Genomic DNA, 49,397 nt, shown 5'->3' with positions numbered 1-49,397 from the left:
CGAGCCCGGGCCCACGCCGAGCATCAGGCGCCCGCGCAGCAGGTGGTCGACGAGGATCGCGCGGTCTGCCACCCACAACGGATTGTGATACGGCAGCGAGACGACACCGGTGCCGAGCCTGATGGAGCGCGTCACCGCGCCGACGTGCGCGATGAAGGTGAGCGGGTCAGCGATGATCTCGGTGCCGGCGCTGTGGTGCTCCCCGATCCAGGCCTCGTCGTAGCCCAGCCGGTCCATCAGCTGAATCGTCTCGATGTTGCGCTGCAGCGAAGTGGTCGGATTCTGGGTGGACGGCGAGTTGAACGGCGGCACGAAGATGCCGAAACGCAGCTTGTTGACGGGGTTGGGCACGATAGTTCTCCTTGATCATTGGCGAGCGCGGTCGTCGGGGAAAGCACGCGAGCGTGGCCGACCCGTCGATTCGATAGCGCCGCAGGTCGGAGTCGCCAGCCCGTGGAACGGTCCGGGTGAGCGTGGACCATCGACCGGGCCACCGCAGTGCTGTGCGGGGTGCATCCGATCCGCTGGTTGGCGAGAGCCTGAGGAATCTCTCGCCGTGTACGACCGGTCGGTGCACTTGGAGCTGATCGTCCGTCGGATGGTCGTGTCCCGCAGGGCGTTGGCGAGCATCTCGGCGCGTGCGGTGACCTCCTAGGCGGCCACGTTGCCGGCGAAATCGGCATCTCCCGCGAAGAATCTGAGCAATCTCTCGGGTGTCTCCGTCATCACACCCTCTCTATCGGTGTTCAATCCGCGATCAGGAACCGGTTGCCCCCGTGGCCATTGAGGCGGTGATCAAACCGAGCGGCGCGGAGACGGTGGTCCGGCATTTCGTGCCCCACCTCGACGTCGGCGATCGCCCGTTCCCAGTTCATCACAAGCTAGCGCTCGCGGACCGCGCGAATGCGTCGTGCATGTTGTGCGCCACCATCAGCTTGGTCGCGCCCACCGGGACGCGGGCCCCCCGCCGACCGCGGCACCCGCCGCAAGGGCCGCCAACACCGTCGCGTTCAGCCCGGATGACAAATGGTTCGAGCGTGACGTTCTACATCATTTTCCTCTTGGGTCTCGGTTCGCGGTCCGGTCAGTCCACGAGACATCCGTAAATGCGGGAGGGACCACCATCACGCGGAGCCGGTCTCAGATGGGCGACCCGCGCCCAGGTCGCCGATGAGCCGAGCCACCCATACCCGCTCCGCATCCAGTCGCGTGATTCCGTAGTCAATTCCCACACGAAGTACCTCTGGGCCGCCCCGAGCAGACAGCGACGCTCGGCCAGCAGGCGCTCGAGCCCGTCATGGCGGGCCTGCAAGGCGGCCCGCGCCACGGACGGCGGCAAGCAGTCGTAGAACGACAACGCGGCGACGAAGAGGTTGGCATCCGGCTCCGGGTACGCCAACAGCCTCCGAACCCGCCCGATGAGATCGTCACGACCCGCGTTCGTGATGGCAAATATTGTACGTTCCGGGCGGATGCCGGTTCGCTCATAGCCAACCACCTCGATGAGTTCACCACGTGCCAAACGGTCCACAGCGTGATATAGAGCCCGCGGCAACCCGGTGAGGAAGTGCATCTCTCGGTCGATCACCGTGCGGTATATCTCGAAGGTGTACTGCGGCCCCGAAAGGAGCAGCCCGAGCACGCTGAGTGCGGGGAGATCCCGGTCCGAGCGGCGGAGAATCATATCCGCCCTTCCTGTTGGACTGCCCTGCGGAGATCAGGGACAAGGGGCGACCATCTCCTGTGCAAGCCGCGCCGAGCCAAGACCAGTAACGCAGGGATGCGGCTGGGCCGATCCTGGGCGCCTGACCTCGGCGAGTGTTCTGGGCGGGGTCGATGCTCGTACGAGAAGACCTCCGCACGCGTGCCCGGACAGCGCTCGACGCGCATCGTGGATGGTATAGCCGAAGACCCGTGCACTCTCCATAGATCAAGCACACCGTCTGCGGCGGGGTGTCGCCAAACTCAGCTCTGCTCGAGAAGAGCCCGCACATCACGGACATCCGTGGTCGACACCCGGCAGTGGGTCGTCGAGCAGGCCACTGCCATGCTGCGTTGGTTTCTGCGCCTACTCACGCACTGGCAGACCCACGAAGCGTTCCTCACTCTCGTCCGCACGCTCATCGGCCGGCGCCGACACCGCCGCTCAGAGAGTTACGATCTGAGGTCCATCCGAGTTGCCGCATGGTGATCACATCGTTCCAAATCTTGGTCACGTGGCGGATCTTGTCGCCGTCGAAGTCCTTCCTCCGGAACCGAGGCGAGAGTACTGGCCGAGGCACTGATCACCTGCTCACCCGCCACTGAAGCCCCCTCATCTACACGCTAGAACGTTCGCTCTAGTAGAGAAGCTACATTTGCAAGCTCCACCTCGGCAACGTCAGTTCGCATGACCTCCAGCTCCATAGTGTGCGCTTCCACGTACTCGTGCGCTTCATCGCAAAACGCGGCAGATCGTGCATCTGGTCGTACATTGCGATGGACGGGTCCTCTACATCAAGAAACCGGGGTTGGCCGCTGATCGCAGCCCGACCACATCGGCGTACGACTTTCCTCGCACGTCAGAGCGTTAGGCAGACCCCTGCTGAACCCTGCCGATGCCGGCGTCCTCGAGCGAATTATGGGGAGATAGCTGGAGGGCGGGCAGGAATGCGATCATGCGCCCGGTCCTCCTCGCCACGACCATCCAACTGCCCGGCCGACCGGCGTCGCGGCGGATAGTGCGGCCCGCGGGTTGAACTGCGTTGCCGCGCCCGTGCTGCTCGGCGAGCGGGCGGATGTCGTCGTTTCGGTGGGCTTCCGACCATGGGGGCGCCGGTCGGGTCTCTCGTGCGCTACCTGGAGGCAGTAAACTGATTCGCGCGCCCTCCGGCGCGACGGCGCCCATCGTCGCATTGCAGGGTGAGTGGACGCGGGTAATTTTAGCCCCATGCGAGCACGGGTCGAGGGTCTCCGTTCCAATGGAGCAGAGCCGCATGATTCGAAGCCGGCGACGTCCTCACGCGGCCTGATCCTGGATGCCACCGAGAAGCTGATGGGAGAAAAAGGCTACGCTGCCACGCCGATCTCTGCAATTTGTAAGGAATCCGGGCTTCCGGTCGGGTCCGTCTACCATCATTTCGACAACAAGGCAGGGATCCTCGTGGAGGTCGTCAACCGCGGGACCCGTCGTCACTTCGCCGCGTTGGCCGATGCCGCAAACGACGAATCGGAGCCCGACTTACACATGTGGCGCTATTACGAGGAGACGCCGAAGATGTTGATTGCAAATGTCGATATCATCCTGATCCTGTTTGCGACACTTCAACAGTCGCCTGATTCGAGTGTCGCCGCTCACGCCCACGCCGCTGTCGAACTCGCCGCATCGATGCTTCGTACTGTCATCGAGCCCGTCGCAACGCTGCGCGGGGTGTCGGACCCGGCGGCCACCGCGTTGCGTCTCGCCCACGCCTCGATTACCTACACGTGGGGGGCGGTGCTCACGGCAGGACGCGACCTCGAGCGCCTGACAACACAGATGGCGCCCTTGTACGACCTCGTGCGGGGGGCCATCCAGGTCGAGGCGATCGAGGCAGGGGTGGCTGCGGACAACCCCCAGCTTCGGCGATGATCTGCGCGCGACGCGCAGCGGCGCTGAGCCGGCTGTGACGAAAGGGATGGCCGCTCCGACCCAACAGCCGTGCATTCCGACTGAGCGGCCTGTTCGACGTCTCCTCCTCGCTCGACCCGAGTCCCGCGCCGGTGCCCGCTCCCGACCCGCGCCTGCAGGTCGAGGAGATGGCGCGGCGGCACAACATATCGGCCGGTACACCGCTGCCATCGCCCCGCGGCCCGGACGCTGACACCACCGCGAGCCGGCCACTAACACCGCTGCTCCCACCCGCCCAGGAGCGTTGTTCACCGTGGCCACCACAGCACCACTGACGGCCGGACTCGCCGTCCGCGCCACCCCGTTGCTTTTCGTCTTCATCTGGGCATCCGGATTCATTGTCGCGAAGTACGCGGCCGGGTACGCAGATTCATTGACGTTTCTGCTGCGACGCAGCGCGTTTGTCGTCGTGCTGATGGCGCTGCTCGCCTGGGCCCGCTGGCCGTCGTGGCGGCAGGCTGGTCACCTTGCGGTAACCGGGATCGGGCTCCAGGTCGTATACCCGGGCGGGGTGTGGATGGCGGTGTCGCACGGAATGCCCGCGTCGGTCGTCGCCTTGATCGTCAACCTGCAGCCGGTGCTCACCGCACTCGTCGGTTGGATGGCCGGGGAGTCGATGGGCCTGCGCCGGGGGAACGGGCTGATACTCGGCTTCTTGAGGGTGACGCTTGTCGTCACGGCGAAGCTGACGACCTCCGGCCTCGACCTCCTGACGGTCACGCTCGCCGTCGCGGCTCTGTTCGGGATTACGGCCGGGACGCTCTACCAGAAGCGCTTCTGCCCCGAATTCGACCTGCGCACCGGTCAGGTGATGCAGTTCACGGCAGCGATCGTGGTAATGCTGCCGGTCGCTGCCGCGACCGAGTCGTTCCACGTGGAGTGGACGCCGCAGGTCGTGGGGCGCTGGCCTGGTCGGTGCTGGGGCTGACCGGCGGCATGTCGCCGCTGTTCCTCTGCTGTGACGCGGCGCCGCCTCGCTAGTGACGACGTACTTCTACCTCGTCCCGGGGATCACCGCGCTGATGGCCTACGCATTGTTTGGCGAGTGGCCAGGCTGGATCGCAGTGGCTGGCATGGCGGTGGCGCTGGTCGGGGTGGCGCTGGCCGCGTGGTCGGCTCACCGCAGCGGGCTGAACTGTCCTATTCGATCGGATCTGCCGGGACAGCGCTCAGCAACGGCCGCCGCGGCACCGCCCGATGACCAGCGAACGTGGGGCCCCCCGCGCTGTCGCCTTCCGGTTGACCGGTATCTGGCTTTCCCGCTGACCTCGATGTCGCGTAGCGCTGCCGCGGCCAGACTATCGGTGTTGGTACCCCTAGGGGGTAGGGGTAGTCATGGCCTTACGTGAACGGAGGACACCTTCATGAGTTCATTCGCACTGCGAGCCGCCACGGCGAGCGTGGCGGCCGTCGCCATCGCGGGCATCGCCATCGCGGGCACCACAGGCGCCACAGCCGCTACAGCCGCCGATCCGCCAACCACAGCCGCCGCGGTCGCCGCCGAGATTGCCGCCGATCCGGCAGCCACGGTCGCCGCACAGCAGATCCCGGGCGGCTCGACACCCATTCTGAACACGGCCCAGCAGTACGCAAACAACCTTCGCGGACTTTCCCGTGCTCAGGCGGAGCAGGCTTTCCTGGCCGGCATGATCCGGCACCACGCCGCAGCGATCAGCATGGCCCAGCTGGAGCTCGCCCGGGGGGCGAACCCCGAAGTCAAGGCGTTGGCCCAGCAGATCATCAGTGGCCAGAGCCAGGAGATCACCGAAATGACGAACTGGCTGCGTGACTGGTACGGGCTGACCCCGGCACAGGCCAAGGCACGGGAACCGGCCGACATGCAGAAGCTCGCGACGAGAATGGCCGCGGGGATGACGAACATGACCACCCAGCTGGCCGCGGTCCCGGCCGGTCCCGCATCCGACAAGGCGTTCCTCTCGGAGATGATCCCGCACCACGAGATGGCCATCGTCATCCCCCCTCCGATGACGACCCAGGCCGAGCATCCGGCGCTGCGCGCGCTCGCCGGGCAGATCATCACCGCCCAGTTGGCCCAGGTCAGACAGATGAGCACCTGGCTGCGCGATTCATACGGCGTCACAACCGCAGTTCGGACGTAATCGTCCAGAACCCAGACAGACGGATAGGACAAGCAGCAATCGAGTAGAGGCCAGGGTCACCTGGCCTCTACTCAGCCACCGGACGCGCGGGCCTGCATCCGGCGGTTCGTCAAGCCGTTGTTCTCCGGCGGTCCCGGTCCTACACCCGCCGACGTCGTGATCGGGCGGCTCGCTGGGTACGGGCACGCGACTTCTGGCGAGGCCGGGGTCCGGTGCATCCACCAGTTCGTGCGCGAAGAGACGTCGCCTCCACGCGGGCGTCGCGGTCGGTGCACTCGCGCCAGTCGATGCGCGACCGTCGGTCCAGGTCTGCTGGGTGCTCTGCGGGGTGTGCGGCATGGGTCCTCCCGGGCTCGGATCGCGGTGACGTAGCCCGGCCTCAGCGCGCCCGGGGTGGGGCCCGCAGGGACGGCGGCGGTTCCGGCTCGCACCATGCCAGCGGAATCGCAATGACTTCCTTCCCGACCGGCTCGATGCCGGCGTGCGGTCTCGGCGGCATGGTGTGCGCCGGGTTCGTCGGCGCTCACCCCGCAGCGGTGTGCTGTTCTCCGGGCGGCCCGCGATGGCGAGCAGCAGGCGTGCGCGACCGGCAGGTGAGACCACCTGCTGATCTACTGCGCGTCGTCGTGGCAGCGGCAGGGGGCCGAACACGATTCGTCATCAGGACGGTCACTCGTACCGCGCAGCACCCTGGGTCGTGTGGAAACCACGAATCGAAATGAGCCGCTAAAGGCTGTCGGCTTCGCGGCACCGCGGACGTTGCCCTCTCTCCGCAGAGCTGGACCGTCGCAAACGGTCGGTGAGACCGTGGATGACCTCACCGACCGCGTGATGACGGGCGTTCAGCTAATTACTTGATGACTGACGCTGACCGTCTCCTCGTCGACGTTCACCTCGATGGCCCCGGGGTCCTCGACAACCTCAAGCTCACAGGGCGGCTCGACGCGATGGCGCTGACGGCGTTTCCGCCGGGTAAGCGTCGGGTGACCTTGATCAAGCGCGGTGTGGCAGGCCGCTGACCTCGGGAAGAAGCTCCTCCGACTGGACTCGAACCAGTAACCCTGCGATTAACAGTCGCATGCTCTGCCAATTGAGCTACGGAGGACCGTCTGGCGCGGGGGCGTCCCCCGCGGGCAGGAGAACTTTAGCGCACCGCCCCATCCCTCTTCGCACGCCCCCCACCGGCTGCCCGGTGGCGTCAGTTGACGCCGGAGCTGCTGGTGCTGGTGGTGTCGGCGTGCTTGCCGCCGTTCATCGTCTCCTCGACCCGGGCCCGCACGACGCCTGCCGCGCCTTGCACGGCCGGGTGGTCGGCCACCCGCTGGTAGGTGCGGCGCAGCTGCTCGTAGCGCTCGTGGCCCGCTTTAGCACCCAGCACGTAGCCGATGGCTGCACCCAGCAAGAACTTCAGCATGACGCCTCCCGGCTCGTGGAATCCCTTGCCCGAACATCCTGCCCCAGTGCTCGCGACGGCGTCGGGACGCCCGTCGTCGATACGTGCGTTCAGCGCAACGCGATGGGCTTCATGGTCGACATGGCAGCGGTTCGCCGCGATGTGCGGACTTGTTCGGTCTGGTGACCGTCCGATCAGAAGCGATCATTTCGAGACCTTCAGACCCTTGACGTGTGGCAGCGGCCACACGATTCTACCTGCGGTTCTGTTTGAACTTGTTGTGTTGTGTTCGGACGGCGCCCCAACTGTGCCCTGCGTCAAAGGAGACGACATGTCACGTCCGCAGTCCCAGGCCGAGTACCTCGCAAGGCTCGTCCCGCCATCCGTCGCGGCGCGGGGCATCGGACGCCGCGCTCTGCTGCGGGGGGCGCTCGGGGTCGGCGCCGGTGTCGGCCTGACCGGCCTGCTGGCGGCATGCGGCGGCGGGGGTGACCAGGGCGGCGCGGCGGCAGGCTCGGGCACCGTCTCGTTCGGCTCCAACGAGAGCGGCACCAGGTTCGCCAAGCAGCGCGAGGCCGAGGTCGCGGACTTCCTGAAGGCCACCGGGACGGCGGTCACCATCAACGCGGTCGACCACAGCACGTTCCAGGAGAACATCAACACCTACCTGCAGGGCAACCCCGACGACGTCTTTTCCTGGTTCGCCGGCTACCGCATGCGGTTCTTCGCCGAGCAGGGCCTCATCGGGGACATCAGCGCGGCGTGGCCATTGCCTGGTATCCCCGACACCTTCAAGGCCCAGTCCACCGGCTCCGACGGAGCCCAGTATCTCGTACCGCAGGCCTACTACCCGTGGGCGGTCTTCTACCGAAAGTCGATGTTCGAAGCGGGCGGCTACGAGGTGCCGACGACGTTCGACGCGCTTCGGGCGCTGTGCCAGCAGATGCAGACCGACGGGCTCACTCCGTTCGCCTTCGGCGACAAGGAGGGCTGGCCCGCCATGGGCACGTTCGACATGCTCAACATGCGGATCAACGGCTACGACTTCCACGTCAGCCTGATGGCGGGCACGGAGTCGTGGGACTCCCCGCAGGTCAAGACTGTCTTCGACACCTGGCGCGGTCTCCTTCCCTTCCACCAGCCCGACGGGCTCGGCCGCACTTGGCAGGAGGCCGCGCAAGGCATGCTGCAGAAGAAGTCCGGCCTGTTCATCCTCGGCACGTTCATCAACGAGCAGTTCCCCGACGACGAGGACGACCTCGACTTCTTCACGTTCCCCGAGGTCGACTCACGCATCGGCGCAACGGCCATCGACGCCCCGATCGACGGCTTCTGCATGTCCGCGAGCCCGGACAACGAGGAGGGGTCGATCGCTTTCCTCAAGTACCTCGCGTCCCCGGAGGCGGCGGCCGCGGCGGCTTCCACCGGGCTCCCCTTCATCGCCGCCAACTCCGAGGCCGACACGAGCCAGTACTCGCAGCTGCAGCTCAAGTCGGTCGAGCTCGTCGGACAGGCCGAGAACCTCGCGCAGTTCCTCGACCGCGACACCCGTCCCGACTTCGCCTCCACCGTGATCATTCCGGCGTTCCAGCAGTTCATCGGCAACCCCGACGACATCGACGGACTGCTCAAGAGCATCGAAGCCCAGAAGAAGTCGATCTTCTCGAGCTGACGGGACGCCGACATGACGTCGAAACTGAGGGCAAGGGGCCGGCCCCTCCCCCGCACGCGGCGCCAGCGCAAGCTGGCACCGCGCGACCGGGTCGTGGTCACGCTGATGGTCGTGATCCCCGCCGTGTTGGTGATCGGCCTGGTCTGGCTGCCCGCGCTCGGATCGGTGCTGCTGTCGTTCACGTCGTGGAACGGGATCGGCAGTCTCGACAGGATCAAGTTCGTGGGCGTCGACAACTACGTCGACATCGCGACGATCTACCCGCCGTTCTGGCCGGCAGTGCAGCACAACGTGGTGTGGCTGGTCTTCCTGATCCTCGGCCCGACGCTACTGGGCGTGCTCCTCGCGGTGCTGCTGGACAAGGAGCTACGCGGAACGCGGATCTACCAGACCGCGCTGTACATGCCGGTCGTGCTGTCGCTGGCGCTCGTCGGCTTCATCTGGCAGTTGCTGTACAGCCGCGACCAGGGACTGCTCAACGCGGTGCTCGGCACGCAGATCGACTGGTACGGCGACCCCGACGTCAACCTGTGGGCGGTGCTGTTCGCAACCGGCTGGCGCCACACCGGCTACATCATGCTGTTGTACCTGGCCGGTCTGAAGGGCGTGGACCCCTCGCTGCGGGAGGCGGCGGCGATCGACGGCTCCGGTGAGGTGTCCACGTTCTTCCGGATCATCCTGCCGGTGATGCGGCCCATCAACCTGATCGTCATCGTCGTGGTGGTGATCGAGTCGCTGCGCGCGTTCGACCTGGTCTGGATCGTGAACCAGGGCCGCAACGGCCTGGAGATCATCGCCGCGCTGGTGACGTCGAACGTGGTTGGTGAGGCGAGCCGGATCGGGTTCGGATCCGCGATGGCGACGATCATGCTGCTGATCTCGTCGATCTTCATCACGATCTACCTGCGTGTGGTCATGCGGGAGGACGAGTCATGAGCGAGCTTGCGAGCGAATCATTGACACAGCGCCTGCGCCCTGTGACGTCTTCATTCGGGCCGACCGGGCGTAGCGAGGGTGTGCGATGAGCATGACGACGGTTGCACCGACCGCACCGTCGGCGCCGAGCCCCTCCCGCCGGGCCGGCCCGCCGAGGCGGCGCGGACCGCGGATGCTGTTGCACGCGTTCCTCATCGTCGTGTCCGTGGCGTGGCTGTTCCCGCTCGCCTGGGCGCTGATCAACTCCTTCCGCGACTACGCCTACACCGCGGAGCACGGCTACGTCTCGTTCGGCGGGTTCACGATCGACAACTACGTGAACGCGTGGGAGCGCGGGAACTTCGGGCAGGGCTTCCTCAACTCGGTGATCATCACCGTGCCCGCCGTCGTTCTGGTGTTGTTGCTGGCCTCCAGCACGGCGTTCGTCCTCGCGCGCTTCAACTACGCCTTCAACCTGACGCTGCTCGGCGTGTTCCTGGCCGCGAACCTGCTGCCACCACAGGCGCTGCTGATCCCGATCTTCCGGCTGTACCGGCAGATCCCGCTGCCGGAATGGCTGAGCGACAGCGGCTCGCTGCTCGGCAGCTACTGGGGCCTCATCCTGATCAACGTCGCGTTCCAGCTGGGCTTCTGCACGTTCGTGCTGAGCAACTACATGAAGACGGTGCCCAAGGAGATCTACGAGTCGGCCGAGATCGACGGGGCCAGTGTCTGGCGCCAGTACTGGCAGCTCACCCTGCCACTGTGCCGGCCCGCTCTCGCCGCTCTGGCCGTGCTGCAGACGACATGGATCTACAACGAGTTCTTCTGGGCCACCGTGCTCATCCAGGACTTCAAGAAGCTCCCGATCACCAGCTCGTTGAACAATCTGCGTGGCCAGTTCTTCGTCGACTACAACCTGCTGTCGGCCGGGTCGGTGCTGGTGGCGCTGCCGGTTCTGGTCGTGTTCTTCGCTCTTCAGAAGCAGTTCGTCTCCGGGCTGACGCTCGGCTCCACGAAAGGTTGACGTGACTTCCTCCCTCCCGTTCGACGGCATCAGCATGGGCTGCGACTACAACCCCGAGCAGTGGCCCCCGTCGGTCTGGCGCGAGGACGTGACGCTGATGCGCGAGGCAGGCGTCGGGTTCGTGACCCTCGGGGTGTTCTCCTGGGCGCTGCTGCAACCCGAGCCCCACCGGTACGACTTCGGCTGGTTCGACGAGGTGCTCGAACTGCTGCACGAGGGCGAGATCGCGGTGGACCTGGCGACCGCCACCGCAGCCCCGCCACCGTGGCTCACCACCGCGCATCCGGAGATGCTGCCCGTCGACGCCGAGGGCAGGACGCTCTGGCCGGGCAGCAGGCAGTCGTGGTGCCCGAGCTCGCCGGTCTTCCGGGAGCACGCCGTGGCGCTCGTCGAGCAGATGGCGCGCCGCTACGGCAGTCATCCGGCGGTGCGGCTCTGGCACGTCAGCAACGAGCTGGGATGCCACATCGGCAAGTGCTGGTGCGACGTCAGCGCCGTGGCGTTCCGGCGCTGGCTCTCCCACCGCTACGGGTCGATCGACGCGCTGAACGACGCCTGGGGCACCGCGTTCTGGTCGCAGCGCTACCGGCGCTTCGATGAGGTGTTGCCTCCCCGGATCACGCCGGCCGTGCCCAACCCCACCCACGAGCTGGACTTCGCGCGCTTCTCCTCCGACGAGCTGCTCGACTACTACCGGGTCGAGCGGGACGTGCTGCGGAGGCTGTCGCCGGACGTCCCGGTGACGACGAACCTGATGGTCAGCTCGCACCAGTCCGAGCAGGACTACTTCAGCTGGGCCCCGGAGCTGGACCTCATCGCGCAGGACCACTACCTCGACGCCCGGCTGCCACACCCGCGCGCCGAGCAGTCGTTCACCGACGACCTCACGCGCGGGGTCGCGGGCGGCGCGCCGTGGCTGCTCATGGAGTCGGCGACGTCGGCGGTGAACTGGCAACCGGTCAACGTCGCTAAGCGGCCCGGTGAGCTGCTGCTGGACTCGCTGCGCCACGTCGCCCGCGGTGCCGACGGAATCGGGTTCTTCCAGTGGCGGGCCTCCCGGGCGGGCGGGGAGAAGTTCCACTCCGCGCTCGTCCCCCACGCGGGCCGCGACTCCGAGCGGTTCCGGGAGGTCGTCGGGCTGGGCGAGGCGCTGCGGCGGATCGGTGAGGTCGCCGGCAGCCGGGTCGAGGCCGACGTCGCGCTGCTGTTCGACTGGAACTCGTGGTGGGCGTGCGACCTCAGCTCCCACCCCTCGTCCGAGCTGCGGTACGTCGACGCCGTGCACCGGTGGCACCGCGCCGTCACGGAGCTGGGCGCAACGGCCGACATCGTGCACCCGGAGTCGGACCTCTCCGGCTACCGGCTCGTCATCGTGCCCACGCTGTACCTGTCCTCCGACGCCACGACCACCTCGCTGGAGGGGTACGTGCGCGGCGGCGGGCACCTGCTCGTGACCTACTTCTCGGGGATCGTCGACGAGAGCGACCACGTCCGGCTGGGCGGCTACCCGGGGGCGTTCCGCGAGCTGCTGGGTGTGCGATCCGAGGAGTTCGCGCCGCTGCTGCCAGGAGCGACCGTCACGCTGGACGACGGGAGCACCGCCGACCTCTGGACCGAGGTCCTCACCGCGCCCGACGCCGAGGTCGTCGCCCGCTACACCGACGGGCCGCTCCCGGGCACGCCTGCGCTCACCCGCCGGGCCGTCGGCGACGGCGTCGCCTGGTACCTCGCGACCCGGCTGGACGACGCTGCCACCGCCGCCCTCGCCGACCGGCTCACCCGGGACGCCGGAGTGACCCGCCTCGCAGGAGCGGAGCCGGGCGTCGAGCTCGTCCGCCGCGGGCGCTACCTCTTCGTGCTCAACCGCGGGCACGAACCTGTGAAGGTGCCCGCTCACGGCCGTGACCTGCTCACCGGCGCCGACGTCGAAGGTACGGTCGACGTGCAGGCGGGGGGCGCCGCCGTCGTACGTGAGGAGGGGTCCTGATGCTGGCTCGCCAGCGACAGGAGCTGATCTTGGACGCCGTGCGCACCACCGGAGGCGCGCGCGTCTCCGAGCTCGTCGAGCGGCTCGGGGTCTCCGACATGACCGTGCGCCGCGACATCGAGGTCCTCGCGACCCGCGGCCTGGTCACGCGCGTGCACGGTGGGGCGACCGCCGCAGGCAGCAGCGTCGACGAGCCGGGGTTCGCCGCCAAGTCGGGCCTGCACACAGCGGCCAAGCAAGCCATCGCCGCGGCGGCGGCCGCGCTGATCGAGCCGGGTGCGTCGGTGGCGCTCTCGGCGGGCACCACCACGCATGCCGTGGCATCGGCGCTGCTCACCGTGCCGCGGCTGACGGTCGTGACCAACTCGCTGCGCGTGGCGGAGGTGCTGCACGAGTCGCCACGTGACGATCTGACCGTGGTGCTCACAGGCGGGGAGCGCACCCCGTCGGACGCGCTGGTCGGGCCGGTGGCGGTGGCAGCGCTGCGGCAGCTGCACGTCGACTGGCTTCTCATGGGCGTGCACGGCATGGACGCCGAGGCGGGATTCACGACGCCGAACCTGGTGGAGGCCGAGACGAACCGAGCTCTGGTCGCGAGCGCCCGCCGCGTCGCCGTGGTGGCCGACAACTCGAAATGGGGAGTGGTGGGGTTGAGCACGATCGCGACCCTCGACGAGGTGGACGTGGTGGTGACGGACGCCGGGCTGGACGAGGAGGCTCGCAAGATCCTCGAGAGCTCCTGCGGACGGCTGGTGCTGGCGTCATGAGCGAGCTTGCGAGCGAATCATCGATACAGCGCCTTCGCGCAGCGCCGACCGAACACAGCGAGGGCGAGCGATGAGCGAGCTTGCGAGCGAATCATCGATACAGCGCCTTCGCGCAGCGCCGACCGAGCGCAGCGAGGGCGAGCGATGAGCGGGTCCTCGACGGCGCACAGGGTCCGGCGCACGCAAGCGCAGATGGCCGACGGGCGTGAGCTGTTCTACTTCGACGACACCGAGCCGTACGTCAGCGGCGGCGCGAGCCGGGTGGTGCCCGACACGCGCGATCTCCCGACGGTGCAGCACGGGTCGATCATGCGGTTCGACGTGCTCACCGGGGAGTGGGTGACGATCGCAGCGCACCGGATGGACCGCACCTTCCTGCCTCCGGCGGAGCACTGCCCGCTCGACCCCACGCGGCCCGGTCGCGAACCGACAGAGGTACCCGCGTCCGACTACGACGTGGTGGTGTTCGAGAACCGGTTCCCCTCGTTCGCGCAGGACATCGCGGTCGACGTCGCGCCCGAGGTCGACGGCAACCCGCTGTGGCCGCAGCGCCCTGCCGTCGGGCGGTGCGAGGTCGTGCTGTTCACGAGCGACCACAACTCGTCCTTCTCGGCGCTGCCCGTGGAGCGGGTGCGCACGGTGATCGAGGCCTGGGCCGACCGCACCGCCGAGCTCTCCGCCATGCCGGGGATCGACGAGGTCTTCCCCTTCGAGAACCGCGGCAAGGAGATCGGGGTCACCCTCGAGCACCCGCACGGGCAGATCTACGCCTACCCGTTCGTCACCCCGCGCACCGCTCAGTTGCTCGCGCGTTCCGCGGAGCACCGCCAGCGCACCGGGCGCGACCTCATGGGTGATGTGCTCGACAGCGAGCGCAAGGCCGGCACGCGGATCGTCCTGGAGGGCCGGCACTTCACGGCGTTCGTGCCCGCGGCGGCGCGCTGGCCCGTCGAGGCGCACCTCGTGCCGCACCGGGCCGTTCCCGACTTCGCCGCCCTCGCCGACGCCGAGCGCGACGAGCTCGCCGTGCTCTACCGCGACCTGCTGCAGCGGTTCAGCGGATACTTCGGCGAGCTGCCGCCCTACATCGCGGGGTGGCACCAGGCTCCCGTCCACACCGGACGTGACCTCACCCGGCTGCACCTGCGGTTGTTCTCGCTGCGCCGGGCGCCGGGCAAGCTCAAGTACCTCGCCGGGTCCGAGTCGGGCGCGGGCGCCTGGATCAACGACGCCGCGCCGGAGCGGATCGCCCAGCGGCTACGCGAAGTGGGCACGACATGACGGGCTTCCGTGAGCTCTTCGGACGCGAGCCCGACGGCCGGTGGGCCGCGCCGGGCCGCGTCAACCTGATCGGCGAGCACGTCGACTACGCGCAAGGGCTCTGCCTCCCGTTCGCGATCGCCGAGCGCACCGTGGTGGAGGTCGCGGCCCGCGACGACGACCGCGTGCGGCTGCACAGCCTCGCGGAGCAGGACTCCTGGAGCGGCACGATCGACGAGGTCGCCCCCCGCTCCCCCGACGGCTGGGCCGGCTACGCCGCAGGGGTTCTGTGGGCGCTGCGGCAGGCCGGGCACAAGATCGGCGGGATCGACCTGCTGGTCACCGACACGGTGCCGCTCGGAGCCGGGCTGTCCTCGTCGGCGGCCCTGGAGTGCTCCACCGCCCTGGCCGTCGACGAGCTGTTCGGGCTCGGGCTGGGCGGTACCCCGTCCGGTCGTCGTGCCCTGGCGGCGGCCTGCATCAGCGCGGAGAACGACGTGGTCGGCGCGGCCACCGGCGGGATGGACCAGGCCACCTCGCTGCTGGGCGTCGCAGGCCACGCGCTCCTGCTCGACATGCGCGACGGAACGGACCGGGCCGTCCCGTTCGCCCCGGCGGACGACGGGCTCGCCCTCATGGTGATCGACACCCGGGTGCGGCACCGGCTCGCCGACGGTCAGTACGGGATGCGCCGTGCCGCCGTCGAGAAGGCGGCCGCGGCGCTCGGCAGGCCCAGCCTCCGCGACGCCACGCTCGCCGAGGTCACGACGCTGGACCCTGACCTCGTCCCGCGGGCGCGCCACATCGTCACGGAGATCGCCCGGGTCCGTGAGACGGTCGAACTTCTCGACGCGGGGCGGCTGCCCGAGATCGGCCCGCTGCTGGACGCGTCGCATGCGTCGCTCGCCCACGACTACGAGGTGTCCTGCGACGAGCTCGACCTGGCCTGCTCCGCCGCGCGGCGTGCGGGGGCGCTCGGCGCGCGGATGACCGGCGGCGGGTTCGGCGGCTCGGCGATCGCGCTGGTTCCCGTCGAGCAGGAGGACGCCGTGGCGTCGGAGGTCCGGGCGGCGTTCGCGGAGGCTCGCTACCGGGAGCCGGAGATCCGCGGAGCGCAGCCGTCGGCGGGGGCGGAACGAGTGGGCTGACGACCGGCGGCGCGAGATCCGGGTTTGGGCCCTCGCGAGGGCCGATAGTCGGATCTCGTGACGATCACTCGTCTAGTCGCGGTCCTGGCGGGGGAGCAGAGGCCCGAGGGGGCCCAGGTCGATGTTGAGGTCTTCGGCCTTCAGCCCGAAGTGCTCCCGCAGTTCGGTCATCGCCTCCTCGAGGCGCATCAACCCGAGCCCGAGCCGCTCGACCGTCTCGTCGGGGAGATCACCCACCTCGACCCGGCGGATCGCCTGGCGCTCCATCAGCTGGCGCACCAGCTCCACGATCGTGAGGACGAGCCTGCCGAGGTCACGGCCCACGGCGTCAGGGTCGAGCGGCAGGCGCGCCGGAAGCTCCGCCACACCGTTCACCTCCATGTCAGGGTTCGCGTTCCATCAGGGTCTCGACGGAGCTGATCAGGGCGCGGAGCGAGACGTGCACCAGGTCGACGTCGGCCAGGGAGATGGTGATGTCCCCGGTGATCACGACGCCGCCGGTGAGGAGCCGGTCGAGCAGGTCGACCAGTGCCACATCACGGTCGGGCACCACGCTCACGGCCCCTCCTCCAGGGTGGCGAAGGAGTACGGCGCCCACGGACCGGTGAGCTCCAGCCGCAGGTCCTCCCCCTGCTGCCGCTCGACCAGCCGACGCAGGGCCTCGGCACCGGCTTCGTCCACGAGGTAGGCGACGTTCAGCACCATCTCTTCCCGACGGCCGGACAGGCGCGGGTCCTGCGCCTTGTAGCGGCGGCTCGCCACCGCGACCGCCGACAGCGCCCGGTGCGCCGCCTCGGCCGCCTCCGCCGCGTCCTGCAGTCCCCTGGCCGCGCGGTCGCGTTCGGCGCGCCTGCGCATCAGGTAGGCCGTGCCGGGCTTGGACTCCTCGGTCGCCTGCGGCGACGTGTCCGCCTCAGCACGGACGGCGAAGCCTTTGACCCCCCACTCGGCACGCCCCCGGATGCGGTCGAGCGCCGCGGTGAACTCCGCCCCACGCTCGTCCAGGAGCGTGCGGACGTTCTCGTCGTCGAGGTAGACAGTGGCCAGCCGGACGGGCGCGACCGGACCCGACCGGGCCACCGCGGTGACCACGGCGTTATGGGCACGCGCGATCCGCTCCAACCACTGCAGATCCTCCAGGCTGCGCCGGAGCGCCTCCTCGCTGAACCTCGTGGGGTCGACGGAGCTGACCACGGCCGCGAGGTCGCCGGAGACGATCCGACGCACCGGCACTCCGTCCACCCCGGCGAGCGCGCCCTCGTCGGCCGGTTCTTCCGCCGGGGCGTCGGTGACGGCGTAGAGGTACACGACGGAGTCAGCCATCGCGACGACTCCGTCGCTCGGTCGTCCGTGCCGGTCTCCGCGCGGACCTTCTCACACGTGGCCGTGGTTCGGCCGGCTCTTCCGCTTCGTCGTCCACGTCGTCCACGTCGTCCAGAGGCGCCTCGAGCGTTCGCTCCGACGTGCGCGAGCCGGCGTCGAGCTCGGCCGCGCTGCTTGCCTCCAGCTCGTCGATACGCGCTTTGAGCAGCCGGTTCTCCTCGGCGAGATCACCTCGGCCTGCGCCGGAGCTCAACGTGGGGTCGTGCTCCCACCAGTCGATGCCGATCTCCCTCGCCTTGTCCACCGACGCCACCAGGAGCCGGATCTTGATCGTCAGCAGCTCGATGTCGAGCAGGTTCACCCGGATGTCGCCGGCGATCACGATCCCCTTGTCGAGGACCCGTTCGAGGATGTCGGCCAGGTTGGTCGAATCCTGCCGGGGTTCGGGGGGACGCGCACGGCTGCTGGGCAGGGGTAGTCCACCCGAAGTCATCGGCTCTCCTTGTCCAGTTGACCACGCGAGTACCGGCGGGTGCGGTTGTACGAGAGCAAGTCGCCGCTGCGGTCGAGACGCACCTGGTAGATCGCGAGGATGTCGGTGGTGTCCGGGATCCGGTGGCTCTCCACGACCTCGACGTCGACGTACCAGTCACCGTCCCGGCACTCGATCGCGACCACGTTCTCCAGCTCTCGCCCGGTGAACTCCACGACGTTCTTGGTCGCCAGTCGGGCTGCCACCGAAGCCGGGATGGGCTTCTCGTCCCGTTCCTCCCGTCCGTTGCGCTCTGCGGCGGGTCGTGTCCGTCGTCGAGGAGCGGACTCACGACGCGGCCGCGGACGGCGCTCCTGCTCGTCCTCGGGCTCGTCGTCTAGCTCGTCATCTGTTTCGTCGTCCTCCAGCTCGTCGTCGTCCTCGGGCACATGACGGCGACGCACCTTCTCCCTGGCAGCGGACGACAAGCGTTGCTCCTGCCGCCCGCTGCGCGCACGGCGCATCCGGCGCGGCGCAGCCTGCTCGTCGTCGGTCACTTCGGCTCCATCCCTCGCGGGGCCAGGACGTGTCGGGCGGATATCGTGACATCCATCCGGCTGTGCGGCACCCGGACAGCGAATCGGGACGGATCCGTCAGATTTCCTACTGCGGGCGATGCATCAGCCGCTGCAGCAGGTCGTTCTCGAGTTCGTCGCACTCCTCCGCTGACAGTTCACCGGTGCGACGGGCCTCGTCGACCCGCTCCATCTGTGCTCGGATGCGGACCGGGTCGTAGTACTGCTCCTCCGCGTGCTCCTGGATCTGCTCGGCCAGCCACAGAACGCCCTTGAGGGGTACCAGCGGCAGGCCGAGCAGACCAGTTACAAGTCCCACAAGATCACTCAGCCGGCACGAAGTCGTACGGCGCCTGCGGCCCGAGCAGCCGCAGTTTGATCCGGCCGTCGAGCTCCTGGCCCACGTTCTCCAGCGCGTCGTCGAACTCGGGCACGCGATCGCGCTGCACCAGGAAGGCCGCGTTGACCACGTCCTCGGGCGCCCCCGGCTGGTTTTCCACGATCGACACGGCGAACTGTTCGAGACGGTCCAGAATCTGCGCGCCGTCCTGCTCGCGCTGCTGCTCGAGCACCTTGACCACCAGCTCGCCCAGCCGGACCCGGTCGTAGTAGGAAGCGTCCTCGGGCAGCTCGCTGATCTTGTCCTGCAGGGCCCGGATCTCGGAGTTGCCCTGCAGCACCTCGCCCAGCACCGAGTCCTCGACGTATCGGCCCTTGAGGGTGTACTGCACCCGGCCTTCGAACTCGTCGAGGACCGTCAGGAAATGCTCTTCGTTCGGCGCGAGAAGCTCCTCGACGACGGCGTCCTCCGCGGTGACCGCGGGGAACCGCATCGGGACGACGGCATCGTTGGCCGCCACGGTGTCGACCACTGCCTCATGCGCCAGCAGGTCGTTGCGGGTGCCGAGTGGACGGTCGAGCGGGATGTCGCTGACGATCGCGGCGATGTCACCGTGCTCGACCACCGATACCCGGCCGGACGGGCCGAGTCCCGGAAGATCGTCGGGGATCTGCGTTCCGACTCGGATCAGGCCGTAGACGTACACGGGGACGACCTGCTCCTCCCCGCCCTCGACCGGCTCGTCGCTCACCAGATCGCTCATCGCTCGCCCTCGCTGCGCTCGGCCGGCGCTTCGCGACGGCGCTGTAACACTGATCCGCTCGCAAGCTCGCTCATCGCTCACCCTCGCTGCACTCGGCCGGCGCTTCGCCACGGCGCTGTAACACTGATCCGCTCGCAAGCTCGCTCATGCGTCACGCTCCCGCTGCCGAGGGCGCCGGCGTGGCGCCTCCTCCCGATCCTCACGTCCTCCGCTCATCAGCTCGCCGATCTTGTCGACGGCCCCGTCGAGCGCACCAGATGTCTTTCCCTTGGCACCGCCCTCGGTGATGCTCTGCGCGAGTTCTCCCAGGTCCTTCGGCTTGGCGCCCTTGCTGTACAGGTCGGCGCGGTTCGTCGCCTCGGCGAATCGCAGGAACGTGTCCACGCTCGCCACGACGACCCGGGCGTCGATGGTCAGGATCTCGATCCCGACCAGGGAGACGCGCACGAACACGTCGATGACCAGGCCCTTGTCCAGAATCAGTGCGACGACGTCCGCGAGTCCGCTTCCGCCGGCGCCACCGCCCCGTTCGACGACGCCACCGCCGCCGCCCCTCTGTGCTGCCACTGTCATGGGTTACCGCCCCCGTCGCGATCGGGAAGCCGTGACCGGCTCCCTTGTCTCGTCGACCCGGTCGCCCGAGTCCTCGTCCTCGTCCTCGTACTCGTCTTCGAGGTCCTCGTCGCCCTCGTCGCCCTCTTCGCCCTCGTCCTCGTATTCGTCCTCCTCCTCGTACGGCTCTTCGTCCTCGTCGTAGGGCTCCTCCTCGGCGGCCTCCTCAGCGCCTTCTTCCTCCTCTTCTTCCTCGCCTTCGGGCAGCTGCTCCTCGGCGGCCTCCTCGCCGGTGTCCTCCTCGGCGCCTTCCTCGGGCTGCTGGGCGCTCTCCTCCTCTTCGAGGGCCTCCTCGTGGGTCTTGACGACCTCGCTGTCCCGGATCTCGCCGCGCCAGCCCTCGACGTCTTCCTGGTGGATCAGGACGTGGCTCATGGCGTGCCGGCGGAAGTGCTGGAACTCCAGCCGGGCCCGGCGGCCCTGAGCGCGCCAGAGGTTGCCGGTGCGCTCGAAGAGGCCCTGCGGGTAGTACTCCAGAACCAGCGCCACGTGGGTCAGGTTGGGGCCCATGCTGGTGAAGCTGACTCCACCGTCGACATGGCCCTTCGCACCCTTCGAGCGCCACACGATGTGGGAGTCGGGCACCTGCTCGACGATCGTCGCCTCCCACGTGCGGTGGGACAGGAAGACCTGCGCCTTCCAGTTCAGCTTCTCGTCGGACGCCTGCTCCACGCTCTCGACCTTCTTCATGAAGGTCGGGAAGTCGGCGAACTGGGTCCACAGGTCGTAGGTCGTGCGCAGAGGCAGGCTGATGTCCTGACTCTCGCTGATGACGGTGACCTTCAGTTTCTTCTTGCCGCCCGAATTTCCACCGCCGCCACCGAAGGCGTTCTTCATCTTGTCCTTGAGGGCGCCGAACCCACGCTTCAGCAGCCCGGGACGCGACTCGCCGTCGTCATCGTCGTCATCGTCGCGCTCCCGGCCGGTGAGCGCGGTCCGCAGACCCTGCCCGCCGTTGTCGGCCACGCCGGTCAGGCGCTCGGACAAGCCGGAGACTCGGTCGGTCGCCGCCTCGGCCGCGCGCTGGACGAGCAGGCCCAGCAGGCGCTGGCCGGCGTCCCTCAGCGCGTCGGTCGGCAGGGCTTCCGTGAGATTGGTCTTGTCCTTCGCATCAGCCATCGCCATCGCTCCGCGGGGTACGAGGTGTCCGGCTGCTCTTGCGGCCGGCTGCGGCCTTGCCGGCGGCACGGGTGGCGCCCGACGCGGAACCAGCGGTCCGCTTGATGGTCGCCGTCGCGCCGGCGGCGGTCTTGCCGCCGCGGGCAGGTGCCGCCTTAGCCGTACGGGCCCGCGGCCGCGCCCCGCGTGGTGGTAGCGCCTCTTCCGCGTCCTCGTCCCCTGCCGGCGCGCCCTCGTCGTCAACGTCGGCGCGCTCGGCGTCCTCTTCCTCGTACTCGTCCTCGGGCTCCGCGCTCTTCTTGCGACTCGGGACGCCGACGTCGCTGAGGGACTCCACACGCTTGCCGACCCGGTCGGTGAGCGACTCCACCTGCCGGGCGGCCACTGCCAACGCGGCGCCCTTGCCCGCTTCCAGCAGCCGGCCCCGTACCTCGTCGGTGAGCCGTGCCAACTCAGGGGAGCTGTTCAAAAGCTTCGTACCGGTTCGCAGCAGTTCCCCAGGACCCCCTGCCCGCCGCCCAGCGGCCATCCCGCCGAGCATCATTGCGAGCTTCATCTTCTTGGTCCGTCCGAGGAAGTAGCCGGCGACAACGCCGATCGCTACTCGGGCTCCACACTTCACTGGATCTCCTCTGTCCGTGGTCGCGGCTGTCGGGTGCTCGACGCCTGTGCGAATGGCGCGGAGCCACACCAACTCGCCGAGACCATTTCTGCGCAATTCGCGCCCCCGACCACCGCCACAGCGACTACCCCGCGGGAAGATCGCACACACGCCCGTCTGGCCTATTCGGAAGAATCACCCGGAAATTAAGCCGTTCGGCGTAGGCGACACCGCCGAGGGATGGCACCCTGCTGGCGCAACCCGTTGTCGTCGACCGCATTACCGTCATGTCGACAATGGACGGACCTAGCGACCTTGCCGCGCGCGGTCGCCGGTGCGAGCTCCGCTGACGACGCTCGCCCACCTGCGTGCCGCCCGGATCGAGCGGATCACGCCGCCGCCCTCGCGTCGCAGAGCGCCGCCCGGACCGGGCGTCGACCTGAGTGCCACCCGGACGCTCGGCACTGTTGCCGGACGGAGCATCGCCACGCCCGCCGGACGCACTCGCCACTGCGCCGACGGCCGAAGGTCGCGATGGGGCCGTCCGGCGCCAAGCTGAGGCCACCGCGTTTCGCCGTCACTTCTGCCCCTGGCTACCCGCCCGCACGGCCGCCCAGATGGCGAGGACGATCAACGCGAGCAGCAGCAGCACGACGGTGACCGGGAGCAGGAGCAACGCGAGCACCAGCGCGATGATGATCAGGGCCTTGACCCCCGGGCTCAGCGCCGCGAACGCACCCCGAATCGCACCCCAGATCGGGCTGCGGCCCTCGAGCTTGGCCCGGAGGCCGCCGAACAGTGCGCTGACCGGGACCCCGCCACGGGCCGCGATCTCGTCGAAACTCCTGGCCAAGGTCTCCACCTTGTCCAGCGCGATTCCGAGCGCCCGGTCGAGCAACGTGGCGAGCAGCCGGCGGAGGCTGGCCTTCAGCTCCTCCAGCGCTTCCTCGGTGGGGTCGGCAGTGATACCGGCGGCAGCCGCCGGCGCGGCCCGCCTCAACGTCTCGACCATCGGCCCCGCCCCCTCCTCGGCCACTTCCCCGCACACGCAGAACTGCGTGACGCATGCTGCAACCGCTTCCGCCGCATACCCGTCCACCGATGCTTCTACCCGGCCCGGATGCGACTCGCGGCGCAGATCGTGGCGGACCGCGTATCAGCCTCGGCCCTGGCACTACCGCTGATCCGACCATTTCCGGGCGGTTTCACACTCGATTAACTCGCGATGTTTCCACGCTGAAGAGGGCTGCTGCGCCGGCAGTGATCACCGAAGTGGACACTGGCTGACGTGTACATTCCCACCCACTTCGCCGCCGACGACACCACTGTGCGGGAACTGCTGTCCCGGGGGCAGGCTGCCGACCTGATCACGGTGACGGAGCAGGGCATGCTGGCCACGTTCCTGCCTCTCGTCTTCGATCCCGACGAGGGCGAGCACGGCGTCCTGCGCGGTCACGTCGCCCGCAACAACGACCAGTGGCGGCAACGGCCGATCGGTGAGGCGCTGGTGATCGTGCACGGTCCGGACGCCTACATCACGCCGAGCTGGTACGCGTCCAAGGCCGAGCATGGCCGTGTCGTACCGACGTGGAACTACCTCACCGCGCACGTCTACGGGGAGCTGCGGACGCACGACGACCCCGGATGGCTCGACGCCCACGTCCGCGGGCTGACGGCGCTGCAGGAGTCGGCCGAGCAGGCGCCGTGGTCGGTCGACGACGCGCCGGCGGCGTTCGTGGCAGGGCAGCTGCGCGCGATCGTGGGCGTCGAGGTGGTGATCAACCGCGTGGAGGCGAAGGTGAAGATGAGCCAGAACCGCCCACCGGCCGACGTCGACGGAGTGGTGTCCGGGCTCCGGGCCCGGGGCGACGCCGCGACCGCCGCCGCGGTGCAGAGCGCCCGCCGCCCCGGCTGAACGCGGCGGGTCGGCAGGCGTCAGACCAGCGGTTCGCCGGCGTGCTCGATCTGGGTGCGGATGTTGAACCCCGGTTTCAGCATCATCGTCACCTCCGTGCGCTCCATCGCGTCGGCGAGGCGGTGGGCCTCGTCGGGCTCGAGCCGGAACCCGAGCTGCACCCGCCGGTAGAACAGGGTGGGCGGTCCCGCATCCAGCGTGACGACCACCGTGATGTCGCCCGGATCGCCGTCGCGCTCCAGGTGGGTGCGCACGGTCATCGCGCTGCACGCGGCGAGTGAGGCCGCGAGCAGCTCCAACGGGGTGGGGCCCTCGCCCGGACCGTCGTCGGCGTGGTCGGACATCACCTCGTGCGGGCCGAGCCGTACCTCGACGGCCCGCCGCTCCGTTGCCGCCAGCCGCGCGTCCGCCGATGCGAGGGGTATCTGCATGGTCATCGCGGCACTCAGGGCTGCTCGGTGATCGGAAGGCGCACCCGGAAACGTGTGTCTCCCGGCTGCGACTCGACCGCGAGGTCACCGTGGTGGCGTGTGACGATCACCCGGTAGCTGACGTCCAGGCCGAGCCCGGTGCCCCGGCCCACGGGCTTCGTGGTGAAGAACGGCTCGAAGATCCGTTTCCGGACCTCGGGCGGGATACCCGGACCCGTGTCGCCGATCTCGACGAGCACGCACTCCTCCACCCGTGAGGTGCGCACCGTGAGCGTGCCGGACCCGTCCATGGCATCGATGGCGTTGTCGATGATGTTGGTCCAGACCTGGTTGAGCTCGGCGGGATAGGCCGGGATCAGCGGCAGCGAGCGGTCGTAGTCCTTGACGATCTCGATCCCCTTGGCCTCCCCCAGCTTGCGCCCGAACATCACGAGCGTGGCGTCGAGGCCCTCGTGAATGTCGATGAAGCGGTGCGGGGCGCGATCCATCTGCGAGTACTGCTTCGCCGCGAGCACGAGGTTGGAGATCCGCGTGGTGGCGTCGAGGATCTCGCGCAGCAGGCTCTCGGTCTCCACCGTGTAGGCGAGCCAGCGGATCGCGCCTTCGAGCGTGGTCTCGTTGGTGGCCGTGTACACGGCGTCCATGTCCTCGACGCCCAGGCCGCCCGCGACGAAGGCGGGTGCCAGATCCCAGCTGCCGTCGATGCCGTGGTCGTCGAGCCAGTCGCCCAGCTCGTCCTCCCGGTCGGAGGCCTCGATCGCGGAGAGCGACGGTGCGTTGCGGACCTTCTTGACGAACTCGTCCTGGGCCATCACCAGCTTCTTCAGCTGATCGCCCGCGATCTTGCCGTCGGCGATCATGGCGAGCTTCGCGCGCATCCCGGCGACCTTGTCGCGCAGCGTGTCGGCGGCCCGGCTGGCGGCGGCCGCCGGGTTGTTGAGCTCGTGGGTGAGGCCGGCCGACAGCTTGCCCAGTGCGAGCAACCGCTCCCGCTCCGCCACCAGGGCGTTGCCGCGCCGCAGGCCGAGGAGCATGCCCTCGAGCAGGTGCACCGCCATCGGGAACCACCGGGCGAACACGGTGGCGAACTCCGAGGCCGGCAGGGCGAGCGCCGTGCAGTCGGTGAGCGCGCGCACCGTCATCGCGTAGTCGCGGGCCGTCTCGTCCTGGAGGTAGAACTGGACGGCTCCGAAGTAGACACCACGCTGGTCGGTGCGCCCGGTCTCCACCTTCTCGCCCTGGATCACCCGGCTCATCGCGATGGTGCCCGACAGCAGCACGTGGAAGCAGTCCGCCGGGTCGCCCTCGACGACGACGTCCTCGCCCGCGGGCACGGTGATGACATCGGCGTTCTCGGCGACCCAGGCGAGCTGCTCGTCGTCGAGGTCGGTGAACAGGAAGAGGCTGCGCAGTTCCTCCGACGTCAGGTGGGCACCCGCCCGCCCCTCGATGGTGCTCACTGGTCCGCCAGGAAACGGTGGACGAGCGTGACGGCCATGGCGCCCTCGCCGACCGCGGACGCGACACGCTTGACCGAGTCAGCCCGGACGTCGCCCGCCACGAACACGCCGGGCACGCTCGACTCCAGGTGGTACGGATCGCGGTCCAGCGGCCAGCCTGGCGGCCGTTGCCCGTCGACGACGAGGTCGGGGCCGGTACGCACGAATCCGCGCTTGTCGCGCTCCACCACTCCGTCCAGCCACTCCGTGCGCGGAGCCGCACCGATGAAGACGAACATCGACGCCGCCTTCACCGAGTCGATGTCCCCGGTCTCCCGGTCGCAGATGGTCAGCGACTGCAGGTGACCGTCACCGTTCGCCTCCACGACCTCCGACCGGGTGCGGACCGAGACGTTGTCGATCGCCTCCAGTTGTTTGATCAGGTACGTCGACATTGACGCCTCCAAGTTCGGTCCGCGTACCAGCAGCGTGACGGTGGCGGCGTGCTTGGAGAAGAACACCGCAGCCTGACCGGCGGAGTTGGCGCCGCCGACGATGTAGACGTCCTCGCCACGGCAGCCGGGCGCTTCGGTGGCGGCGGAGCCGTAGAACACGCCTCGGCCGGTGAGCTCCTTGACCCCCGGTGCGTTCAGGCTCCGGTAGGAGACACCGGTGGCCAGCACCACGGCGTGCGCGGCGATCTCACTGCCGTCACCGAACCGCACGACGCGGGCCGAGCCGCGCACCTCGAGGGCGACGACGTCGCGGGCCGTGAGCACCTCGGCGCCGAACTTCGCGGCCTGCCGGCGGGCCCGGTCGGTGAGCTGGGCGCCGGAGACGCCATCAGGGAACCCGAGGTAGTTCTCGATCCGCGAGCTCTGCCCGGCCTGGCCACCGGTGGCCTGGCGCTCCACCAGCACCGTGCGCAGACCCTCCGACGCGCCGTAGACCGCCGAACCGAGCCCCGCCGGGCCACCGCCGATCACGATGAGGTCGTAGAAGTCCGACACCGGGTCGGTGGTGAGCCCGCACGCCGTGGCGATCTCGGCGTCGGACGGGGAACGCAGCGCCGTGCCGTCGGTGGTGATCACCAGCGGGACGTCCTCGGGCGATGCGCCCGCGGCCTCGAGCAGGCGGGCGCCCTCCGGGTCGTCGATCGAGTAGTAGAGGTAGGGCACCGAGTTGCGGGCCAGGAAGTCGCGTGCCGCGAAGCACTCGGCCGACCACCGGTGCCCGACGACGCGGACCTCCTCCACGGGCCGCACGCCCACGGCCCGCCACGTCTCCACGAGCGCGTCGATCACCGGGTAGAGCTTCTCCTCCGGTGGGTCCCACGGCTTGAGCAGATAGTGGTCGACATCGACCAGGTTGATCGCCTGGATGGCGGCGTCGGTGTCGGCGTAGGCGGTGAGCAGCGCTCGGCGGGCATGCGGCGCGACGTCCATCGCCTGTTCGAGGAACTCGATGCCGTTCATCTCGGGCATCCGATAGTCGGCGAGGATCGCGGCCACCGGCTCGCCGCGCAGCGTCAGCTCCCGCAGGGCCTCCAGGGCTTCGGCCCCGGACTCGGCGCGCACCACGCGGTAGTCCTGGCCGTAGCGGCGCCGAAGATCGCGCGCAACGGAGCGGCTCACGCCGGGGTCGTCGTCCACGGTCATGAGGACGGGTTTGGTCATTCGGGGGCTCCTGCCGAAATTGCCGTTCCGTCGATAATGCCCACGCGACGGTGCGTGGTGCTGCCGGCGTCCGCCCGCGGCGAACACACCTCTTCGAACCTATCCCCGCGAACGCCCCGCCGCGAGGCCCTCTGCCCGGATGCTGCTCCGGGTGGCGGCACCGGGATGTCCACGTGGACGAGAGGCTCGCGCCCGTGCGTCAGAGCGCGCGCTGGGAGATCACCCCGTCGATCCGCCTCGGCAGGCCGAGGGGGTTGTCGTCCCACAGCGCCTCCGGCAGCAGGGCTTGCGGCGTGTTCTGGTAGCAGACCGGCCGCAGGAACCGGCGCACCGCGGTGACGCCGACGGAGGTGTGGATCGACGCCGTGGTGGACGGGTACGGGCCGCCGTGGTGCATCGCCCAGGCCACGGCCACGCCGGTGGGCCAGCCGTTGTAGACGAGCCGGCCGGCGCGATCACGCAGCACGTCGACCAGCGGCGACAACGCACCGGCGTCGGTGTCCTCGGCGTGGACGGTGGCGGTCAGGTTGCCGCCGAACGCCTCGGCCGCCGCGCGAAGCTCGTCGGGGCCGCTGTACTCGACGACGATCGAGGTGGGCCCGAAGCACTCCTGCAGCACCGGGTCCGGGTCGGCGAGAAGCTCCTTCGCGGTGGTGGTCAGCAGCGTGGGAGCGACCCTGGCCTCGGCGTCGTCCCCGCGGACGAGGGTGCGCAGCTGGCTGAGCCCGGCCAGCCGCTCGCGCTCCTCCGCGTGCCCGGCGCGGATGCGGTCGTTGAGCATCCCGGCCGCGCCCACGCCGCGCGCACTCTCGACGAGCCGCTGCTCCAGCCCGTGTCCCTCCGGGAGGAACAACAGGCCGGGCTTCGTGCAGAACTGGCCGGTGCCGAGGGTGAACGAGCCGACGAAGCCGTCGACGATCGCCTCGCCGCGCGCGGCCACCGCGGCCTGCGTGACGAACACCGGGTTGAGGCTGCCCAGCTCCCCGTAGAACGGGATCGGCTCCGGACGCGTGGACGCGATGTCGAGCAGCGCCCGGCCACCGCGGACCGAACCGGTGAAGGCCGCGGCCTTGATCCGCGGGTCGACCAGCGCCGTGGTGCCGGCGTCCATGCCGTGCACCACCGCGAACGTCCCCTCGGGGGCGCCGGCGGCGCGCAGCGCGTCGACGAGCACCTCGCCGGTGCGCCGCGACAGCTCGGGGTGACCGGGATGGGCCTTGAGCACGACGGGCGAGCCCGCCGCCAGCGCCGAGGCCGTGTCGCCGCCGGGCACGCTGAACGCGAAGGGGAAGTTGCTCGCCGCGAACACCAGCACCGGACCGAGCGGCACGAGCATGCGGCGCAGGTCGGGCCGGGGAACCGGCGCCGCGTCAGGGTCGGCGGTGTCGATGATGACCTCGAGGTAGGAACCCTCCTCGAGCGCCTCGGCGAAGAGCCGCAGCTGCCCGCTGGAGCGAGCCACCTCGCCGGTCAGCCGAGGCTCCGGCAACGCCGACTCGGCGATGGCGATCGGCACCAGCTCGTCGGCAGCGGCGTCGAGTGCGTCGGCAGCGGCCCGCAGCAGCGCCGCACGTTCCGCCGGACGCAGCGCGGCCAACGGAGCGGCGGCACTGGCGGCCGCGGCGAGAACCGCGGCGAGCTCGTCGTGGGTGGTGTCGTTCACAGCTGCGCCTTCCTTCTGGCGTCCGGGCGGTCGAGGGCGTCCACGAGCCACGACATCGGTTCGCGGCCGCGGACGACCGGGTTGGTCAGGGTGCCCACCTCGGCGATCTCGATCTCCACCCGGTCGCCCTCGGCGAGCGAGAAGCTCAGTTCCGGGACGATCCCCGTGCCGGTGGCGAGGATCGCCCCGTCGGGGAAGTCGGTGGGCGCGAAGAGCGCCGCGATCAGCTCGTCGAGTGTGCGGTGCAGGCGGGCGGTGCTCGTGTCGCCGCTGAAGACGGTCTCCTCGCCGCGGCGCACCCGCACGGAGATGGCCAGGTCGCCCGCGTCGGGCACCTCCCAGGCCGGCCGGATGCCGGTGGCCAGCGCGCAGCACCCGCTGAAGATCTTCGCCTGCGGGACGTACAGGGGGTTCTCGCCCTCGATGGAGCGTGAGCTCATGTCGTTGCACACCGTGTAGCCGACGATCTCGCCGAACCGGTTGGCGACGACCGCGAGCTCCGGCTCCGGGACGTCGACGGTGGAGTCCGAGCGCAGCGCCACCGGCTCGCCGTCGGTGACGACCCGCCAGGCCACCGACTTGAGGAACAGCTCCGGACGCTCCGCGTCGTACACCTTCTCGTAGACGGAGGCCTCGCTGCTCTCCTCGACCCGGCCGGTGCGCGAGCGCTCGTAGGTGACGCCCGCCGCCCACACCTCGGTACGGCCGTCCACCGGCGGCAGGAAGGTGACGGCGTCCGCATCCACCTCGGCGTCACCGGCAGCGGTCAGCCGCTCGCGCAGCTCATCCCGTGACTCGCGCAGCAACTCCGCGACACTGGCCCAGGGCAACGGCGACACCTTGCCGTCCCGGCGCAGACCGACGCGGGGGCTCTGCACTCCCGGCTCGATGTAGCGGACGATCTCCATGCGCGTGCGCACCCCCGGTTCCTGGAGCTCCGGCGCCCCGACTGGATCGTATTGCCCGAACACCGGAACGGGGTGATCGCCACGAGATCCGGGGTCGCGCCCTCGCAAGGGCCGATACGCAGTTCTCGGGACGATCAAGGCGCCTGCGACCCCGCACTGAGTCGTCGATCACACGACGGCAGGATGGCCGGATGACGGACCAGCTCGACGGCGCGATCGCTCTACCCGACGGAACCCCGGTACGGGGGTGGGGCCGCCGCCAACCCGTCCGGCCCGGGCCGTCCCCCACGTACGGGCTCTACCTCGGCCGCCCGCCCGAGGCGAAGCGCCGGTTCTTCGACCGCGCACCGGCGTGGCGACCTGACTGGCCCGCCGACTGGATCGACTGGCCCGATTTCCGCGTACCGCGCGACGACGAGGCGGCCGCCGCGCTGATCGAGCACGCCTACTCGCTCGCCCGCGCCGGGGAACTGGTCGAGGTGGCGTGCGGCGGCGGCAACGGCCGCACAGGCACGGTGATCGCCTGCATGGCCGTGCTCGCGGGCCACCCGGCCGACGACGCAGTGCGCTGGACCCGTGAGCACTACCGGCCTCACGCGGTGGAGACACCCGGCCAACGCCGCTGGATCACGTGGTTCGCGACGCAACGCCCGGCGAACCCGGCCGGCTGAGCCCGAGCTTGCCGGACGAGCGGCGCGTCCGTCCGAAACCTGGCGTGCAGGAGTGCCGCTCGTCGGCCGATCAGCCCATCCCCCGCTCAGCGCAGGCGCGCCACCAGGGCCTCGGTCACCTCGGAGGTCGAGGCGCTGCCCCCGAGGTCGGCCGTGCGCGTCTCCGGCTTCGCGAGCGTGGCCTCCATCGCGTCCAGGACGTCGGCGGCCGCGTCCGGGTGGCCGAGGTGCCCCAGCATCAGCGCCGCCGACCACACCGCCCCCACCGGGTTGGCCACACCCGTGCCGGCGATGTCCGGTGCCGAACCGTGCACCGGTTCGAACATGGAGGGGAACTCCCTCGTGGGGTCCAGGTTGGCCGACGGCGCGATCCCGATCGAGCCCGCGACGGCCGCGGCGAGGTCGGAGAGGATGTCGCCGAACAGGTTCGAGCCCACCACCACGTCGAACCGCTCGGGCTGCAGCACGAACTTCGCGGCGAGGGCGTCGATGTGCTCGCTGTCCCACCGCACGTCGGGGTGCCGGGCCGCGCGCTCGGCCACGACCTCGTCCCAGAACGGGAGGGTGTGCACGATCCCGTTCGACTTCGTCGCGGAGGTGAGGTACCCGCGCCGGGACGCCGCCAGCTCGAAGGCGAAGTCGGCGATCCGGCTCACCCCGACCCGCGTGAAGATCGACTCCTGCACCGCCATCTCGTCCGGGAAGCCCCGGTTCACGCGGCCGCCGACCTCGCTGTACTCGCCCTCGACGTTCTCGCGCACCACGACGAAATCGACGTTCTCGGCCCCGCGCAGCGGGCTCTGCACGCCGTCGAACACCCGGATGGGGCGCAGGTTGACGTACTGGCGGAACGCGCGACGGATCGGGATCAGCAGTCCCCACAGCGACACGTGGTCCGGCACGCCCGGCCAGCCCACGGCGCCGAGCAGGATCGCGTCGAACGCACGGAGCGTGTCGATCCCGTCGGGCGGCATCATCGCGCCCTCGCGCTCGAAGCGACGGCACGACCAGTCGAACTCGGTGTAGCCGAGCTCGATGTCGTGGCGGGCGCACACGGCGTCCAGCACAGCCCTGGCCGCATCGATCACCTCGTGACCGATGCCGTCGCCAGGGATCACGGCGATTGTCTGGGGGGTCATGCGACGCCCAGCCCGAGGGCGGCGACCATCAGCGGAAGGAACACGACGATGAGTATCGCTCCGACGAGGTCGAATGCGGCGCCGGACCGAATCATCGTGGTGATGGGCACAGCGCCGGACCCGTAGACGATGGCGTTCTGCGGCGTCGACACCGGCAGCATGAAGCCGAACGACGCAGCGAACGTGGCGGCCAGTGCGGGCACGAAGGGGTTGACCCCCGCAGCCACCGCGATCGGGATGACGATCGGCACCACGACGGCCGCCGACGCGGTGTTGCTGGTGGTCTCCGAGACGAGGATCGCCAGCAGCACCGCGAAGATCGTGATCGTGACCACGCTCGAGAGCCCGAGCCCCGTCGACACGGCCTCGCCCAGTGTGCGGGCCAGGCCGGTGTCAGCGAGCAGCGCCCCGAAGATGATGCCGGTGCCGAACAGCAGGATCGTTCCCCAGTCGATCTGCTGGGCGTCCCTCCAGCGGAGCGTGAACTCGCGGTTCTGCCAGTCCGTCGGGAGCAGGTAGAGCAGCGACGCGCCGAACACGGCGACGATGCCCTCGTCGAGCCGCTCGCTCACCACGTCGTAGGCGACCGAGTCGTTGCCCGCGACGAGCGCGACGAAGCCGGGCAGGATCCAGAGCGTCACGGTGACGCCGAACGCGATCAAGGTGTTCTTCTCGGCACGCGAGAGCGGTCCCAGCTGCGAGCGCTGCTCGGCCACGTACTCCGCGACACCGTCGATGCGGCGGATCTCCGGCTTGTTGAGCAACAGCAGCACGACGGCCAGCACCACGAACATCAGCAGGCAGATCGGGAACGCCAGCGCCACCCACTGCGCGAAGCTGATCCGCTCCCCGGTGGCCTCCTCGATCAGTCCGCGGCCGATCAGGTTGGGCGGGCTGCCGACCGGCGTCAGCAGGCCGCCCACGCTCGCGCCGTACGCCAGCATCAGCATCAGCGCGGCCCCGACGCGCAGCCGCAGCGGGTCGAAGTCATCGGCCACGAGCCCGCGGTCCTGCAGCAGCTTCGCGATCACGCTCAGGATGCCCAGCGCCGTAGGCAGGAGCATCGCCACCGTGGCGGTGTTCGACACGAACGCCGAGAGGAGGCACGTGACCGCACCGAACGCGATGATCACCCCGACGCTGGAGCGCCCGACCCGCGGCAGCGACAGGATCCGGAAGGCGAAGCGACGCGCCACGCCGTGCTTGAGCATCGCCTGGGCGAGGATGAACGCCCCGATGAAGGTGAACACCGTGCTCGACCCGAAGTTCGCCAGAACGTCGTCGGCCGGCGCCACCTGCAGCATCACGATCAGCGCGACGCCGATCAGGCCCCCGACCGGGATCGGCACCGCCTCGCTCACCCACAGCACGATCACGCCGAGCAGGATCCCGGCCAGCACCTGCTGCTGGGGCTGGAGATCCAACGGCAGCGCCAGGAACACGATCGTCACGATCGGCGCGAGGAACAGCCCCACCGTGCGGCGGCCCTTCTCGAACCGTTCCTCGGCCGGAGAGAGCCGTTGCTCTCCGAGGCTGCGATAGGTGGCGTGACCGAGCAGGGCTTTGTCGACGTCGGTACGGGTGCGCTGGCTCTCGGCGGTCATGGTCCCCTCCACTGTGACGGGATCAACATCGCCGAGAGTGACACCGATCACCCGTTCGTGCCACCCCTGTTTCCGCTTGCCAGGAGCGGTCAGCGCTTGCGGGCCACCGCGAAGATGCGCCGGAACGGCAACCACGTGGTGCCGTCCGGCCGAGCGGGGTATGCGTCGCGCAGCCGAGGGGCCAGCACCGAACGGAACGTGGCGTAGTCGTCGCCGAGCGCGTCACGCACAGGCCGCAACGCCGTGCCGCTGATCCACTCCAGCACAGGGTCCGCGCCGGTGAGGCGGTGCAGGTACGTGGTCTCCCAGACGTCGACCTCGGCGTTCGCGCCGGCCAGCAGCTCGGCGTACTCGTCCGGTTCGGCCACCGCGATCTCGCCCCGCAGATCGATCCGGCCCCGCCACGGCGTCTCGCCTGCGAGCTCACGGATCAGCGCGTGGGTGGGGGCGCCGAGGTTGCCGGGCACCTGCATCGCGAACCACGCACCGCTCGGCAGGGCGTCGACCCACCGTGGCAACAGCTGCCGGTGCGTCGGCACCCACTGCAGCACCGCGTTGGTGATCACGACGTCGGTGTCCGGCGACGGCATCCAGTCGGCGACGTCGGCCTGCTCGGCCACCACGCCCCGCTCGCGGGCGGCGGTCACCATCTCGGCCGACGAGTCGAGCGCCACGACCTCGGCATCCGGCCAGCGCGCGCTCAACAGGGCGGTGAGGTGGCCGGGGCCGCAGCCGAGGTCGACCACGCGGCGTGGGGCGCTCGCGCCCACGCGGGCCAACAGGTCGTGGAACGGGCGGGAGCGGTGGTCGTCGAAACGGAGATACAGCGCCGGATCCCACGTGGTGCTGCTGGTCATACCAGACCTCCTCGAAAATCAGCTCAGCTTGAGCGTGCGGGCGACGTCGCCCACCACCTGTCGCAGCGCGGCCTCGTCGGTGCCCGGGTCGGCTCGCACCTGCATCACGATGCCGTCGCGGCCGGGCACCTTGCGCTGCACGAACCACGCGCCGCCGCCCGGCAGGTCGCGGTGGTGCCTGCTCTTGATCGAGCCCGTGACGCGGGCGTGCACCACTTCCGGCACCCTGCCCGGCTCGGCGAGCCGCAGCCGCTGCGGCGGAAGATCGGCGATCAGCACTGCGCCGTCGATGACGTCGCGCTCCTGCGCCTCGACGAACTCGAGGGCACCGTTCTTCCACGACGCCTTGCTGACCAGGTGCCAGCCCAGCCGCCGCACTCCGTCGGGGGTGGGCAGCCACAGCCCGCGCGACGTGACGACCAGGTGGCCCCCACCGCCCAGCGCCGCCCTGGCGAGCACCTGCTCGTCGGCGTCGAGACGACCGGTGAAGCCCTCGGGCAGGTCGTCGTGTCCCAGTAGGCGGCGCACCGCCTTCAGCAGGTTCATCGCACTCCCTCCCTGATCACCGGAGCGCTTTCTCCCGCAGTGCAATCCTGTACTGCTCCAGCGGCACGAGGTCACCGAAGAGCTGGTGGTAGGCGTCGGCCTCCTCCATCGGGTTGGTGCGCTGCAAGCGTGCCTTCAGCTCGGCGACCTGGGCCTCCACCAGCACGAGCCGCACCCCGGCGATCACGCTCGAGACGTAGCGCGCTTCCTCGGTGTTCTTCCGCGGCAGCTCCAGAGGCTCCACGGCGAGCTCGGTGACGAGCTGGCGGGTCTCCGTGGAGCACTCGGCCTGCACCGCGTCGACCCAGACGTGACCCTCGCGGCCACCACACACCCCGCCCGCGGCCTGCACTGCCCGGTGCACCGCGGCGAACGCCGGGTGGGTGAACACCTGTTCCGGCAGCTCGTCGTAGGCGGGCCCGGCGATCACCGGCACCTGAAGGGCGGCCTTGAGCGCCTCGCGCTGCAGGTGCAGCCGTGGATCGTCCTTCTGGGGCGGCGCGGGTGCCTCCCGGCGGGTGCCGTTGCGGCCGCGCACCGGCTCGACCGGCGCACCCGCGGACTCCCGCACCCGCCGCACGACCATCGCGATGTCGTCCCAGCTGGTCCAGCCCGCGAGCCTGCGGGCGTACTCGTCGCGCAGGTCCTCCCGCTTGATCCGCGCCACGAGCGGCACGCACCGCTGTAGCGCGGCGACCCGGCCCTCGGCCGTGTCCAGGTTGTGGTCGCGCAGCATGCTGCGGATCGCGAACTCGAAGAGCGGCTCGCGGCGGGCCACCAGGTCACGCACCGCGGTGTCGCCGTTGCTCTGACGCAGCTCGCAGGGATCCTGGCCGTCGGGCGCGATCGCCACGAACGTCTGCGCGGCGAAGCTCTGCTCGCCCTCGAAGGCCTTGAGCGCGGCCGCCTGCCCGGCGGCGTCGCCGTCGAAGGTGTAGATCACCTCGCCGAGATCGAACGAGTCGTCACCGATCAACCGGCGGATCACCGAGATGTGCTCGGCGCCGAAGGCGGTGCCACAGGACGCGACCGCGGTTGGCACGCCTGCCAGATGCATCGCCATCACGTCGGTGTACCCCTCGACGACCACGACCTGCCGGCGCTTGGCGATCTCGCGCTTGGCGAGGTCGAGCCCGAACAGCACATGGGTCTTGCGGTAGACCGGCGTCTCGGTGGTGTTGAGGTACTTGGCCTCGATCCCGTCGTCGTCGAAGAGGCGGCGCGCCCCGAACCCGACGACGTCGCCACCGAGGTCCTTGATCGGCCAGAGCAACCGGCGGTGGAACCTGTCGATCGGGCCCCGGCGGCCCTCCTTCGACAGACCGGCCTTCATCAGCTCGTCCAGCGTGAAGCCCGCCGCGAGCAAGTGGCGGGTGAGCGTGTCCCAGCCGGCGGGAGCGTAGCCGCAGCCGAACGTCTGGGCCGATGCCGCGTCGAACCCGCGGCTGGTGAGGAACTGGACGGCGGGCGCGGCCTCGGGCGTGCGTAGCTGCGCGGCGTAGAACTCGGCGGCGCGCTTGTTGGCCTCCAGCAACCGGCTGCGCGTGCCGCGGTCACGCTGCACCGAGCTGCCGCCGCCCTCGTACGTGAGCCGGAAGCCGACCCGATCGGCGAGACGCTCGACGGCCTCGACGAACCCGACGTGCTCGATCTTCATGATGAACGCGACGGCGTCGCCGCCCTCGCCGCACCCGAAGCAGTGGAAGGTGCCGTGGCTCGGCCGCACGTTGAACGACGGGCTCTTCTCGTCGTGGAACGGGCAGAGGCCCTTCAGCGCACCGGCTCCGGCGCGACGCAATGCCACGTACTCGCCGATCACCTCGTCGATACGAGTCCGGTCGCGGACCTCCGCGATGTCGTTGTCCCGGATCCGCCCCGCCACGGGCCGAGTGTAGGCCCGGCTTCGGACGGGCCTGCGGGCGCCGCGATCAGCGGCTCCCCCGCGGGCGCGACGGCTACTGAGACGCTGCGTGCAATCTCGCCACGCGCGAGGCGGGCGGCACGAGACCGAGCGCCCCGCGCTGGGTGGGAATCACGACGGTCGGGTCGGGGCCCGGCTTCGCGGCCGGTTCGAGTGGACGGTCGGGGCGGGGCCGATACCGGTCGATGAACAGCGGCGTCAGTGCCATGACCAGCAGCACAGCGAGTCCCGCCGCAGCTCCGACCATCGTGAGTACGACGAATGGGTCCATATGTCCACCTTGCGCCGCGCAACCTGAGAGGCGCCTCGGTCGGAGTTACGGATTACCCGAGAACCTGCTCGGACCTTCGGCCGACCGTCACCGTGGCAGCAGGAGCTGGACCGCCGCGAGACCCGCCAGCAGCGCTGGTCCGCGCACCAACTGACGCACGAGATCCACTTGGACGCCTCCCATTCCCGTCTCGAACACGGCCGCGCCGTAGTCGGGCGCGGGCCGGGTGGCCGAGCGTTCGACCACGGCGACCGCTCCGAGCGGGATCAGCAGCACCGCGATCGGGTTCAGCAGGAGCAGCGCGGGGAGCAGGGCGGCCGTCCACACGGCCACGGCCACGAGGGGCGCGACGAGATGCACCATGATCAGCGCACGGTCGGTGCCACCGACCGAACGCCGCAGGGCAGCGGAGCGGGTGACGGCCCGCACGCCCGACGCCACCCGGCTCGCCACCGCGTACGCGGCGACGACGGCGACGGGCGGCACGGCCACGGCGGGCAGCACGCCGGCAGCCGCGTAGGTCACGAGCAGCAGGCCCACCGCGAGCGCCACCGCGCCGGGGGTGCGCAGCACGCGGCGCAGGTCGGAGTGCACCAACGCGCCGTACCCGAAACCGCGCCCGGGACGCGAACGCCCGTGGCGGGCGGAGCGCCAGCGCCGCTCCTCCAGCAGGCCGAGCAGCAGCGCGGGCTCCATGAACGTCCCCGCAGCCTGGACGGCGGCGGCGAGCCCGCTCCCGGCTCCCAGAGCAGCCCGGTCCAGGACACCGAGGCGCCGCCACCCGTATCCGAACAGGAGCAGGGCGAGCACCCACGCGGCGGTGGTGGCCGCGGGGGCAGGCAGGGCCGGGAGGGCGGACGCGCGGGGAACGAGCAGCGCTGCCGCGACGCTCGCCGCGCCTGCCGCCACGAGTGCGGTGCCCACGGACCGGCCGGTGCGAGCGTCACCCGCCTGCCACATCACGGCCGCAGATGCGAGCGCGGCCGCGGCACCCGCTCCGGTGGCCGCCCACCACACCGCCTCCCACCAGGGCGGGGCCACCGCGGCGACCAGAGCCGCCAGTGCCCCGCCGCCCGCCCCGGCCAGCGTCGCCGCTACAGCCAGGGCGAGGTAGCGAGGCCGGAGCATGGCGGCGCGGTCGACGGTGCCGGCGAGCAGCCAGTGCCGTACCGCCGGACCGGCCAGCATCGGGCCCAGCGCCAGGGCCGCGCGCAGCACCAGACCCGCGAGCACCAGCCCGACGGCGCCGAGCAGCAGCCCGACGTGCGGTGCGTGCGGCAGCGGGCTCGCCTCGGCGCCCATCACCCGGCGCACCCCCTGCACCAGCAACCCGGTGAGCACGGCCACCGCGAGCAGCGGGGTGTACCAGTCGCGCTCCTGCCCCTTCCCGGCCGCGGCGCGCTGGGCCCGCCGGGCGCGGGCGAGGTGAGTGCGCACCTCCCGGGCTCTCGGCACCTGCACCGTCGGGGCGGCGGTCATGTACCGAGCTCGACCGTCTGGTCGGCCACCGCGTCGACGACGGCAGTGTCGTGCGAGGCGAACAGCACGGCGCGGCCGGCGGCCTTCTCCTGCTCGAGCCGCTCCACCAGCCACTGCCGGCCTTCCGCGTCGAGCCGCTGCTCCGGCTCGTCGAGCACGAGCAGGCGGCGCGGGCGCACGAGGCAGGAGGCCAGCGCCAGGCGTCTGCGCTCGCCGCTGGAGAGGCCCACGGGAGTCCGGTCGGCCAGCGCCGCCAGGCCCAGCTCGGCGAGCACCGGGGCGGTGTCGGGCTCTGCGCCGTGTGCCCTGGCGAGCAGGTCGAGGTGCTCGGCCACCGAGAGGTCAGGGAAGAACTCGACGTCGTCGAGCACGCTCGCGACGGTGGCGCGGACCCGCGGGTCGTCCTCGCGCAGCGGGCGGCCGTCGAGACGCACCTCACCCGCGTCGGGCCGGTCGGCGCCGACGACGCAGCGCAGGAGGGTGGTCTTGCCCGCGCCGTTGGGTCCGACCACGGCCGCCGCCCGGCCGGGCTCGAGCGAGAAACCGACACCCGCCAGCACCACCGCGGGACCGAACCGCCGGACCAGGCCGTCGACGATCAGCACGTGCTTGCACCTCCAGGTCGGCCGCGTAGTTTCAACTGCCGTGGACGCGGACGTCGAAGTGTTCGAAGCGCACCGGGCACACCTGATCCGGATCGGCTACCGCATCACAGGCAGCCTCGCAGACGCCGAGGACGCCGTGCAGGAGGCCTGGCTGCGCCTCGCCGGGCTGGACGACGCAACCCGGGCCGGGATTCGCGACGAGCGGGCCTGGCTCACCACCGTGGTCGGCCGCCTGTGCCTCGACCGCTTGCGCTCGGCCGCGGCGCGCCGCGAGCGGTACGTCGGACCGTGGCTGCCCGAACCCCTCATCACCACCGGCGACACCGACGACCCGCTCGCCACCGTGGTGCGCGACGAGGGCGTGCGCATGGCAGCCATGGTCGTGCTGGAGCAACTCACGCCGCCGCAGCGGGTGGCGTTCGTGCTGCACGACGCGCTCGCGCTGCCGTTCGCCCAGATCGCCGACGTGCTCGGCTGCAGCGAAGCCGCCGCGCGTCAGCACGCCGCGCGGGCACGGCGGATCGTCGCCGAGGCCGACCCGCCGTCGCAGGCACAGGCGCAGACGGCCGAGGTGGGCGCGCTGCTCACGCGTTTCGCCGAGGCGATCTCCCGCGCCGACGGCCCGGCGCTGCTCGCGGTGCTGCACCCCGAGGCCGTGTGGGTCAACGACTCCGACGGGCGGACGAAGGCGGCGCGCCGCACCATCGTCGGTGCGGACAAGGTGATGCGCCTGATCCTCGGTCTGCTGGAGCGCTACGGTCCCGCGTTCACCAAGGGGTGGGTCCCGGTCGAGGTCAACGGCGAGACCGGGTTCCTGACCCCTTCCTACGGCGAGACGGGCCCGGGCGTCACCGCCGTCTCCGTCCGCGACGGCCGGATCTCGGGGCTCTACTCGGTGCTCAACCCGGAGAAACTGGAGCGCCTCCCGGCCTGACCCGCGGTCAGCCCGACAGGCGTACCTGGCACGCCGTGTCGAAGCCCTGATCGACGATGCCGAGGGCGTGGTAGGCGCGGGCCCGCATGTTCTCCAGCGCGACGGAGTGGGTGAGCTCGATCAGGCCCGCCCGCCCCAGCTCCGCCTCCAGCTCGGCAACCTGGGAGTCGGTCACGGTCGGCGGGAGGGCCGTCATCGCGTCGGCGTAGGCGAGCACGCGCCGCTCGACGGGCTCGAAGAGCGGGTGCGTCGCGTACTCGTCGATGTGCCGGAGCCGTTCGACGTCCAGGCCGCCGAGACGCTGCAGCATCGTGCCGAAGTCGACGCACCACGAGCACCCGACGACGGTCGCCACGCGGAACACCGCGAGCTCCCGCAACCGCGCGGGCAGCACCGTGGACGCGCGGTCGTACGCGGCCTCCGAGATGGTCGAGGCCCAGAACAGCCGCTTGTGGTGGCGCAGCACCGCGAACGGCTCCGGGACGTCCCCGAACTTCTTCCGCATCAGCCGATACATCAGCCGGCCCACCACTCCCGCCTCTTCGGCAGGCACCGCCGGAACACGTGCGCTCATGTCGCCCTCCTCGAAATACGACGTCCGATCACGAAGGGGACGAGACGGCGGGGTGATCCGTGACGAGACGGGCGTCACGACACGCGGGAACCCTCGTGCCCAAGGTCCTAGCGTCGGTGCCATGACCGGCCCCGTCGTGCCTGATACCCACATCGATCTGCTGACCCGGCCACTGATCGCGCACCTGGGCACGGTCCGTCCGGACGGGTCGCCACAGGTGAACCCGATGTGGTTCGCGTGGGACGGGACGCACCTGCGGTTCACGCACACGTCGGAACGCCAGAAGTACCGCAACGTGCAGGCCGACCCGCGCGTCTCCGTGGCCATCGACGACCCCGACCGGCCGCCCCGCTTCGTCGAGCTCCGGGGACGGGTGGAACGGATCGAGCCGGATCCGGAAGCGGCGTTCTACGCCGAGCTCGCCGAGCGCTACTCCAGCAGGTTCGACGGACCGCCCAGCGACGCCGCGGTCCGCGTGGTGCTGTTCGTCCGCCCCGATACGGCGTACTGCAACTAACCGCGCCTGGCGAGCGCGGCGTGCCGGGCGACGGCCTGCTGATCGGTGAGCACGGCGACCTGATCGAGCACGACCCGCAGCCGAGCGGCGTCGTCCGGCGCCTCCGCCCAGTGCTCGGCGAAGAGCGGATCCAGCGCGTCCGGGGCCTTCGCCAGCAGTGCCGAGGCGAGCTCGGCGAGCAGTTCCCGCTGACGTGCCTGCATCGCGCGTCTGCCGGGATCGCTCATCACATACCGCAGCGCGACGGCCTTGAGCAGCGCGACCTCCGCCCCGGCACCTGGTGGAACCACGAGGTCGGCGGAGTACCGGCGAAGCGCCTCTTCTCCGTACGCCGCACGGGTGGCATCGCCCGCGGCCAGCGCGAATCGGCCGACCAGCTCACTCGTGAGCCGCTTGAGCGCTGCCTGCGCGGGCGCCGCGGCCGTCGCCGCCGAGAATCCCCGCACGGCCGCGACCACCGGCAGTGCGATCAACGCGTCCGCCGCCTCCGCGAGCGCATCCGCCGAGGCGCCGAAGTGGGTGGCGGCGAGCTCCACCACGGCCGCTCTCTCCACGGGGGACGCGAGGGCGGCGAGGTCGATGCGACCGCTCACGATGCCGTCCTCCACGTCGTGCACGGAGTACGCGACGTCGTCGGCCCAGTCCATGATCTGGGCCTCGATGCACCTCCGGTCACCGGGCGCGCCCTCCCTGACCCAGGCGAACAGCTCCGCGTCGACGACGTACGCGCCGTACTTGCGGTCGCCCGGCCGGTGCACCCACGGGTACTTGCACGACGCGTCGAGCGAGGCCCTGGTCAGGTTCAGCCCGCTGTCGCCGATCTTCGGCTCCAGCCGCATGAGGATCCGCAGCGTCTGCGCGTTGCCCTCGAACCCACCGCACGCGACGCCGAACTCGTCGAGCGCCCGCTCGCCGTTGTGGCCGAACGGCGGGTGGCCGATGTCGTGTGCCAGCCCTGCCGTGTCGACGATGTCGGGGTCGCAGCCCAGCTCCTCGGCGATCCCGCGCCCGATCTGCGCGACCTCCAGGGAGTGCGTCAGCCGGGTGCGCGGCACGCCGGTGATCTCCGCGCCCTCCCCCGGGCCGACGACCTGCGTCTTTCCGGCCAGCCTGCGCAGGGCGGCCGAATGCAGCACCCGGGCCCGGTCGCGGGAGAACGGGCTGCGGCGTTCGGGCCGCCCGCTGCCTTTGGGCGGCTCGGGGTTCAGGCGGGCCGTGTCGTGCTCGCCGTAGCCGCCCCTTCCGAGGTCGGTCACGCTGTCAGCCGAGCCCGCTGGTCTGGGTGTCCACCGAGGCGTGGGTGAGCCGGTAGTACAGCAACGCCCCGGTCTCGCGGACGATGTATCGGAACTGCGTCTCACGGGTCTGCACCACGGGCCCGGTGCGGGTGGGCGACGTCCACGCGATCAGCCCGCTGTCACGGGCCATCGTGCGGGCGCGCAGGGAGTGCCACGGGTCGCTGACGATCTCCGCGCTCTGCCAGCCGTCCTGCTTCGCCCTGGCCGCCACGGCCTGCAGGCTGAGCAGCGTGTCCGAGCCCTCCCCCACCGCGATGACGGCCTGGGCGGGCACGCCACGGTCGATCAGGTAGCGCCGGCCGGCCTCGGCCTCGGTGTAGACGTCGCCGGGACGCCCGCCGCCGGTGGTGACGATGCGCGGGGCCAGCCCGTCCTCGTAGAGCTCCTCGGCGTGGCGCAGCCGGGCGGCGAAGATGGAGCTGGGGTCACCGTCGTACTGCGCGGCACCGAGCACGACCACGGCGTCGACCGGGCGGCGGTCGTCGACCCGCGCCACCTGCCACACCCGGAACGCGGTGCCACCCACCACCGCCACGGCGACGAGCAGGCCGCCGACCAGCAGCCGGAACAACCAGCGACCACGCCGGGGGCGTTCGAGCACAGCCGCCGGAGCCCGCGTGCCACGCAGGGGCTCGGTCGGTGCCTCCGAGGGGACCTGCCGGCCGAACCGGGGGCCCGGCGGCGCCGTCATCCGCCGATCCGACCGTCCGTGGCGGCGAGGGCCGTGCCGGCGCGTCCGGACCGGGCGGCGATCACCTGGGCGACGATGGACACCGCGGTCTCGGCGGGGGTGCGGGCACCCAGGTCGAGACCGACGGGACCGCGTAGTGCTGCCAGATCGGCCTCGGTGAGACCGGCCTTGAGCAGCCGCTGCCTGCGGACCGTCTGGGTGCGGCGGGAGCCGAGCGCGCCGATGAACCCGCGCCCGCGACGCAGCCCGTCGACGAGCACGGCGTCGAACGACGGGGCGTGGTCGAGCAGTACGAGGACGTCGGCATCGGTGAAGGCGCCCACCGCGGCCTGCACGACGGAGAGCTCGGTTTCGGTGCGGGCGCTCCAGCCGAGGAGCCTGGCCTGCGCGACCAGGGCTTCACCGATCGCTCCTGCCCCGGCCACCAGCACGGAGGGCACCGGCACCCACAGATCCAGCAGCAGCTCGTCGCCCTCGACCTGGACGCGCTCGGTGACCGTGGCCCCGCGCCGCATCAACTGCCGGGCGGCGTCCACCGCAGCGGCGTCGAGCTCGGGAGAGCCGAGCCCGCCGTGGACGTCGCCGAGCTCCGGACCGCTGAGCACCAGCGCCCCGCCTCCGCCGGTGGTGGAGACCAGCGCCGCGGGCATCTCGCGCTCGAGCGCCTCTCCGAGCGCGAACGCGGGCTCCGCGGGCAACGGATGGCCGAGCAGCGTGGCGCCACCGGCGCAGGCGAGGCCGACGTCGAGCGCGACGGCCTCGGACACGTGGGCCTCCTGGGTGCGCGGCCCGCCCACGGCAGCGGCGGCGAGCGGGCCGACCGCATCGTCGAGAGCGCCGCGGTACAGGGCGCCTGCCACGGAGCCCGCGGCGGTGCCCGCCACGAGCTGGCCGCTCTCGACCGTGCCGAACCCGTGGCGGTCCAGGACGCGGACGACCCCCACACCGGTGGTGGCCCATTCGCGCAATGCGGCACCAAGGTCCCGTAGTGGCGAAGATCCCGGTGGCGTCGTTCCCGTCCCGGAAGCGGTAGTCACGTCGCTCACGATCGCCAGAGTAGCGATCGATCGGCCGGTCCAGGTTGCACGTGCGGGTGGGTCCTGTTCAGCACCGGGCGCCGGGCCGGAGCAGCACACGGCCAACGTTCCCACGACCCTCGACGATCCGGTGGGCCTCATAGGCCCGCTCCAGTGGGAGCACGTCGTGGACGAGCGGGCGGAGCCGGCCCTGAAGATGCAGGTCCCACAACTCCCGGCGGTGCTCGGCGTAGACCTCGGGCCGACCGCCGGCGAAGTGGGCCATCGCGAACCCGATGATCGTCCTGGAGTGCATGCGCAGCTCGTTGACATCGACGGTGGTGCCTGCGCCGCTGAAGGCGACGAGCCTGCCCATCGGAGCGAGGGCCTCGAGGCACGCTCTCTGGACCTCGCCGCCGACGCCGTCGAGGACGACGTCGACCGGCTCCACCCCACCTGCGGACAGCTCGTCATAGCTGATCACCTGGTCGGCACCGACCGCCCGCAGCGCGTCGGTCTTCGCTGCACCGGCCGCAGGCCCGATCGCCGCGACCACACGCGCCGCGCCGAGGATCCGCGCCAGCTGCACCGACAGATGGCCGACGCCGCCTGCCGCCGCAGTGACCAGGACGCCCTCCCCGCCCTGCAGACCGGCCGCACGCAACACGCCCAGCGCCACCTGGCCACCGCGCACCATCTGCACGGCTGCCTCGTCGTCGATCCCACCGGGAACCGGCGCCGCGAGGGCAGCGGGTACCGATACGTACTCGGCGTAGGCACCGGTGGGGGCGAGTGCAGCCACCCGCCGACCCAGCTCCCACCCGGTCACGCCGGCGCCAACGGCCGCCACCTTCCCGACGACGTCACCGCCGGGCGCGTGCGGCAGCGGGACGTCGGCGCCGCCAGGGCCACCGCGGGTGAGCCGTACGACCGGGAGGTTGACGCCGACCGCCGCGACCTCGACCAGGAGCTCTCCCTCCGCGGGCCGTGGAACCGGCGTCTCCTCGACGGAGAGCACCTCCGGACCGCCGTAGGTGTGGAACCGGACCGTACGCATGTGGCCTCCTCGTGATCGTCGGAACGGAATGGGCCGCGCCCGGGGAGGGCGCGGCCCGGCAGACCTCACGGCGTGTTGCGGATGAGCACCTGTCCTCCTTGAACGACGTTGAACTTCAACGCCGTTGAAGAATGCGTCATACTCACCGCTCCGGCAATCAGATTTCGGGAGGCCCACGTGCGACTCACCCGCGACCACGTGGTCGCCGTCGCCCTTGACCTCTTGGACGAGGTCGGCCTGGAGCATCTGACCATGCGCAGGCTCGCCGACGCGCTGGACGTCCGGAATGGGGCTACCTACTGGCATTTCCGCAGCAAGCAGGCTCTGCTGGAGGCGATGGCCGACGCGCTCCTCACGGGGCTCCCCGCCGACCTCCCCGCAGGACAGCCGTGGGACGAGCTCGCCGCCGACGTGGCGCGCCGGTTACGCCGGGCGCTGCTGTCACGCCGCGACGGCGCCCGCCTGTTCTCCGGCAGCTTCTTCCCCCTGCCCAACGCCCTCGCCTACGGCGAGACCATGGTGGGGCTGCTGGTGGGAGCGGGGCTCGACCACCGTTCAGCGACCTGGGCCACCGACACCCTCACGTACTACGTCGTCGCCCACGTCACCGAGGAGCAGCTCGCCGCCGCTCTCCCCGACAGCGGGAAGGACGCCCGCAACCGACTGGACGCCGCACTCGATCCGACCGAGCATCCGCACCTGCTCGCCGCCCGTGACGACCTCGCGGCCCCGCATCCGAACGCACACTTCGACTACGGGCTCTCCCTCGTCCTCGCCGGGATCCGCGGCGAGCTGACGGGCTGACCTACAACCAGCCGCGCTCGTCCGCCAGGCGCACGGCCTCGGCACGGGTGCGGGCCGATGTCTTGCCGATCGCCGCGGACAGGTGGTTGCGCACCGTGCCCTCCGACAGGTGCAGCCGCGCCGCCACGTCCGCCACCGTGGCACCGTCGGCCGCGGCGACCAGCACGTCCCGCTCACGGTCGGTCAGGGGGCTCGTCCCGGTGGACAGCGACTCGGCCGCGAGCACCGGATCCACCACCCGCAGGCCCGCATGCACCCGGCGCACGGCGTCGACGAGCTGTTCGGGCGGAGCGTCCTTCACCACGAACCCCGCCGCACCGGCGCGCATGGCACGGGCCAGGTAGCCCGGCCTGCCGAACGTCGTGAGCACGACGACACGGCAGGTCGGAAGCACGGCGCGCAACGCACCGGCGGCATCGAGGCCGTCCCCACCTGGCATCTGGACGTCGAGCAGCGCGACGTCCGGCAGGGTCCGCAGCGCGGCGGGAACCACCTCGGCGCCCGACCCGACCTGGGCCACCACCTCGATGTCGGGCTCCAGGCCGAGCATCGCCGCCAACGCGCCACGGATCAGCGCCTGATCGTCGGCGAGCAGCACGGTGATCATCCGGCAGGCTCCGGCCGCCGGACGGGGCCGGAGCGCGGCAGGACCTCGGCGCGCAGGCGGTAGCCGCCGCTGGGCGTCGGACCGGCGTCGACCCGGCCCCCGATCGCCGCGAGCCGCTCGGTGAGGCCGCTGAGCCCGTGACCTGCCGGCGTTCCGTCCTGGCTGCCGACACCGTCGTCGACCACCTCCACCGAGGTCGGGGTGAGGCGCACCGTGCAGTTCCCCGCCCCGCTGTGCCGGATCGTGTTGGTGACCCCTTCCCGCACCACGTGCGCGAACGCCTGCTGCCGGTCCGGCGGCACGTTGTCCACGGCGGCCGGCAGGTCCGCCTCGATGCCCGCCGCACGCAGAGCCTCCCGGGCTCCCGCGAGCTCGCGTCCCAGTGAGGCCACGCGGTTCGCCGCGACGGTCGAGCGCACCTCGGCAAGCGCCTGCCTGCCGAGCTGCTCGACGTCGGTCACCTCCTCGGCCGCACGCCCCGTATCGCCGCGCTCGAGCAGCCGCCGGGCGAGCCCGGCCTTGACCGTGATGGTCGTGAGGCTGTGCCCGAGCACGTCGTGCAGATCGCGCGCCATCCGCTCGCGCTCGGCGGCGACCGCCAGCCGGGCCAGCTCCTCACGGGCTTCCCGCAGCTGCGAGTTGGCCTTGACCAGCCAGAACTGCCCGCGCATCGCGATGCTGATCGCTGCCATCCCGAAGACGTCCGGTCCCGTCAGGCCGTCCCCGACGAGCCAGTCGAACCCCACCGCCCCGCAGAAGGCGACGACGGCCGCCACGGTGGTCCACGGGGCGGGAACCAGCGCGATGACCATGACGAGCAGGTAGCTGACCGTGTAGACCGCCCCGTCCTGCGCGCCGAAGCCTGCCGCCGTCACCAGCCACAGCACGCACATCACCACGAGGAGCGACGCCGAGAACAGCCACTGGTTGCGCTGCATCGCCTCGTACAGACCGAAGACGAAGCATGCGATGTAGGCCAGCACCGCAAGCACCAGCAGCACCCGGACGACGATCGGCTGGCTGGACGTCGCGCCGATGTAGATCCACGGAGTGAGGAGCAGCGACCACCCGCCCGACATCACGTACCACCGCCGGGGATGCATCCGGGTGGGATCGCGGACCTCGCCCGCGTCCCCGGGTGACGGTGGCATGCCGATCACCGTAACTCCGCCCATGCCCCGCAGATCAGACGCGGAGCGCATCGCGCCGATACAGCACCGCAACGCCCGCCCCCACGACGAGCAGCCACGCCAGCAGGACGGCCACGCCCTCGATCGGCACGCCGTCACCGCTCGCCTGCCCGCGTGCGATGGTCGCGAGCCAGTAGCTGGGCAGCAGGTGGGCCACCGAGACCATCGCGGACGGCAGCACCTGTGCCGGGATCAGCACCCCGCCCAGCAGGCTGAACACCAGCATCGTCACCATCGACATGCCCTGCGCCGAGTCGGGCGACGCGACGAGACCGAGCAGCAACCCGATCGCGGCGAACGGCAGCACCCCGAGCCACGCGGCGAGGAAGACCCGTGCCCAGGTCACCGCATCGAGGTCCACGCCCTTCAGCACGCCGGCCACCGCGAACACGAGCACGAGAGCGGGGAGCGCCACCAGCATCGAGACGGCCGCCTTGGTGGCGACGTATCCCCACCCGGGGAGTGGGGTCAGCCGCAGCTGACGGTTCCAGCCGATGCTGCGCTCCACCGCCACCCGGCCGCCGGTGCTGAGCGACGCCGAGATCGCCCCGAACGCGGCCATGTTGACCATCAGCACCACCGTGGCGGCCGCAGCGTCCGGCCCGGTCGCGAAGATCCCGGTGAAGACCACGAAGTAGACGACGGGAAAGCCCACCGTGAAGATCAGGAACCGCGGCGACCGGTAGATCCGGCGCACCTCGGCGAGCAGCAGCGCGCCCATGATCACTCACCCTCCGATGCGGTCAGCGCGACGAAGGCGTCCTCGAGGCCCTGTGCCGAGACCTCGATGTCGTGGGCCTGCGGATATCCGACCACCAGTGCACGCAACGCGGCGTCGGAGTCGGAACACTCGAGCCGCACACGCGGCCCGTCGACGTGCACCCGCGTCACCCCGGGGAGCTGCCCCAGCGTGGACGGGTCCGCGCCCGGCGCGGTCGCCGCGACGACCCGGCCGGAGGCGAGCGCGCGCACCTGCGCGACGCTCCCGTCAGCCACCACCCGGCCCGCCCGCAACAGCACGACCCGGTCCGCGTACTCCTCGGCCTCCGCCAGGTAGTGCGTGGCGAACAGCACCGTGCGGCCGGTGCGCGTGTAGCCGCGCATCGCCGCCCAGAACTCGCGCCTGGCATGCACGTCCATGGCGACGGTCGGCTCGTCCAGAACGAGCAGGTCCGGGTCGCTGACGAGCGCGGCAGCGAACCGCACACGCTGCTTCTGCCCGCCCGAGAGCCGCCCGTAGCGCCTGCCGGCCACGTCGGCGACACCTGCCCGGAGCAGCGCCTCCAGAACGGTCAGTGGCTTCGGGAACAACGCGCCCGTCAGCCGGACGACCTCCGCCACCGTGATGTCGTCCGGGATGCCGCCGGACTGCAGCATCGCCCCGACCAGCCCGTCCACCACGGCCCGCCGCGGTGTCCGCCCGAACAGCCGGACATCGCCGGAGTCAGGGCGGGAGAGCCCGAGCAGGATGTCGATGGTCGTCGACTTGCCGGCGCCGTTGGGCCCGAGCAGGGCGACCACCTCGCCAGGGGCGATCGCGAGGTCGACGCCGTCGACCGCGCGCACCCCGCCGTAGCTGCGACGCAGGCCCCGGACCGACACAACCGCACCGGTGGCGACGGCGGGAGGAAGAGTGGATCTCGTCATGCGGACGACACTGCCGCCGCACCCGCAGCCGCCCCCGGATCGCCCGTCACGACCTCCCCGTGACGAATGTCAGGCCCACCCGAGCGCTCCCGCCTCACAACGAGCGGCGGGGGGGGGGGCGGGGGGGGGCGGGGGGGGGGCGGGGGGGGGCGGGGGGGGGGGGGGGCCCCCCCCCCCCGGGGGGCGGGGGGGGG

The 49,397-nt window shown here is 70.7% G+C and carries 52 protein-coding genes and 1 tRNA gene; 16 read left to right on the top strand and 37 right to left on the bottom strand.

The genetic code is table 11. The features are described 5' to 3' along the window. Both MMF94_RS17715 and MMF94_RS17710 read right to left on the bottom strand, forming a co-directional pair. Positions 1-351: LLM class flavin-dependent oxidoreductase (locus MMF94_RS17715; protein ID WP_241037955.1), on the bottom strand; the 351-nt coding region annotated here is incomplete at its 3' end. Between the two features lie 733 nt (positions 352-1,084). Further along, complete coding sequence (locus tag MMF94_RS17710; RefSeq protein ID WP_241037954.1) at positions 1,085-1,684, bottom strand: hypothetical protein; 600 nt, start codon at positions 1,682-1,684, stop codon at positions 1,085-1,087. Between the two features lie 1,245 nt (positions 1,685-2,929). Here MMF94_RS17710 and MMF94_RS17705 point away from each other — a divergent pair. From MMF94_RS17705 to MMF94_RS17690, 4 genes are all read left to right on the top strand, one after another. Then, on the top strand, positions 2,930-3,610 hold the full coding sequence (locus MMF94_RS17705; protein WP_241037953.1) for a TetR/AcrR family transcriptional regulator: 681 nt from the start codon (positions 2,930-2,932) through the stop codon (positions 3,608-3,610). Positions 3,611-3,902: 292 nt separating this feature from the next. Continuing rightward, positions 3,903-4,577: a DMT family transporter gene (locus MMF94_RS17700; protein ID WP_241037952.1), complete on the top strand. Its 675-nt coding sequence runs from the start codon at positions 3,903-3,905 to the stop codon at positions 4,575-4,577. 472 nt (positions 4,578-5,049) lie between these two features. Continuing rightward, positions 5,050-5,769: a DUF305 domain-containing protein gene (locus MMF94_RS17695; protein ID WP_241037950.1), complete on the top strand. Its 720-nt coding sequence runs from the start codon at positions 5,050-5,052 to the stop codon at positions 5,767-5,769. Positions 5,770-6,626: 857 nt separating this feature from the next. Continuing rightward, complete coding sequence (locus MMF94_RS17690; protein ID WP_241037948.1) at positions 6,627-6,788, top strand: hypothetical protein; 162 nt, start codon at positions 6,627-6,629, stop codon at positions 6,786-6,788. Positions 6,789-6,801: 13 nt separating this feature from the next. On the opposite strand, the gene MMF94_RS17685 is transcribed toward MMF94_RS17690, so the two are convergent. Both MMF94_RS17685 and MMF94_RS17680 read right to left on the bottom strand, forming a co-directional pair. Beyond that, positions 6,802-6,874, bottom strand: a tRNA-Asn gene (locus MMF94_RS17685). A gap of 93 nt (positions 6,875-6,967) precedes the next feature. Further along, positions 6,968-7,183, bottom strand: coding sequence for a hypothetical protein (locus MMF94_RS17680; protein WP_241037946.1), 216 nt, complete (start codon positions 7,181-7,183; stop codon positions 6,968-6,970). Positions 7,184-7,493: 310 nt separating this feature from the next. Here MMF94_RS17680 and MMF94_RS17675 point away from each other — a divergent pair, with 310 nt between their 5' ends. The 7 genes from MMF94_RS17675 to galK all read left to right on the top strand — a co-directional run bounded on the left by MMF94_RS17675 (position 7,494) and on the right by galK (position 15,938). Further along, positions 7,494-8,834: an ABC transporter substrate-binding protein gene (locus MMF94_RS17675; protein ID WP_241037944.1), complete on the top strand. Its 1,341-nt coding sequence runs from the start codon at positions 7,494-7,496 to the stop codon at positions 8,832-8,834. Between the two features lie 12 nt (positions 8,835-8,846). Further along, complete coding sequence (locus MMF94_RS17670; RefSeq protein WP_241037942.1) at positions 8,847-9,770, top strand: carbohydrate ABC transporter permease; 924 nt, start codon at positions 8,847-8,849, stop codon at positions 9,768-9,770. Between the two features lie 172 nt (positions 9,771-9,942). Next, positions 9,943-10,776 (top strand): carbohydrate ABC transporter permease, encoded by an 834-nt coding sequence (locus tag MMF94_RS17665; RefSeq protein WP_241037940.1) that lies wholly within the window; start codon positions 9,943-9,945, stop codon positions 10,774-10,776. A gap of 1 nt (position 10,777) precedes the next feature. After that, a complete protein-coding gene (locus MMF94_RS17660; RefSeq protein WP_241037939.1) occupies positions 10,778-12,763 on the top strand; it encodes a beta-galactosidase in 1,986 nt (661 codons plus the stop codon). Continuing rightward, the gene (locus MMF94_RS17655) at positions 12,763-13,530 is read left to right on the top strand and encodes a DeoR/GlpR family DNA-binding transcription regulator (RefSeq protein WP_241037938.1); all 768 of its coding nucleotides are present in this window, start codon (positions 12,763-12,765) and stop codon (positions 13,528-13,530) included. Before MMF94_RS17660 ends, MMF94_RS17655 begins: the two co-directional genes overlap by 1 nt. Positions 13,531-13,674: 144 nt before the next feature. Next, positions 13,675-14,811: a galactose-1-phosphate uridylyltransferase gene (gene galT / locus MMF94_RS17650; protein ID WP_241037937.1), complete on the top strand. Its 1,137-nt coding sequence runs from the start codon at positions 13,675-13,677 to the stop codon at positions 14,809-14,811. Next, positions 14,808-15,938, top strand: coding sequence for a galactokinase (galK, locus tag MMF94_RS17645; RefSeq protein WP_241037936.1), 1,131 nt, complete (start codon positions 14,808-14,810; stop codon positions 15,936-15,938). Before galT ends, galK begins: the two co-directional genes overlap by 4 nt. A gap of 72 nt (positions 15,939-16,010) precedes the next feature. Here the strand turns inward: galK and MMF94_RS17640 are convergent, their stop codons facing one another. From MMF94_RS17640 to MMF94_RS17590, 11 genes are all read right to left on the bottom strand, one after another. Further along, positions 16,011-16,304 (bottom strand): gas vesicle protein K, encoded by a 294-nt coding sequence (locus MMF94_RS17640; protein ID WP_241037935.1) that lies wholly within the window; start codon positions 16,302-16,304, stop codon positions 16,011-16,013. A gap of 16 nt (positions 16,305-16,320) precedes the next feature. Next, positions 16,321-16,536 carry a gas vesicle protein gene (locus MMF94_RS17635; RefSeq protein ID WP_379660468.1) on the bottom strand — a complete coding sequence of 72 codons (216 nt, stop codon included), beginning with the start codon at positions 16,534-16,536 and terminating at the stop codon, positions 16,321-16,323. Continuing rightward, positions 16,494-17,261, bottom strand: coding sequence for a GvpL/GvpF family gas vesicle protein (locus MMF94_RS17630; protein WP_241037933.1), 768 nt, complete (start codon positions 17,259-17,261; stop codon positions 16,494-16,496). Before MMF94_RS17630 ends, MMF94_RS17635 begins: the two co-directional genes overlap by 43 nt. After that, positions 17,254-17,754, bottom strand: coding sequence for a gas vesicle protein (locus MMF94_RS17625; protein WP_241037931.1), 501 nt, complete (start codon positions 17,752-17,754; stop codon positions 17,254-17,256). Before MMF94_RS17625 ends, MMF94_RS17630 begins: the two co-directional genes overlap by 8 nt. Continuing rightward, on the bottom strand, positions 17,751-18,290 hold the full coding sequence (gvpO, locus tag MMF94_RS17620; RefSeq protein WP_241037930.1) for a gas vesicle protein GvpO: 540 nt from the start codon (positions 18,288-18,290) through the stop codon (positions 17,751-17,753). Before gvpO ends, MMF94_RS17625 begins: the two co-directional genes overlap by 4 nt. A gap of 106 nt (positions 18,291-18,396) precedes the next feature. Further along, positions 18,397-18,627 (bottom strand): gas vesicle protein GvpG, encoded by a 231-nt coding sequence (locus MMF94_RS17615; RefSeq protein ID WP_241037929.1) that lies wholly within the window; start codon positions 18,625-18,627, stop codon positions 18,397-18,399. Positions 18,628-18,631: 4 nt separating this feature from the next. Next, on the bottom strand, positions 18,632-19,411 hold the full coding sequence (locus MMF94_RS17610) for a GvpL/GvpF family gas vesicle protein (RefSeq protein ID WP_241037928.1): 780 nt from the start codon (positions 19,409-19,411) through the stop codon (positions 18,632-18,634). Positions 19,412-19,555: 144 nt separating this feature from the next. Beyond that, positions 19,556-19,984 carry a gas vesicle protein GvpJ gene (gvpJ, locus tag MMF94_RS17605; RefSeq protein WP_241037927.1) on the bottom strand — a complete coding sequence of 143 codons (429 nt, stop codon included), beginning with the start codon at positions 19,982-19,984 and terminating at the stop codon, positions 19,556-19,558. A gap of 3 nt (positions 19,985-19,987) precedes the next feature. Next, positions 19,988-21,142: an SRPBCC family protein gene (locus MMF94_RS17600; protein ID WP_241037926.1), complete on the bottom strand. Its 1,155-nt coding sequence runs from the start codon at positions 21,140-21,142 to the stop codon at positions 19,988-19,990. Continuing rightward, on the bottom strand, positions 21,135-21,764 hold the full coding sequence (locus MMF94_RS17595; RefSeq protein WP_241037925.1) for a hypothetical protein: 630 nt from the start codon (positions 21,762-21,764) through the stop codon (positions 21,135-21,137). Before MMF94_RS17595 ends, MMF94_RS17600 begins: the two co-directional genes overlap by 8 nt. Before the next feature lie 556 nt (positions 21,765-22,320). Further along, positions 22,321-22,755 (bottom strand): hypothetical protein, encoded by a 435-nt coding sequence (locus MMF94_RS17590; RefSeq protein ID WP_241037924.1) that lies wholly within the window; start codon positions 22,753-22,755, stop codon positions 22,321-22,323. Between the two features lie 276 nt (positions 22,756-23,031). Between MMF94_RS17590 and MMF94_RS17585 the strand changes: the two genes are divergently transcribed. After that, the gene (locus tag MMF94_RS17585; protein WP_241037922.1) at positions 23,032-23,658 is read left to right on the top strand and encodes an FMN-binding negative transcriptional regulator; all 627 of its coding nucleotides are present in this window, start codon (positions 23,032-23,034) and stop codon (positions 23,656-23,658) included. 20 nt (positions 23,659-23,678) lie between these two features. On the opposite strand, the gene MMF94_RS17580 is transcribed toward MMF94_RS17585, so the two are convergent. The 5 genes from MMF94_RS17580 to MMF94_RS17560 all read right to left on the bottom strand — a co-directional run bounded on the left by MMF94_RS17580 (position 23,679) and on the right by MMF94_RS17560 (position 29,787). Further along, entirely contained in the window at positions 23,679-24,095 is a 417-nt protein-coding gene (locus MMF94_RS17580; protein WP_241037920.1) for an OsmC family protein, read from the bottom strand. An 8-nt stretch (positions 24,096-24,103) separates the two neighbouring features. Then, positions 24,104-25,549, bottom strand: coding sequence for an ATP-binding protein (locus MMF94_RS17575; RefSeq protein ID WP_241037919.1), 1,446 nt, complete (start codon positions 25,547-25,549; stop codon positions 24,104-24,106). After that, the gene (locus MMF94_RS17570; protein ID WP_241037918.1) at positions 25,546-27,204 is read right to left on the bottom strand and encodes an NAD(P)/FAD-dependent oxidoreductase; all 1,659 of its coding nucleotides are present in this window, start codon (positions 27,202-27,204) and stop codon (positions 25,546-25,548) included. Before MMF94_RS17570 ends, MMF94_RS17575 begins: the two co-directional genes overlap by 4 nt. A gap of 199 nt (positions 27,205-27,403) precedes the next feature. Beyond that, on the bottom strand, positions 27,404-28,867 hold the full coding sequence (locus tag MMF94_RS17565; protein WP_241037917.1) for an aldehyde dehydrogenase (NADP(+)): 1,464 nt from the start codon (positions 28,865-28,867) through the stop codon (positions 27,404-27,406). Continuing rightward, positions 28,864-29,787, bottom strand: coding sequence for a fumarylacetoacetate hydrolase family protein (locus MMF94_RS17560; protein ID WP_241037916.1), 924 nt, complete (start codon positions 29,785-29,787; stop codon positions 28,864-28,866). The genes MMF94_RS17565 and MMF94_RS17560 overlap by 4 nt, the downstream gene beginning before the upstream one ends. Positions 29,788-29,966: 179 nt before the next feature. Here MMF94_RS17560 and MMF94_RS17555 point away from each other — a divergent pair, with 179 nt between their 5' ends. Further along, positions 29,967-30,446: a protein-tyrosine phosphatase family protein gene (locus MMF94_RS17555; RefSeq protein WP_241037915.1), complete on the top strand. Its 480-nt coding sequence runs from the start codon at positions 29,967-29,969 to the stop codon at positions 30,444-30,446. Between the two features lie 86 nt (positions 30,447-30,532). Here the strand turns inward: MMF94_RS17555 and MMF94_RS17550 are convergent, their stop codons facing one another. The 8 genes from MMF94_RS17550 to MMF94_RS17515 form a co-directional block, all read right to left on the bottom strand. Further along, a complete protein-coding gene (locus tag MMF94_RS17550; protein WP_241037914.1) occupies positions 30,533-31,585 on the bottom strand; it encodes a tartrate dehydrogenase in 1,053 nt (350 codons plus the stop codon). Then, positions 31,582-33,189, bottom strand: a complete 1,608-nt coding sequence (locus MMF94_RS17545; RefSeq protein WP_241037913.1) for an SLC13 family permease — start codon at positions 33,187-33,189, stop codon at positions 31,582-31,584. The genes MMF94_RS17550 and MMF94_RS17545 overlap by 4 nt, the downstream gene beginning before the upstream one ends. Before the next feature lie 89 nt (positions 33,190-33,278). After that, positions 33,279-34,046, bottom strand: a complete 768-nt coding sequence (locus MMF94_RS17540) for a trans-aconitate 2-methyltransferase (RefSeq protein ID WP_241037912.1) — start codon at positions 34,044-34,046, stop codon at positions 33,279-33,281. Between the two features lie 18 nt (positions 34,047-34,064). Continuing rightward, a complete protein-coding gene (locus MMF94_RS17535) occupies positions 34,065-34,592 on the bottom strand; it encodes a hypothetical protein (protein WP_241037909.1) in 528 nt (175 codons plus the stop codon). A 16-nt stretch (positions 34,593-34,608) separates the two neighbouring features. Continuing rightward, a complete protein-coding gene (gene dnaG / locus MMF94_RS17530) occupies positions 34,609-36,474 on the bottom strand; it encodes a DNA primase (protein ID WP_241037907.1) in 1,866 nt (621 codons plus the stop codon). A 73-nt stretch (positions 36,475-36,547) separates the two neighbouring features. Further along, on the bottom strand, positions 36,548-36,784 hold the full coding sequence (locus MMF94_RS17525) for a hypothetical protein (protein WP_241037905.1): 237 nt from the start codon (positions 36,782-36,784) through the stop codon (positions 36,548-36,550). A gap of 87 nt (positions 36,785-36,871) precedes the next feature. Further along, the gene (locus tag MMF94_RS17520; protein WP_241037903.1) at positions 36,872-38,263 is read right to left on the bottom strand and encodes a DUF6297 family protein; all 1,392 of its coding nucleotides are present in this window, start codon (positions 38,261-38,263) and stop codon (positions 36,872-36,874) included. Continuing rightward, on the bottom strand, positions 38,260-38,868 hold the full coding sequence (locus tag MMF94_RS17515) for an ABC transporter ATP-binding protein (RefSeq protein ID WP_241037902.1): 609 nt from the start codon (positions 38,866-38,868) through the stop codon (positions 38,260-38,262). Before MMF94_RS17515 ends, MMF94_RS17520 begins: the two co-directional genes overlap by 4 nt. Positions 38,869-38,908: 40 nt before the next feature. Here MMF94_RS17515 and sigJ point away from each other — a divergent pair, with 40 nt between their 5' ends. Next, positions 38,909-39,802 (top strand): RNA polymerase sigma factor SigJ, encoded by an 894-nt coding sequence (sigJ, locus tag MMF94_RS17510; RefSeq protein WP_241037900.1) that lies wholly within the window; start codon positions 38,909-38,911, stop codon positions 39,800-39,802. A gap of 7 nt (positions 39,803-39,809) precedes the next feature. On the opposite strand, the gene MMF94_RS17505 is transcribed toward sigJ, so the two are convergent. Further along, positions 39,810-40,376, bottom strand: coding sequence for a carboxymuconolactone decarboxylase family protein (locus tag MMF94_RS17505; protein ID WP_241037899.1), 567 nt, complete (start codon positions 40,374-40,376; stop codon positions 39,810-39,812). Positions 40,377-40,497: 121 nt separating this feature from the next. Here MMF94_RS17505 and MMF94_RS17500 point away from each other — a divergent pair, with 121 nt between their 5' ends. Further along, positions 40,498-40,893 (top strand): PPOX class F420-dependent oxidoreductase, encoded by a 396-nt coding sequence (locus MMF94_RS17500; protein WP_241037898.1) that lies wholly within the window; start codon positions 40,498-40,500, stop codon positions 40,891-40,893. Here the strand turns inward: MMF94_RS17500 and MMF94_RS17495 are convergent. Genes MMF94_RS17495 through MMF94_RS17480 form a run of 4 tightly spaced genes read right to left on the bottom strand, consistent with a single transcriptional unit; the run spans position 40,890 to position 44,955 of the window. Next, entirely contained in the window at positions 40,890-42,149 is a 1,260-nt protein-coding gene (locus MMF94_RS17495) for a deoxyguanosinetriphosphate triphosphohydrolase (RefSeq protein WP_241037897.1), read from the bottom strand. The two genes, MMF94_RS17500 and MMF94_RS17495, sit on opposite strands and share 4 nt — an antisense overlap. 4 nt (positions 42,150-42,153) lie before the next feature. Next, entirely contained in the window at positions 42,154-42,882 is a 729-nt protein-coding gene (locus tag MMF94_RS17490) for a YdcF family protein (RefSeq protein WP_241037896.1), read from the bottom strand. After that, positions 42,879-43,928 carry an XdhC family protein gene (locus MMF94_RS17485; RefSeq protein WP_241037895.1) on the bottom strand — a complete coding sequence of 350 codons (1,050 nt, stop codon included), beginning with the start codon at positions 43,926-43,928 and terminating at the stop codon, positions 42,879-42,881. Before MMF94_RS17485 ends, MMF94_RS17490 begins: the two co-directional genes overlap by 4 nt. A 58-nt stretch (positions 43,929-43,986) precedes the next feature. After that, positions 43,987-44,955, bottom strand: a complete 969-nt coding sequence (locus tag MMF94_RS17480; RefSeq protein WP_241037894.1) for a quinone oxidoreductase family protein — start codon at positions 44,953-44,955, stop codon at positions 43,987-43,989. 177 nt (positions 44,956-45,132) lie between these two features. On the opposite strand from MMF94_RS17480, the gene MMF94_RS17475 reads away from it, so the two are divergent. Then, positions 45,133-45,759: a TetR/AcrR family transcriptional regulator C-terminal domain-containing protein gene (locus MMF94_RS17475; protein ID WP_241037893.1), complete on the top strand. Its 627-nt coding sequence runs from the start codon at positions 45,133-45,135 to the stop codon at positions 45,757-45,759. Between the two features lies 1 nt (position 45,760). Here the strand turns inward: MMF94_RS17475 and MMF94_RS17470 are convergent, their stop codons facing one another. Genes MMF94_RS17470 through MMF94_RS17455 form a run of 4 tightly spaced genes read right to left on the bottom strand, consistent with a single transcriptional unit; the run spans position 45,761 to position 49,203 of the window. After that, entirely contained in the window at positions 45,761-46,366 is a 606-nt protein-coding gene (locus tag MMF94_RS17470) for a response regulator transcription factor (RefSeq protein WP_241037891.1), read from the bottom strand. Next, the gene (locus MMF94_RS17465) at positions 46,363-47,517 is read right to left on the bottom strand and encodes a sensor histidine kinase (RefSeq protein ID WP_241037890.1); all 1,155 of its coding nucleotides are present in this window, start codon (positions 47,515-47,517) and stop codon (positions 46,363-46,365) included. The genes MMF94_RS17470 and MMF94_RS17465 overlap by 4 nt, the downstream gene beginning before the upstream one ends. 34 nt (positions 47,518-47,551) lie before the next feature. After that, on the bottom strand, positions 47,552-48,277 hold the full coding sequence (locus MMF94_RS17460; RefSeq protein WP_241037889.1) for an ABC transporter permease: 726 nt from the start codon (positions 48,275-48,277) through the stop codon (positions 47,552-47,554). Between the two features lie 2 nt (positions 48,278-48,279). Beyond that, positions 48,280-49,203 (bottom strand): ABC transporter ATP-binding protein, encoded by a 924-nt coding sequence (locus tag MMF94_RS17455; protein WP_241037888.1) that lies wholly within the window; start codon positions 49,201-49,203, stop codon positions 48,280-48,282. Positions 49,204-49,397 lie beyond the last annotated feature (194 nt).

Origin of the sequence: Pseudonocardia alaniniphila, from assembly GCF_022524485.1 — a bacterium.
Lineage (GTDB): Bacteria > Actinomycetota > Actinomycetes > Mycobacteriales > Pseudonocardiaceae > Pseudonocardia > Pseudonocardia alaniniphila.
Note: the sequence above shows the minus strand (reverse complement) of the source record. Positions and strands in the feature narration are given on the sequence as shown.

Bases quoted from the DNA above. Each gene is read 5' to 3' on its own strand.
- MMF94_RS17625 (WP_241037931.1), bottom strand. From the start codon at position 17,754: ATGACTTCGGGTGGACTACCCCTGCCCAGCAGCCGTGCGCGTCCCCCC.
- MMF94_RS17670 (WP_241037942.1), top strand. From the start codon at position 8,847: ATGACGTCGAAACTGAGGGCAAGGGGCCGGCCCCTCCCCCGCACGCGG.
- MMF94_RS17655 (WP_241037938.1), top strand. From the start codon at position 12,763: ATGCTGGCTCGCCAGCGACAGGAGCTGATCTTGGACGCCGTGCGCACC.
- MMF94_RS17490 (WP_241037896.1), bottom strand. From the start codon at position 42,882: ATGACGGCGCCGCCGGGCCCCCGGTTCGGCCGGCAGGTCCCCTCGGAG.
- MMF94_RS17710 (WP_241037954.1), bottom strand. From the start codon at position 1,684: ATGATTCTCCGCCGCTCGGACCGGGATCTCCCCGCACTCAGCGTGCTC.
- MMF94_RS17570 (WP_241037918.1), bottom strand. From the start codon at position 27,204: ATGACCAAACCCGTCCTCATGACCGTGGACGACGACCCCGGCGTGAGC.
- MMF94_RS17545 (WP_241037913.1), bottom strand. From the start codon at position 33,189: ATGACCGCCGAGAGCCAGCGCACCCGTACCGACGTCGACAAAGCCCTG.
- MMF94_RS17520 (WP_241037903.1), bottom strand. From the start codon at position 38,263: ATGACCGCCGCCCCGACGGTGCAGGTGCCGAGAGCCCGGGAGGTGCGC.
- galT (WP_241037937.1), top strand. From the start codon at position 13,675: ATGAGCGGGTCCTCGACGGCGCACAGGGTCCGGCGCACGCAAGCGCAG.
- galK (WP_241037936.1), top strand. From the start codon at position 14,808: ATGACGGGCTTCCGTGAGCTCTTCGGACGCGAGCCCGACGGCCGGTGG.
- MMF94_RS17455 (WP_241037888.1), bottom strand. From the start codon at position 49,203: ATGACGAGATCCACTCTTCCTCCCGCCGTCGCCACCGGTGCGGTTGTG.
- MMF94_RS17690 (WP_241037948.1), top strand. From the start codon at position 6,627: ATGACTGACGCTGACCGTCTCCTCGTCGACGTTCACCTCGATGGCCCC.
- MMF94_RS17460 (WP_241037889.1), bottom strand. From the start codon at position 48,277: ATGGGCGCGCTGCTGCTCGCCGAGGTGCGCCGGATCTACCGGTCGCCG.
- MMF94_RS17600 (WP_241037926.1), bottom strand. From the start codon at position 21,142: ATGGCTGATGCGAAGGACAAGACCAATCTCACGGAAGCCCTGCCGACC.
- MMF94_RS17505 (WP_241037899.1), bottom strand. From the start codon at position 40,376: ATGAGCGCACGTGTTCCGGCGGTGCCTGCCGAAGAGGCGGGAGTGGTG.
- MMF94_RS17680 (WP_241037946.1), bottom strand. From the start codon at position 7,183: ATGCTGAAGTTCTTGCTGGGTGCAGCCATCGGCTACGTGCTGGGTGCT.
- gvpJ (WP_241037927.1), bottom strand. From the start codon at position 19,984: ATGACAGTGGCAGCACAGAGGGGCGGCGGCGGTGGCGTCGTCGAACGG.
- MMF94_RS17480 (WP_241037894.1), bottom strand. From the start codon at position 44,955: ATGCGTACGGTCCGGTTCCACACCTACGGCGGTCCGGAGGTGCTCTCC.
- MMF94_RS17500 (WP_241037898.1), top strand. From the start codon at position 40,498: ATGACCGGCCCCGTCGTGCCTGATACCCACATCGATCTGCTGACCCGG.
- MMF94_RS17525 (WP_241037905.1), bottom strand. From the start codon at position 36,784: ATGGACCCATTCGTCGTACTCACGATGGTCGGAGCTGCGGCGGGACTC.
- MMF94_RS17610 (WP_241037928.1), bottom strand. From the start codon at position 19,411: ATGAGCGATCTGGTGAGCGACGAGCCGGTCGAGGGCGGGGAGGAGCAG.
- MMF94_RS17555 (WP_241037915.1), top strand. From the start codon at position 29,967: ATGACGGACCAGCTCGACGGCGCGATCGCTCTACCCGACGGAACCCCG.
- MMF94_RS17630 (WP_241037933.1), bottom strand. From the start codon at position 17,261: ATGGCTGACTCCGTCGTGTACCTCTACGCCGTCACCGACGCCCCGGCG.
- MMF94_RS17470 (WP_241037891.1), bottom strand. From the start codon at position 46,366: ATGATCACCGTGCTGCTCGCCGACGATCAGGCGCTGATCCGTGGCGCG.
- MMF94_RS17665 (WP_241037940.1), top strand. From the start codon at position 9,943: ATGCTGTTGCACGCGTTCCTCATCGTCGTGTCCGTGGCGTGGCTGTTC.
- MMF94_RS17535 (WP_241037909.1), bottom strand. From the start codon at position 34,592: ATGAACCTGCTGAAGGCGGTGCGCCGCCTACTGGGACACGACGACCTG.
- MMF94_RS17540 (WP_241037912.1), bottom strand. From the start codon at position 34,046: ATGACCAGCAGCACCACGTGGGATCCGGCGCTGTATCTCCGTTTCGAC.
- MMF94_RS17465 (WP_241037890.1), bottom strand. From the start codon at position 47,517: ATGCCACCGTCACCCGGGGACGCGGGCGAGGTCCGCGATCCCACCCGG.
- MMF94_RS17675 (WP_241037944.1), top strand. From the start codon at position 7,494: ATGTCACGTCCGCAGTCCCAGGCCGAGTACCTCGCAAGGCTCGTCCCG.
- MMF94_RS17580 (WP_241037920.1), bottom strand. From the start codon at position 24,095: ATGACCATGCAGATACCCCTCGCATCGGCGGACGCGCGGCTGGCGGCA.
- MMF94_RS17705 (WP_241037953.1), top strand. From the start codon at position 2,930: ATGCGAGCACGGGTCGAGGGTCTCCGTTCCAATGGAGCAGAGCCGCAT.
- MMF94_RS17550 (WP_241037914.1), bottom strand. From the start codon at position 31,585: ATGACCCCCCAGACAATCGCCGTGATCCCTGGCGACGGCATCGGTCAC.
- MMF94_RS17590 (WP_241037924.1), bottom strand. From the start codon at position 22,755: ATGGTCGAGACGTTGAGGCGGGCCGCGCCGGCGGCTGCCGCCGGTATC.